This window comes from Nocardia sp. AB354 (assembly GCF_049538315.1).
GTDB classification, from domain to species: Bacteria; Actinomycetota; Actinomycetes; order Mycobacteriales; family Mycobacteriaceae; genus Nocardia; species Nocardia nova.
In genome coordinates this window covers 1-56569 of sequence record NZ_JBMVFU010000013.1, presented here as the reverse complement: position 1 = coordinate 56569, position 56569 = coordinate 1, and the positions used below count along the sequence as shown (strand labels likewise).

The following is a 56569-nucleotide window of genomic DNA, read 5'->3' as shown; positions in this document are numbered from 1 at the left end:
GGGCCTGAGCGGCATAGGCTTCCAGCGCACCGAGCTGTGTCCCGGGCTCGACCCTGCCCTCGGGACGGTTATCGCCTGTGAGATTGCTGACCATTTGCCTTTCTTTCCCGTCCCACACTGTACCGGCGGGTCAGGAAGGGCATGGGCGAAGCATACGGTTTGTCCGACAGGTCACACCAGCATCGGAGCGCGGCGAAATGTGAGGTAGACGGCATATCGGGGCCCACTGTGACCCCGGCCATCAATGCCGCGGAACGGCCGGGCGCAGCGCGGCCACGTTGCGAGCACGCAGCGCACCCGACCAGAGGCCGGTCCCGTAGGCGAGGTCGTCGAGCCGCTTGCACATCAGATACCGCACCGGATCCAGGCCGCCGGCATCGCGGTGGGTGAACCAGTCGGCCAGTCCGTCGGCGATCGCCAGCGCGATCGCCAGCCGGCGGATGCGCCGGGAGGCGATCATCGCCAGCACGGTCACCGGCCAGTAGTGCCGGCACAGCGCCGAGACGATCCGCCACACCCCGGCGGAGAATCCGCGGGCCAGATGGATGGCCGCCACCCGCGTCGGATTGTCGAGTTCGGCGAACACCCGCCGCAGCCGGATCAGCGCGGCGAGCAGCGTGGCGAGCCCGCCCAGGATTCCGGCCCGCGAGGCGGTGGCCAGCAGCGCGGTCGCGGCGACGGTCCAGAACGGCACCGACAGCGGGGCGACCATCCCGGCGTGGCGCCGGGCCAGCGGCGCCGCGGCGGCGCCGTGAGAAACCTTGCGCCCGAACCACTTACCGAACGAGGCCGGTTGATCGCAGGCGACGTGCGCGGCGGGCTCGTAGCGCAACCGCCAGCCGGCGCGCTCGAGTCGCCAGCACAGATCGATATCGGCGGCCGAGCGCATCTGCTCGTCGAATCCGCCCTCGGCCAGCAGGGCGTGCCGCCGCACCAGCAGGGCCGCGCCCGGCGCGTACGACACCGAGCCGCGCGAACTGACCGCGGTTTCCCGGCGGCCGAAATCCAGCGACGACCGCGCGCTCTCGTAGCGGCCCAGCACACTGGCATCCGGCTCGCGCGCGACGATGCGGGGCGCGACCAACGCGACCTCGGGATCGCTGAAATGGCCGAGCATGACCTCCAGCCAGCCCGCGCGGGGGACCACATCGGAATCCAGGAATGCGACGAATTCCGTTGTCGCCGCCCGCAGTCCGGCATTGCGCGCGGCGACCACGCCCTGGCGTGCATCGTGGCGGAGCACCGTGACGCGACAACGGCCGCCGGTGCGCGGAATCCGAACCGGCCGGTCCGAACCGTCGTCCACGACCACCACGCTGTGCCCGCGCAGGGTAGAGAGCAGCCGCTGCAATCCGGCGGCGTCGTTGCAATGCGGCACCACGACCGTGACCTCTTCCGGGGAAGGAAGCAGGCGCGGACGCGGGTTGGCCACCCCGGAGTCGAGCAGCCGTCTGGCAACCACTGCGGACTGGGGATCCGTCACTTCGAGATACCCGTCACCGATCAGGGCGGCCGCTTCCGGAGCAAGTTTCAGCAACCTCGTCGGCGAGCCACCGACCAAGAGCCGTCCACCGGAATAGGTGCGCACCCGAGGATCGATTCGCACCCCGAACCCGTTGGGCAGTCGATCATGGCGCATTCCAAGAATGCTATGCGCTAACCGCCCTCCGGGCATCCCGTGTCGAAAAAAACGGACCGAATTCGATACGAATCCGGCGGCAACCCACCGGCTCCGGCGTTGCGTGGGTGTCAATGACCATCGACGCTATCTGGCTATCGCACGGCAACATTCGCTTCATGATCAACGAGATTCCGCGTGGGACGCGATAGTTCATCTCCGGCTACTACCGCGTGAGATGCGGCGTCGCCGTGTGCGCCGATCTCCTCCACGTACCGGGCCGCGACCACGAACGCGCACTCTAGACTGCGGAAGGCAAGCACGTTGAACAGCAGATGACGGGTGGCCGTCGGGCGGGCTGCGCAGGTCTAGAGGTGGCATGGGAGTCGGACGGATGCAGACGAGCGGGGGCGGCAACACACTCTCGGAAGCCGAGATAGTCGAGGCCGCATTGCGTGTGGTGCGCGCCGACGGCGTGGAGAAGCTGTCGATGCGCCGGCTCTCCCGCGAACTGGGCGTCTCGCCGATGGCGCCCTACTACTACGTCGCCGACAAGCGCGAATTGCTCGATCTGGTGGCCAGCGCGGCCCTGACCGGCGTGCGGACCCCACCGCCGGAATTCGGCACCTGGCAGCAGCGCCTGCGCGAACTCATCGATCAGATCGACGAGAAGCTGCGCAAACATCCGGGCCTCGGCGATGTGCTGATCGAACAGACGCTGGGCAAACAGCTCGATCTGATCGCCGCTGTGATGGAAATCCTGTCCGATGCGGGCTTCGACGATCGCAATGTGCTCGCCGCCTATGCCACCATTCACACGTATCTGTTCGGCCGCGCCCGGGTCAATCCACGGGACCGATCCGCGCTGGTCGACATGCCGCTTCCCGAAGCCGTCGAGCGGGCCGTCAAGCACATGGGCGATCTGCGCGGCAAATACTCCTACGACTTCGGTATGGATGTGCTGATCGCGGGGCTCGAGGCCCAGCTTGTCCGGCAGCGGGACGGCCACGTATCATAAATTAGAACACGTTCTAGTTTACCTGCTCCAGCGCCCGGCCCCGAGAGGACACCATGACCACCGCCGATCCCGTCGTACCGCACAGCTCACGATCGGCCGTGCTGCGGGTCGCCGCTGTCGTCAACGAGACGGCCGACGCCTGTTCGCTGGTCTTCGACGTGCCCGAAGAACTGCGCGAGCGCTTCGCCTACCAGCCCGGCCAGTTCCTGACGCTGCGCATCCCGAGCGAGCGCACCGGTTCGGTCGCGCGCTGCTATTCGCTGGCCAGCTCACCGCACACCGATGTGCAACCGAAGGTCACCGTGAAGCGCACGGTCGACGGATACGCGTCGAACTGGGTGTGCGACAACGTGCAAGCCGGTGACGAGATCGAGGTGCTGCCGCCTTCCGGCGTCTTCACGCCGAAGGATCTGGACGAGGACCTGCTGCTGTTCGCCGCCGGCAGCGGTGTCACCCCGGTGATGTCGATCCTGAAATCGGCGCTCGCCCGTGGTACCGGCCGGATCGTGCTGGTCTACGCCAACCGCGATCCGGAATCGGTCATCTTCGCCGACGAACTGCGCGAACTCGCCGACAAGAATCCGCAGCGGCTCGTGGTGGTGCACTGGCTGGAGACGCTGCAGGGCCTGCCCACCGCCGACGGACTGGCCGCGCTGTGCACCCCGTACACCGGTTTCCGCGCCTTCATGTGCGGGCCGAAGGCGTTCATGGACCGGGTGCACGACGCACTGGCCCAGCTGGAGGTGCCACGCAACCGCACCCACGCCGAGGTCTTCAATTCGCTGTCCGGCGATCCGTTCGCCGCCGGCGCCCCCGTCGAGGTCAGCGAGGAGGACGCCGCCGACGCGGCCACCGTGGAGGTCGAACTCGACGGCCAGACCCATTCCATGCAGTGGCCGCGGCGTCAGACCCTGGTCGACATCATGCTCGCCAAGGGCCTGGACGTGCCGTACTCCTGCCAGGAAGGCGAATGCGGCTCCTGCGCCTGCACCGTGCTGGAAGGCAAAGTGGAGATGGACAATTCGGAGATTCTCGATCCGGAGGACATCGAAGCCGGGTACATCCTCGGGTGCCAGGCGCATCCGGTCACCGATCATCTGAAGATCCAGTTCTGAGGACCGCCGCTGCCGCAGCCGACCGCTGGGCCGTGCGCGGCAGGGGAATCCGCCGCGGTGCATGGGCGCCGTATCGGCACCGCGGCGGACACCGCGTAGTGGGCGGGCCGGCTTACGGCGCCTGCCGTTGCGCCCGATAGGCCGCGCGCGTCTCGGGTTCCAGATGTTCGGTGGCGTAACTCAATGCCGTGCGGCCCATATCGTGGGCACGGCGGTCCAGGAATTCGGTGAGCAGGGCGCGGTCCACCCGTTTGCCGACTTCCCGCAGCATCCATCCGACCGCCTTCTGAATCAGGTCGCGCCGATCGTCGAGCAGCCGTTCGCACAGTGCGAACGTGGTCGAGGCGTCGCCGGCCTTGATGAATGCGAAGGTCGTCAGCAATGCGACCCGTCGTTCCCACAGCGATTCCGACCGCGCCAGTTCGTCGAGCAGATCGCGCGGCCGTTCCAGTAACCACGGGCCGAGGATGTTCTCGGCCGACACGTCGACCAGATCCCAATTGTTCACGCGCCCGCGGCGCACCGCCGCCAGATACATCTCCACGATTTCCTGTTGCGCGGCAACGTCGTACGTGCGCGGTTTCCCCGCCTTCGCCATGGCATTGTTCGCGATCACCAACGCCGCGAGCCGATGTTCGTGCACCGGACTCCGCAAAAGCTCAGCTATCTCCGAAACGGGCAGTGCGGAAAATTGTTTCGCGACCTTGCGGGTCTGCGGCACAGGGACTCCGAGGAAGACGTCGCCCTCGCCGTAGTCCCCGGGCCCGGTTTTGAAGAACCGCCGCAACTCGAGGGCGCGGCCGGGATCTCCCAGCTCGTCCATGGCACGGGCGACATCGGCGGCGGTCGGCGCGGAGTTCATGCCCGCACTCCGCCGACACCGCCCGACGCCGAATGCCGATCCTCCGGATGATGCGCAACGATCATGTACGGCAGTATCACTCACTCTTCACCCGATTCCCGACGACAACGTGTCCGGCCGCGGCCGGACACGTGCCGTTGCGGATCTAGTTGGCGAAGGTGCGCTCCCCCCGCGCCGGAGCGTGCGCGGACACCGCTCCCGCGGGAATGACGATGCGCCAGCTCGGTTGTTTCCGAACCGGAAACGGCGGGAGTTCGGCGGCGCTCGGTGCGGGCTCGTGCCGCTCCGCGGTGATATCCCCGAATTCGACAACGGGCGCCGGGGGTGTCGCCGGTGCGGGCGGTGCCGGATTGGGTGCTGTCGGAGCCGGGTGCGTTGCCGCCGGCACCGGATTGGCAGCCGTCGGCACCGGCTGCGGTCCCGCCGGCGCCAAAGTGGGTGCGGCCTGGACCACCTGCGATGCGGCCGACGTCAAATGGGATGCGGCCGGAACAAGCTGCGTTGCCACCGGAGCCAGCGGGGATGCGGCCGGAGCCGGGTGCGGTGCCATCGGCATCGGATTGGGGGCGGTCGGCACCGGCTGGGATGCGATCGACGCCGGATAGAGCGCGGCCGGCGCCACATGAGGTGCGGTCGGTACCGGCTGCGATGCGGTCGCCGCAAGCGACCCCAGTCGCGGTGCGGCCGGCGCCACATGAGGTGCGGTCGGTGTCGAGGGGTGTGCGACTGCGACCGATCGCGTCGTCGGCCGGGCAGCGGTGCGCACAATCGGATTGTCGCGCAGATGATTCGTCAGCACACAGGCCGCGGCGCCGAAAGCCGTGATTCCGGCGAGCATCGCGGCGAAATCGAGATGGGCCCCCGCCAGTTGATGCGCGGCATGTGCCCCACCGAAGAGACCGCGGAGGATGCCGGAGAAACTGCTGTCGTCCGCGACCGCCGCGCGCATCTCGGATTCCTTGTTGTCGAGGTACAGCACATCCGCGAGGACGAACACCGCCACACCGGTCCCCGCCACCGCGGCCGCGGCGGAGAATATCGACGCGCGGGTGCGCAGATACGCCACCGCGGCGAAGATCGTCGCGAGCACCGCGACACAGGTCAGCACCGCCCACGTGCCGCTGATATCGGTGTCGCGCAGCCCGGCACCCGCCCAGTCCTGTTGGGACACGGTCGTACCGGTCAGCCTGCCGAAGGCATCCGACCGGATCGCGCCGCCCGGTCCGGAGGCCGACAACCAGGGCTGGAACAACAGGACGAGAGTCGCGGCGCTCAACACGGCCCCGCACAGGTATCCCCAGCTCAGACGGCGACCACCCGGTGGCGTCGGTAGTGAGCCGGACGATTCGAGGTCGCCGGTTCCGGGATGAACATCGCTCCAAGGCGTTCGGGTAGCCATAACTCCGGGTCTGTCTGTTACCGATGCGCCGGCCTCGTGGCGGCCGGCCCGGTAGGGGTGGGTGCGGAAATGCGTCGACGACCGCGCTGTACGTCTGCGAAAAATCACGGTAGAACCGCGTCCGAGTACGGGCCACCAGACCTCCCACGGCTGACTGGGGCGCAGGTCACAGCCATTTTCCGGAGCACCGGCGAGATGTGGCGAAAGAAGTTGTCCCGGAACAGGTTTCGATCGTCGGCACCGGCGCCGGTAGTGCCCGGCCGGCGGGAAGCGCGGGCGCGAACGTGACCGGGTCGACACCGGCTACGCCGAGTGCCCCCGCGAAGCTAGGCGGTCGGGCACGCGGTGTCGACCGCTCCGAGCACACGGCCGGATTCGAAGGCCGCGGCACTCGCGGGCAGTTCACCGGCGCGGCCGCTGTTGTAGACCGTCACCGTGCCGGCGCCTGCGGTCGGCCGGCCCAGGGCGTCGATACGCCGAAGTGTCTGGCCCGCAACGGCTTCCGCGCTGTCGAACAGCCGGACGCCCGAGGGCAGCGCGGCCACGATGGAATCGAGGACCAGCGGGTAGTGGGTGCAGCCGAGGACGACCGCCTCGGTGCCGGCGGGAGTCTGCTCGGCGGCGCGGGCGATGGCGTGCTCGACGGCCTGGAGATCTCCGCGGTCGATCGCGTCGGCGAGGCCGTGGCACGCCACACCGGTCACATCGGCGTCACCGCCGAAGCGAGCGATGAGATCGGCCTGGTAGCGGCTCGCGGTCGTGGCCGCGGTCGCCCACACCGCGACCGAGGCACACGCGGCGGCCGCCGGTTTGATCGCGGGGACGGTGCCGATCACCGGCACCTCGGGCCCGACCTCGGCCCGCACCTGTTCGAGTGCGGTGACGCTGGCGGTATTGCACGGCAGCACAATGGCCTCCGCGCCGAGCCGCAACGATCGGCGGGCCGCATCCAGCACCCGATCGATCACCCACTGCTCGGGTTTGGGCCCCCACGGCGCACCATCGGGATCCAGTTGCAGCAGCAGATCGAGGTCGGGACGCAACTTGCGCAGCCACGCCCCCGTCGGCAACAACCCCAGTCCCGAATCGATGAGCGCAACGATCACCCAGCCACTGTATTAGCGTCGCCACGAACCCTTACGCCCGACCGGGGTATCGACCGGACCTGTTCCGCGCGGCGCTGGCGTGCCGTCGCACCGACCGATCCGGGCGGCACGGCCCGTTGCGGGCGTTCAGCTCGCGGGTGCGGCGGACCTGGCGTTGGCTGCGAGTTCGGCGCGCATCTTCATCACCTGCGCGGTGCGACCGCCGCCGACCACGGCGGTCAGGACTCCGCCGTCGAAGTAGTGCGCCAGGAATTTGCGGCCGTCGTCCTCGACGATCCGGATCTCGTCGGCGCCCGCCGGGGTGCCGAGGACCTGGATCTTCAGGTCGTACTGGTCACTCCACACGTACGGCACCCGCGCGGCCGTGGGAACGTCGCCGCCGAGCAGCGCGGTCACCAGCAGCCGTGCCTGCTCGCCGGCGTTGGTCCAGTGCTCCACCCGCTTGTGCCGGCCGTTGTCGTGGCGCCACGCGGCGACATCGCCGACCGCCCACACCCCCTCGACCGAGGTGCGGCCCACCTCGTCGGCGAGGACACCCCCGCCCGCCTGCGGTTCCGCCAGCGGGATGCCGGATCCGGCCAGCCATTCGGTGATCGGCGCGGAGCCGACACCGATGACCACCAGATCGGCGGTGACCGTAGTGCCGTCGGTGAGGGTGGCCCCGGTAACCGCGCCGTCGTCGACCTGCAACGAGCTCAGTCCGACGCCGCAGCGCAGGTCCACCCCTTCGTCGCGGTGCATGCGCCCGACCAGGCGGCCGACCGCCTCGCCCAGCGCGGCGGCCAGCGGGGTGGGCTGTGGTTCCACCAGCACCACGTCGACGCCGCGGGAACGGAAGCTCGCCGCCAGCTCGCAGCCGATGAATCCGGCGCCGACCACCAGCGCCCGGCGCGCGGTGGCCAGTCCGTCGCGCAGCGCGGCCGCATCCTCGTGCCGCCGCAGGACGTGGACACCGGCAGCCTCGGGCAGACCCGGAATCCGCTTGGGGCGCAGGCCTGTTGCGATGATCAGCTGTCCGTACTCGAGCACGGAGCCGTCGTCGAAGGTCACGGTGCGCGCCGCGGTGTCGACTCCGGTCGCGGCCAGGCCCAGTCGCAGCTCGATGTTCTTCTCGGCGAAGAATTCGGCGGGGCGCAGCGTCGTATCCTCGGTCTCGCCGCGCACGAACTGCTTGGACAACGGCGGCCGATCGTAGGGCAGGCGCTGTTCGTCACCGACGAGGATCACTCCGCCCTCGTATCCGGCGCGGCGCAATTCCTCCGCGGTACGCAGGCCGGCCAGACCGGCGCCGACGATCACGATCGGGGCTGTCATCGCTGCGCTCCTGGCTCGGTTCCCACTGCTGGCACGTATTGCTGCACCAATCCACCATAAACTAGAACACGTTCTAGAATGCGGTGACGGGCGCCATATCCGACGCGAGTGCAGGAATTTTCCGGAACAAGTATTGATCGGGCGGTCAATCAGAGTTATACCGAGATCAGAACATAATTCCGCCCCCGAGGAGGCACCCATGCTCACCGAAAACCGCACCCTGAGTTCCGTGGCCGTGGCACTGGGCGTCTATACCGCCCTGTCCCCCATCTGGACCGACCACAGCAACCGCGCCATGTGGACCCTGATCGTGCTCGGCGTGCTGATCGCCCTGGCCGGCCTGGTCCAGTTCACCCGTCCGGGCATCGCCGGAACCGATTACGCGATGGGCCTGTTCGGCGTCCTGCTGTTCATCTCGCCGTGGGTGATGAACTTCAGCTCCTTCAGCGCGGCGTCGTGGACCGCGTGGATCGTCGGCGTACTGACCGTCGTGGTCGCCCTGGCCGCCCTTCCGCAGGTATCGGCACGGATGCATGCTGCTCACTGATGCAGATGCCCAAACCCCGTCGAGCGGGGCGTCGCCGCAGCAGCAAGGTCGACGGCGACGCCCGCGCCCTGATTCTGGATGCCGCCGAAAGCCTGTTCGCGGCACACGGATTCGACGCGACCGCGACGGCTGCGATAGCCGCCGCGGCCGGCGTTCCGAAGGGGCTGGTCTTCTATTACTTCCCCACCAAGGACTCGATCCTCTCGGCGCTGATGGCCGAGCGAATTCCCGCGCATCCGATCGACGACATCGCCACGGTGGTCCGGCCCGGCGATCCGGCGACCAGCCTGGTGAACCTCGACGCGGCGCTGAATCTGCGCGACCACCATTCCTCGGTGCTGCGCGTGATCATGTGGCGCGAGGCCGATACGCATCCGGATGTGCGAAAACAGGTGCGCCGCATGCGCGATCAGCTGCTCGACGTCACCGCCCGGGTATTGCAGGCGAGTGCGCCCGGGCAGGTACAGCCCGGAACCCTCCGGGCCTGCGCAGCCGCCTGGGTGTCGGCCATGCTCACCATCGCGAGCACCGACCGGTTGCACGCACTGGACGGATTGACACTCGCCGGCGCCGAGGAGATCACGAACCTCTCCCGGGTCGTCGCGGCCGGCATGACCAGCCTGGGCTGAGCCGGCGCCGCCGGTTCAGCGAGCCGGCAGCAGACCATCGACCAACGCGCGCAATCCCTCCGCGTAGGTGTCGGCCGCGGTGAGCGCGCCCCACCGGTCGGCCACGGCCGCCAGGCGCGGAAGTTCGCCGGCATCGATATCGGCGAAGACGCGCTCCCGGAACACCGGCCGGTCGTCGTCGCGCCGCCGGCGAGCCGCGGCCCGAATCAGAATTTCCCCGGCGGTGTAGTACCAGATCGTCCGATAGGCGTGCACCGCCCGCTCGGCATCCAGTCCGGCGTCCATCGCCGCGTCCAGAATCGTCTCGGGATACCAGAGCGCGGCCGGTGAGAGCAGGTCGTCGGCGGTGAGCACCTCGGTGATCCACGGAACCGGGGCCAGGATGTCGTGCATCGCGCGGGCCGCGACGATCAGGCGTTCCCTGGGGTCGTCCGGCAGTGGCGGATGGACCGCCCCCGTCGCCACGTCGTCGAGCAGAAGCAGCAGCAGCGCATCCTTGTCCGGTACGTGGTGATAGAGCGCCATCGGCGTCGCGCCGAGTTCGGCGGCCAGGCGCCGCATGGTCAGCGCCTGCACGCCGTGGGTCTCGATCAGCTCGCGCGCGGCGGCCACGATCTGCGCGCGGGACAACCGCGGCGGACGTCCGGTTCGGGTGCTCACCCGGCCATCTTGACACGAGGTCTCGACAGCGAGCATCGCGGTCGGTTACTTTTTATACATGTATAGAAAATGCGCACCGGGCTCCGCTCCGGCAGCGATCACGCCACTCGCGGCCGGATGAAAGGCACCACCATGCACCTCGCACCTGTCGACCTGTTCGCCCGCGGCATCCGAATGCTGCCCGACGGCCGGGTTTTCGACGAACAACGCCGTATGTCCGGAGATATGGAGGGGTGGACGCTGGCGACTTTCCGGGTGGCCACCGACGCCGACGTCCACGGCGACCACTGGGAAATGCATCCGAGCGGAGAGGAGTTGGTGGCGGTGCTCTCGGGCGGAATCCGGATGTATCTGCGTGAGCCCGGCGACGCGGCGGGACCGGTCTCGCTGCGCGCCGGACAGGCGTTCATCGTGCCGCGGGGGTGTTGGCATCGGATCGAGGTGGACGAGCCGAGTGAACTGATGTCGCTCACCCTGCGCCGCGGTACCGAACTCGCAAAACGGACGGATTGAGCTGCGGCGCAAGGGCGGCGGGAACCGTCGCACACCCCCGCGAACTCGCACCCCGAAACGTGAGCGATAAGAATGGAGTGTATGACGGATCCCGCCAATGCCCGTTTCGGAGAACCCCATACTGCACGAGAGGGGCACCGACTGACCCGCTCCGAGGAGGAGCCGGGCCAGCAGACGGGTGGCGGCGGTCCCGCGCACGGCGGTGCCGAGAAGTTCGGACTGCGCTGGGACAGCGCCGAATTCGGTGAGTCCGGATCGGGTGAGAGCGTTTTCGGCCCGCCCCCGGTCGCCTCGCCCACCGATGTCCCTTCCTTTTCACCCGACTACCTCGCCGGCACCGCGGTTCCGGCACCTCCCGCCGCACCGCCGCTGCCGGTCCGCGACACATCGGCCCGCACGAACATCCCGCCGCTGGCCACCCGAGAACCCGCGCAGCGCAGCATGTTCGCCTCACCGTTCGATGCGGATTACGAGCAAGGTGCGGCGCAGTCGCGGAACAATCCTGCGGCAGACGACGAATCCGCTCCGACCTCCAGTTTCGCGGTGAGCGCGGCGGAGACGCCGCCGGTGGATCCGAGATCGGGTGTCCTGGGATCGTCCACGGCTCCCGGCGACAACGAGAACTCGACGCCGGAGAAGGCAAGCTGGGAAACCGAACTCGATGCCGGAGCCCAGGATCCGGAGGACACCGTCCGCCGCATCGCCGAGAGCCTGGGCATCGACCCCGGGCGGCAGAGTCGCTCCCGTACCGCCGAAATCGAGCCGGCCGAGGCGTCCGCCGAGCCGCCGGAACCGCGGCGATCCGATCCGGTCGAATCCGGTGCCCCGTCGACCGCATCCGTCCCGGCTCCGCCGAAACTCCCGATGCGGCTTCCCACTCCCGCTCACGGCATCGTCCGGACCGAACCGGCCGGTGCCGGAACGGGTCTCGCCGCCGACGCGACACCGGCGAGCACCGACCCGCGCCCGGACACTCCCCGCCGGCCCATTCCCCGTGCGGCTCGGCGGGCACGCGGCGACGAGCAGCCCGCCGCGAACACCGCCGCGGCCCGGCTGCCCGGCGACATCGCGGCAACCGAATCGGCAACCGGTGAGCAGCACACCACCGCGGTGACCGAACCGGCATCCGCCGGCAACGAGCCGCCCGCAGCCGCCTCCGGGAGCGAGAGTGAATCCCGCCCCGCGACAGCGGAAGGTGTGAACCGCACGGCGATCGGTCACGCGACATCGGCCGGCGGCGACGCCGATCCCGCACGGCTCGCCGCGACCCCACTGACCGACCGGTCGCCCGACGAAGCCCTCCGACCCACCGCGACCACCGAATCGGCAGCCGGGAGCGAGCACACACCACACCCCATTACGCGGGCCGAATCCGTCGCCGAGAGCGCCCAGGCCGCCGAACACACCGTCGCCGAGGCGAATACGGGCACAGCGGAGGACGACAAGGGTGAGCCGGCGACCCCCGCGGCGCGGCTGCCGCACCGGCATTCGAACGAGCCGGCACACTCCCACCGCGCGGAGTCGACGCCCCCGGCCCACTCCGATCCGGCCGACCGAACGGACGAAGCCGGCTCCGGAGATCCGCAATCGTGGCAGAACACCGACATGCTCCCGGCGATCCGCAGCCGCGCGGACAACGCCCACGCCGCTTCCCACCAGCTTCCCTCCCGCAACGGGGCGTCGGTGGGCCTGCGCTCGGCCCCGACGAGTACCCTCGCCGAACAGTCCGATACCGACGTCCTGCGACGACGCGCCGCGGAAGCCCGGGTGGCGGAGTCCGTTCCGACCAGCCGGCACCGGTCGCTCGCAGCGGAAACCCGAGCCGACGACTCGACGACCGAGGCCCCGGAAGACGGTGCGACACAGTCGGATTCGGCGATCGGCGCCGCCCACATCGAATCGTCCACCAGTGCAGCCGGTACCGGCGGTCGCCGAAATCGTCGCGCCACCGGGGATCAGCACTCCGGTGACACACCGGACGACATCGCTTCGCGCACCGGCCTGCCCCCCACCTCCCGCCGCGCGGCCCGCCGCCGGGCCGAGACCACCGGCGAACCCCCGGCCATCGACGTCGGCCTGGTGATGCAGTTACTGCTGGCCAGCCACACCCTGGAAAATGTGGCTCGCAACGCCGAAGCCGGCAACGTCGACCTCAACGGCCTCATCACCGCCGCCCACCGAACCCGCACCGCCGCAGTCGAACTCGTCACCACCTGGTTCGGCGGCGCCGACCAGATGCGCGAATTCGCCGAAGCTCTCCTGGCGGCGACCGAGAACTGAGCCAGCGACGCGAAAAGGGCCGCTCCCCGAGGGGAACGGCCCTTTTCATGCTGTCACATGTCGTGACGGCCGATCACAAAGTCACTTGATGACCTTGGTGACGCGGCCGGCGCCGACGGTGCGGCCACCCTCGCGGATCGCGAAGCGCAGGCCCTCTTCCATGGCGACCGGCTGGATCAGCTTGACGCTCATCTCGGTGTTGTCGCCCGGCATGACCATCTCGGTGCCCTCGGGGAGGGTCACGACGCCGGTCACGTCGGTGGTGCGGAAGTAGAACTGCGGGCGGTAGTTGTTGAAGAACGGGGTGTGGCGGCCGCCCTCGTCCTTCGACAAGATGTACGCCTGGCCCTCGAACTCGGTGTGCGGGGTGGTGGTGCCCGGCTTGATGACGACCTGACCACGCTCGACATCTTCGCGCTTGATACCACGCACCAGCAGACCGACGTTGTCACCGGCCTGGCCCTGGTCCAGCAGCTTGCGGAACATCTCGATGCCGGTGATGGTGGTCTTGGTGGTCTTCTCGCGGATACCCACGATCTCGACCTCTTCGTTGACGTTGATCACGCCACGCTCGACACGACCGGTGACCACGGTGCCACGACCGGTGATGGTGAAGACGTCCTCGATCGGCATCAGGAACGGCTTGTCGGTCTCACGGACCGGGTCCGGGATGGACTCGTCGACGGCGTTCATCAGCTCGACGATCGACTCGACCCACTTCTCGTCACCCTCGAGGGCCTTCAGGCCGGAGACGCGGACGACCGGAGCCTCCTCGTCGAACTCCTGGGCGGCCAGCAGCTCGCGGACCTCCATCTCGACGAGCTCGAGGATCTCCTCGTCGTCGACCATGTCCGACTTGTTCAGCGCGACCAGGATGTAGGGCACGCCGACCTGACGGGCGAGCAGCACGTGCTCACGGGTCTGCGGCATCGGGCCGTCGGTGGCGGCCACGACCAGGATGGCGCCGTCCATCTGGGCCGCGCCGGTGATCATGTTCTTGATGTAGTCGGCGTGACCGGGGGCGTCGACGTGCGCGTAGTGACGCTTCTCGGTCTGGTACTCGACGTGGGAGATGTTGATCGTGATACCACGAGCCTTCTCCTCCGGAGCCTTGTCGATCTGGTCGAACGCGAAGCTCTGGTTCAGGTCCGGGTACTTGTCGGCCAGCACCTTGGTGATGGCGGCAGTCAACGTGGTCTTGCCGTGGTCGACGTGACCGATGGTGCCGATGTTGACGTGGGGCTTCGTCCGCTCGAACTTCGCCTTCGCCACTGTTGTCCTCCTGGACTAGTTAGTGCGTGCTTTTGTGCAGCAGTGCGGTTTGTATTTACAGGGGGTCGTACGCGACCGAACGGGGCGGATTCTCGCAAATCCGCCCCGACTGCGATTACTCGCCGGTCGCCTTGGCGATGATCTCCTTCGCCACGTTGGCCGGAACCTCCGCGTACGAATCGAACACCATGGAGTAGTTCGCCCGGCCCTGGGTCTTCGACCGCAGGTCACCGATGTAACCGAACATCTCCGAGAGCGGAACCAGCGCCTTGACGACACGGGCACCACTGCGTTCCTCCATGGCCTGGATCTGGCCACGGCGGGAGTTCAGGTCGCCGATCACATCGCCCATGTAATCCTCGGGCGTGATGACCTCGACAGCCATGAGCGGCTCGAGGATCACCGGACCGGCCTTGCGGGCCGCTTCCTTCAGAGCCATCGAACCCGCGATCTTGAACGCCATTTCCGAGGAGTCGACCTCGTGGTAGGCGCCGTCGAGCAGGGTGGCCTTCAGGTTGACCAGCGGGTAACCGGCGAGGACACCGTACTGCATGGAGTCCTGGATGCCGGCGTCCACCGACGGGATGTACTCGCGCGGAACGCGGCCACCGGTGACCTTGTTCTCGAACTCGTAGGTCGCGCCGTCCTCGCCGGTGAAGGGCTCCAGGCCGATGATGACGCGGGCGAACTGACCCGAACCACCGGTCTGCTTCTTGTGGGTGTACTCGAGCTTCTCGACCTTCTTGGTGATGGTCTCGCGGTAGGCCACCTGCGGCTTACCGACATTCGCCTCGACCTTGAATTCGCGCTTCATCCGGTCGACCAGGATGTCGAGGTGCAGCTCGCCCATACCGCCGATGACGGTCTGGCCGGTCTCCTGATCCAGCTTCACCGAGAAGGTCGGGTCCTCTTCGGCGAGCTTCTGGATCGCGGTGCCCAGCTTCTCCTGGTCGGACTTGGTCTTGGGCTCGATCGAGACCTCGATGACCGGGTCCGGGAAGGTCATGGACTCCAGCACGATCTGGTTCTGCGGATCGCACAGGGTGTCACCCGTGGTGGTGTCCTTCAGGCCGATGACCGCGTAGATGTGGCCGGCGGACGCCGAGGGAACCGGGTTCTCCTTGTTGGAGTGCATCTGGAACAGCTTGCCCAGACGCTCCTTCTTGCCCTTGGTCGAGTTGATGACCTGGGCGCCGGAGTCGACCTTGCCCGAGTACACGCGGACGTAGGTCAGCTTGCCGAAGAACGGGTGCACCGCGATCTTGAACGCCAGCGCCGCGAACGGCTCGTCAGCGCTCGGCCGACGGGTGATGACCTCGTCCTCCTTGCCGGGGACGTGGCCTTCCACGTTCTCGACGTCCAGCGGCGAGGGCAGGTAGTCCACGACGGCGTCGAGCATGGGCTGCACGCCCTTGTTCTTGAACGCCGAACCACACAGCACCGGGTAGAGCTCCGAGGCGACGGTCAGCTTACGGATGGCGCCCTTGATCTCGTCGATCGTGAGCTCCTCGCCGCCGAAGAACTTCTCCAGCAGCGCCTCGTCCGACTCGGCGACGGTCTCGAGCAGCTCCTGGCGGTACTGCTCGGCCTTCTCCTTCAGATCGGCCGGGATCTCGGTGACCTCGTACTTCTCACCGAGCTTGGTCTCGCCGGTCCACACCTTGGCGTTCATCTCGACCAGGTCGACGATGCCCTCGAAGGAGTCCTCCGCGCCGATCGGCAGCTGGATGACCAGTGGCTTCGCGCCCAGGCGGTCCTTGATGGTCTGGACGGTGAAGTAGAAGTCCGCGCCCAGCTTGTCCATCTTGTTGACGAAGCAGATACGCGGCACGTCGTACTTGTCGGCCTGACGCCACACCTGCTCCGACTGCGGCTCGACGCCCTCTTTACCGTCGAACACCGCGACGGCGCCGTCGAGCACACGCAGCGAACGCTCCACCTCGACGGTGAAGTCGACGTGGCCGGGGGTGTCGATGATGTTGATCTGGTTCTGGTTCCAGAAACACGTCACCGCCGCCGAGGTGATGGTGATGCCGCGTTCCTGCTCCTGCTCCATCCAGTCGGTGGTCGACGCACCGTCGTGGGTCTCACCGATCTTGTAGTTCACACCGGTGTAGAACAGGATTCGTTCGGTAGTGGTCGTCTTGCCGGCATCGATGTGAGCCATGATGCCGATGTTGCGGACCTTGTTGAGGTCGGTGAGCACGTCCTGTGCCACGGAAATCTTCCCCGCTCTGCTCTGTTAGCGATCAGCTAGTTGGGATTTTCGGGAACGGCCCGGGCGGTTCCGCTTCGATGCGGGCCCCTGGCCATCACTATGTCAACGTCGGGTGCGGCTGATTGGTGCCCTGCTGAGCACGTGCCGCACCCGACTGTGACTCGCCTCCCGGCGCCGTTCCTTCACCGGCGGACCGGGTGACCAATCACCAGCGGTAGTGCGCGAACGCCCGGTTGGACTCGGCCATCTTGTGGGTGTCCTCGCGACGCTTCACCGAAGCGCCCAGACCGTTGCTCGCATCCAGCAGCTCGTTGGCCAGACGCTCGATCATGGTCTTCTCACGACGCGCGCGCGAGTAGTTGACCAGCCAGCGCAGCGCCAGGGTGTTGGCGCGACCCGGACGAACCTCGACCGGGACCTGGTAGGTGGCGCCACCGACACGACGCGGCTTCACCTCGAGGGCGGGCTTCACGTTGTCGAGCGCACGCTTGAGGGTCACGACCGGATCGGTGCCGGTCTTCTCGCGCGCCTGCTCGAGGGCACCGTAGACGATGCGCTCGGCGGTCGACTTCTTGCCGTCCAGCAGGATCTTGTTGACCAGCTGAGTGACCAGCGGCGATCCGTAGACCGGATCGTTGATCAGCGGACGCTTGGGTGCGGGGCCCTTGCGTGGCATATCAGCTCTTCTCCTTCTTGGCGCCGTAGCGGCTGCGGGCCTGCTTGCGGTTCTTCACACCCTGGGTGTCGAGCGAGCCGCGGATGATCTTGTAGCGCACACCGGGGAGGTCCTTCACACGACCACCGCGAACGAGCACCATCGAGTGCTCCTGCAGGTTGTGGCCCTCGCCCGGGATGTAAGCCGTGACCTCGACCGCGCTGGTCAGGCGAACACGCGCGACCTTACGCAGCGCGGAGTTCGGCTTCTTCGGGGTCGTGGTGTACACGCGGGTGCACACGCCACGACGCTGCGGGCTCCCCTTCAGGGCCGCAGTCTTGGTCTTGGCGACCTTGTCGCGACGACCCTTGCGGACCAGCTGGTTGATGGTTGGCATATACCGGCTTTCCTTATTCAGTAACCAGGTGTCTGGAACTCTTCGATGTCTGTTTGTCGGCGGTGCTGCCCGATTCCCCGGAGTTCACACCGACGTCATAGAGCTGTCACCACTTGCCCGGATCGCGTTTCCACGCGTCCCGAGGTCGGGCGTGTCGCGCGCAGTACATGCCTACTTTTCCGGGCACGCTGAAACGGTCGGCCGCTCTCGCTGGCTTACGTTCTACGCACAAACCTGCCCGCACGCTTCCGGGCACAGCGATCCACGATACCCGTCGGCGCGGCGGGGGGCAAAAGTGGGGTCCGGCAAGCACGCTTCACCACTCACGATGCACAACAACTATCTCTCGAGCGCTCCCCGGCCCCACAAGCGGGCACTCGAGGCAATACATCTACCCTGCCGGAGCGAAGCGGAGGCCAAAATTACCGCGCCAGGTTCAAGGTCAACTCCGCCAGCTTCTTCGACCCGGCGCACGGATCCGGATGACCACCCGGCCGGTAGTTCACCCACCAGCCGATGATCCCGGTGTCCGCGGCCGGCGCCATCACACCGCACGAATCCGGATCGCCCGGCCGCTGCACCTGCAGCGAGCGCCGGCCCTGCACGTTCACATCGGTGGTGGTGTAGCCGAGCCGATCGTTGTTGGCCTTCTCGTTCGGCAGCGAACCCATCTCGTACCAGTTCAGCGTGGCCATACCGTCGCCGCCGGGCGTACCCGACAGATCCCACATGCACACCGCGCCGTTGAACGAACCCTGCGCGTCCTGAGCACCGGTCGCCTTGGCGATGTCCTCCTGTTTGACGACCTCGCATTCGCGCAGCAACTTGTCGAAGTTCATGTTCACGCCGCCGCCGCTACCCGCCGGCAACGCGGTTCCCGAGACCGTGCGACCACAGCCGCCGACCGTCAGCCCGACCGCGAGTGCGAGGACCGCGATCCCGCCCGCCCGCACGCCGCGCCGGACGCGGCCCTGATCACGCATGCCGCTGCTCATTTCAGCCGCCCTCACTTCAGCCGCTGCACGGTCAGTTCGGCCAGTTTGCGGTTCTTGTCGCACGGTGTCGTCGACACCTGCCCGAATGCGCCGGCCGAGGTCGACCATTCGAAGAAGTCGTCGCCCAGCTGCACCGCGAAGTCACAGATGGTGCCGTCCGGGCTCGCGTCCTGGAAACCCTGATGCCCGCCGACCTCGATCGACTCCGGATTGCGGCCCTGCGCGGTGACCCACGCCTTCTCCCGCCCGATCGGACTGCCCCGATACGACGCGAACGTCACGCTGGGACCGCCGATTCCGCCGGCCTGCCAATTGCAGCCGACCGAATTCTTGAACACCTGCGAGATCTGACCGAGCCCACCCAGATTCCGGACCTCGTCATCGGTGACATGCCCGCACTCCCCCACGAACGGGCCCAGCGCCGCCACCTTCGCGGGCGGACGAACCGACGGGGAATCACTGTCGGACTTGTCGCCCGAACCGCAGCCCGCCAGCAGTGCCGCGAGAGCCGTCCCGGTGACAATCGCCGCCGTCAATCGCATGATGGGCACTCTACTGGTTTCGGCGTCCTGGGCCCGGGTGTCGCGTAGCACAGGGCCACCACCTCAGTCGGCGGTCGGGTCGGCCAGGCCGTGGCGGTAGCCGTAGCGGACGGCGTCGGCGCGGTTGCGGGCGCCGATCTTGGCGAAGGCGTTGTTGATGTGAGTTTTCACCGTCGCCGGCGAGACGAACAGGTGGGCGGCTATTTCGGCATTGCTCAGTCCGCGCGTGATCAGCGCGACCACCTCCGCCTCGCGAGCGGTGAGGCCGTCGGGATTCGGCGTACCGGCGGCAGGGGCACTCGGCGCCGGCCGGTCCCGTGCTCCGATCAGGGCGTCCACCAGCCGCTGGGACACCGTGGCGTCGAAGGTGGACTGCCCGGCCGCCGCGGCACGGATGGCGGCGACGATCTCCGCCCGGCCGGCGTCCTTGGTGAGGTAGCCGCGCGCGCCCGCGCGCAGCGCGCTCACGATCGAGGCGTCGTCGGCGTAGGTGGTCAGTACCAGTACCGCGGTGCCGGGATGGTCGGCCGCGATCCGGCGGGTCGCCTCGACGCCGTCGAGTACGGGCATCCGCAGATCCATGAGCACCACATCCGGGCCGGTCTCGGCCACCGCCCGCAGCGCCTGTTCACCGTCACCGGCGGCGCCGACCACACGCACCTCGTCGACCAGGCCCAGCAGTGCGACCAGACCCTCACGCATCACCTGCTGGTCGTCGACCACCAGCACTCGGAGCGGTTCCTGTCCCTCACTCACATCGGAACCTCCGCTGTCACAACCCATTCGCCGTCGGCCGCACCGGACGACAGCGTGCCCCCGGCCAATGCGATCCGCTCACGCATCCCGGTCAGACCGTACCCGCCGCCGGGCAGCGGCTCGCGATTCTTCTGCTCCGCGAACGCGTTTCGCACCGACAGTCGCACCTCGTCGGCCGCGAACTCGAGCGCGACATGCACCGGCCGGCCCGGTGCGTGCTTGGCGGCATTCGTCAGCGCCTCGCGCAGGGTGCGCAGCAGCGATACCGCGGCACCCGAATCCATCGGCCGGGCGCGACCGTCGCAGCGCAGTTCCACTGTCATCCGGTGATCGCGCCGATAACTCTCGACCAGTTCACGCACGGCATCCGGCAGCGGTGGCACGTCGCCGCGCAGCGCGGCCACCGCACCGCGCGCCTCGATCAATCCGTCGCGGGCCAGCCGGTGCGAGCGCCGCACATGCGCCAATGCGCCCGGTATATCGCCCCTTTCGTCGAGCAGCAGCTCCGCGACCTCCAACTGCATACTCAGCGCTCCCAGCGAATGTGCCAGTACATCGTGCAATTCCCGCGCGATCCGGGCACGTTCGTCCAGCGCGGCCGCCCGGGCCTGTTCGTCCTGTGCGCGCCGCGTCTGTTCGAGCAGCAGCTGGGTCTGGCGTACGCGCAGTCGATGCTGTCGGCGATACAAACCGAGCAGCAGCAGTATGACGAGCACGCCGACGTAGGTCAGCAGGTCGCCGAGGCTCTTTCCGGCCGCCGCACAACCGGCGATCAGAACCGCGACCTGTGCCGCGAAGCCGAGCAGGATGATTCGCGTAGCGGACCGGAACTGCTGGGCGAGCACACTGGCCGCCGCGCACAGCATGATGAACGCGGAAATGTCCGGGGCCGCTCCGACGACCGCCGCGCTCGACAAGGCGCACCAGGTCAACGCCAGGGTGGCCACCCGGGGATACCGGGATTCGACCACCGCGAACACGAGCCACCCGGCATAGGCGGCCGCCAGCACCGCCCACAGCCACGCCGCCGGCGCTCCCCGGTGGTTGAACACCAGATTGGCCGCGAGCAGCGTCGCGCCGATCGAACGCATCAACGGGCTGGCGTCGGGATCGTTGCCGATCAGCCTTCGCCCGAACTCCCGCAGCCCCTCTCGCATAACCCTCCTGGTGGCATGTCGTGCCGGTACCACGACGGTAGGCGCGGTCGAATCGTTGCCGGAACGACCGCCGGGCCGAGATTCGGCCCGGCGGCTCCACCCGTGGGTGGAGATCCCGTGGTCCATCTCCCGGCCGAGGCGCGCGCAAGACCGAAATCCCTAGCGTGTCAACGACATAGCGCCAGTACTCACAGGGGAGATTCCGATGACCGACACCGCCACATTCACCGCCGCCGACACCGGGAGCGAACCACGCCGGCTGTGGCGGGTGCTCGGATTCGCGGCCGATATCGGCCTGTCGCCCGCGACCTACTATCTGCTGCTCGCGGCCGGGTTCACCAGCTATCGAGCGCTGGTGGGTTCGACGATGGTCGCGGGCGGGTGGGCGCTCGCTGTCGCGGCGGCGCGCCGCAAGGCCGACGGCATCGCCGTGTTCGTCTTCCTGCTCAACGCACTGGGCCTCGTCCTGGCCGTACTCGGCGGTGACGAGCGAATGATGCTGGCCAAGGACCCGATCACCTCCGCCGTGATCAGTGTGCTGCTGGCGGGCAGCTGCCTGCTGGGCCGGCCGGCGATGTTCGCGATCTCGCAGCGCATGCACGCGCTCGGGCCGGATTCCGCCGTGCACTGGGAGACGTTGTGGCACAACGACTCCGTCGTGCGCCGCGCGTTCACGATCGCCACGGCGGTGTGGAGCGCCGGACTCGCGGTCGATGCGGTGGTGCGACTCCTGGTGATCTATTGCCTGCCGGTGCCGGCGGCCGTCGCGCTGATGAACCCGGTGCAGTGGACGATCATCGCCGCGCTGGCCGTCTACACCGTGCGGTCACGACGGCGCCTCGACATCAAGGCGCGCCTGCGCGCACTGCCCGACGCCGGGTGAGGACGCGCGCCCGGTCACAGATTGCCGCGCGCGTGCTGTTCCCGCTCGATCGCCTGGAACAGGGCCTTGAAGTTGCCCTTTCCGAAGCCCAGCGAGCCGTGCCGCTCGATCAATTCGAAGAACACGGTGGGGCGGTCGGTGAGGGGCTTGCAGAAGATCTGGAGCAGGTATCCGTCCTCGTCGCGGTCGACCAGGATGCCGCGCGATCGCAGTTGTCGTACGGGGACGCGGACGTGGCCGATGCGAGCGCGCAGATCGGGATCGTCGTAATAGGCGTCCGGGGTGTCGAGGAATTCGATGCCCTCCCGGCGCAGGGCGTCGACGGTGCTCAGGATGTCGCCGGTGGCCAGCGCGATGTGCTGGACGCCCGGGCCGCCGTAGAACTCCAGATATTCGTCGATCTGTGAGCGTTTGCGCCCGGCGGCCGGTTCGTTCAACGGGAATTTCACCCGGTGGTTGCCGTTGGCCACGACCTTGCTCATCAAGGCCGAGTATTCGGTGGCGATATCGTCGCCGACGAATTCGGCCATATCGGTGAAGCCCATGACGCGCCGATAGAACTCCACCCATTCGTCCATCCGCCCGAGCTCCACATTGCCCACGACGTGATCCACGGCCTGGAACAGCCGATGCGGCGCCCGCGGCTGATAATTCGAACGGCGCGCGATATATCCCGGCAGATACGGACCGTGATAGCGCGACCGGTCGACGAGGGTGTGGCGGGTTTCGCCGTAGGTGGCCAGGGCAGCGATGCGGACCGTGCCGAATTCGTCGGACTCGTCGTGCGGCTCGACCAGGATCCGCGCGCCCTGCCGCCGGGCGTGCGCGATGCAGCGGTCCACATCGGGCACCTCGAGCGCGATATCGACGATGCCGTCACCGTGCCGGTCGTGGTGGGCGACAAGCGGACTGGCCGGATCCACCGCCCCGCACACCACGAATCGCGCACTGCCGCTGCGCAAGACGTAGGACTTGTGATCGCGGTTGCCGGTCTCCGGTCCGGAATAGGCCTCCAGCGCCATCCCGAAGGCCTGCAGGTAGTGCGTGAACTGGGTCGCGTTGCCGACCACCCACACCAGCGCGTCCCAGCCGAGAACGGGAAACGGATCCGCACCGGGATCGTGGTCGACCAGACCGACGAGCCGGCGCAGCTCCGCATCGCTCGCCACCGCGGGCCGGGTGTCGCGGGAGATGTCCTCGATCGTCATGCATCCAGATAATCTCCGAGCCGTGGTGCTGGGCAATATCGAGGATTTCGAGTAGACACCCTGGCGTAATTGGTCACCATATGCCGCCGAGTGCTGGACAATTTGAATAGCTGCACCCGGGCCTCGTCCGGTGGCGCGGCGCCGGACCGAATACAGGAGACGACGATGACGCGCACCCCGGCCAAACTGGACGAACTGGATCTGGCGATCCTCACCGCCATGCACGAGTACCAGAAGGCGGGCGTACTCGAGCTGTCGCGACGAACCCGGGTGGCGCGGGCGACCGTCCAGTCGCGCATCGCGCGCATGGAGGAGGCCGGGGTCATCGCCTCCTACGATCCGCGGGTCGACGTCACCGCCGCCGGATTCGATGTGCAGGCCTTCGTGAGTCTGGAGATCGCGCAGGGCGCGCTGGACGCGGTGACCACCGATCTGGACGCCATCCCCGGCGTGCTCGAGGCCTACGCGACCACCGGTTCCAGCGATGTCCTGTGCCGCATCGGCGCCGATTCGCATTCGGGCCTGCAGGCGGTGCTGCTGAGTATCGACCGCAGCGCCGCGGTGGTGCGCTCGCACAGCGTGATCGTGCTGTCCACGGTGGTCGCACATCGGACGCTGCCGCTGCTGCGCACGCTCACTCCGGCGGGGACGAGCAAGGCTCCGGCATACCGGAATTCGACGGATCGGACTGCTGCACGCCCAGGTGAATAGTGGCGCGCTTGACGTTCCTCCCAGAGTCGACTCCGGGATTCCAGTTCCGGCTGGAGCTGGGCAGTAATTCCTCACGGTTTCCTGCTGGTTCCTGCTTCGCGGACCGACGGATGTCGAGGTCTCCACAGGCTGTGACCGCCAGTCCGGCGGCCAGAATATTTTTCGCGGCGTTAAGGTCCGCGTCTAGCGTGGCCCCGCAGTGAGTGCACCGAAAACACGCTTGGCTCTCACGCGATTTCGGGTCCACAACGCCACACGCACAACACGTCTGGGACGTGAAGGCCGGGTGGACCTTCACGATCCTGCTGCCCGTATACCGAGCTTTGGACTCCAGCGCGAGATAGAGCTGATGCCATCCTTTGCCGAGAATGGCGCGGTTCAATCCCGCTTTCTGCCGGACGTTGACACCAGGTGTTTCGACCGTACCTCTCGCCGAGCGAGTCATGTGCCGAATCCGCAAATCCTCCATGGCAACGACTGCATTCGCCGACGCTAGCCGATGCGCAGTCTGTGCCGTGAAATCTCTTCGACGACATCGTTCTTTGCTCCGCAGGTTACGAATCCGGGCGATAGTCTGGGCGCGGTTGACCGAATCCCTTTGCTGTCGTGCCAGCTTCTGCTGCAGGCGGCGCAAGGTTGCGACCTCACCACCAGTCACGCAGGCCCGGTTTAGCATGACCCCATCCGAGCACGCGACCGCCACCCGCACGCCACGATCGATCCCGACCCCAGTACCCGGCTGGGCGTGCCCGTCCGGCGTGGCGTGCCCGTCGTCGATGAGAAACGACGCGACCCAGTGGTTCCCATCACGCCTCACCGTCGCGGACCTGACACTTCCACCGAGCGGACGCGACCAACGAAACCGCACCCACCCCAGCTTCGGCAGTTTCACTCTGCCCACTCTGCGACCCAGTCGCTGGACCTGGATTTGCTTCGCATCCGGAAAGCGGAACGACGGGGCCGACCGCCGCCGCGAACGCCAACGCACCTTCCATGTTCCGTGTAGTCGACATGCTCTGTCCAGATCCATCAGGGTCTGCTGCAGCACATGAGAGGGCGCCTGCCTCAGCCACCCATTCTCCACCTTCGCCGCAACGAGTTCACTCGCCTGCTCGCGGTAGTTGATCCACGCCCCACGCGACCGATAGATGCGCCGCTGCTCCAAACCCGTGTTCCACACCGCCCTGCAAGCGTTGGCGAACATCTCACACTGTGCATGCTGCTCAGCCGTGAGCTCAAGACGGTAACAGCGCCCGGTCAACACGACGCACTTCTTATCAGCACCCACTGACAACAAACGTGAAATGCCCACTCCCACAAACGACCGGTGCCGTAGGCGCCGACAGATCGCCTCTTCTCAGCGGACGGTGACGACGACTTTGCCCTTCGCCGAACGGTTGTCGAGCGCGGCCACCGCGGCCGCCGTCTCCGTCAGTGGGTACAGCACGGGCTGCGGCGCCGCGATCTTGCCCGATTCCAGCAGCGGCGCCACCTCGTCCCACTGCTCCTGCAGATACCCCGGATGGGTCATCACCCATTCGCCCCAGGCGGCGCCGACCACCTCGACGTTCTTGAGCAGCAGGCGATTCACCTTCACGGTGGGGATCTCGCCCGCGGTGAAGCCGACCACGAGCAACCGGCCGGCCGGGGCCAGCGAGCGAATGCTGTCGGTGAACCGGTCGCCGCCGACCGGGTCCAGCACGATGTCGACGCCGCGTCCGCCGGTCAATTCCTTCACCGCGGCCAGCCAGCCGTCGGTCAGCACCACATCGGATGCGCCGTTGGCCCGCGCGACCTCGGCCTTCTCCTCGGTACTCACCACGGCGATCACCCGGCTCGCGCCCAGCGCCTCGGCCATGCGCAGCGTGGAGGTGCCGATGCCACCGGCCGCACCGTGTACGAGCACGGTCTCGCCCTCGGCCAGCCGGCCCCGGTTGCGCAGGCAGAAGTGCACGGTCAGATCGTTGAACAGAATTCCCGCACCCGCTTCGAGGGAAATGTTGTCCGGCAGCCGGAACACCATTTCCTTCGCGGTCACCGCGGTTTCGGCGACCGCGTTCCCCAGCATGGTCAGCGCCACCACCCGGTCGCCCGCCTTCACGCGCGCGTCCTCGGGGGCCGAGCGCACGATTCCGGCCACCTCGCCGCCGACCACGAACGGCAGTTCGGGTTTCATCTGGTAGAGCCCCCGGGTCATCAGCACATCCGGGAACGCCACCCCCGCGGCATGGACGTCGATCACCACGCCACTGGGGAATTCCGCCGGTTCGGGGATGTCCACGACCTCGATGGATTCGGGCCCCTCGAGCTTGCTCACCTGGGCTGCGCGCATGAAACGACCTCTCTGTCCGCGGCTGCTTTCCAACAAGTTAACCGGTCTTCGCGCACCCCTGTCCACAGGTCCCCGATTTGCTACGCTTGGGCCCGCTGAACTGAGCGAAGAGGGGGATTTCTCATGGCCGGTCCCAACGATCCACCCGCGAACGCGATGAAGATCGATCCCGCGGCCCTGCAAAGTTTCGCGAAGACCCTGCGCGACGAGTCCGATGCCATCGGCAAACTCGACTCCGGACTGGCCGACGCGGCCGGCGCGCTCCCGGGCACCGGCTGGGACGCGGCCTGCACCGGCGCCAAGGATTCGGTCGAGAACGCGTTGAAGCGAATCGGTTCGCGCGTAACGCATATCGCCGACACCGTCGAACAGGCCGGCAAGGTCATCATCGATACCGACCAGCAGTTGCGCGACGATCTGAACAAGATCGGCATCCGCGCATGAGCGGCGCGGCATTGACCATCGGCGATGTCGAAAAGTGGGACCCCGACAAGCTGAACACCGCCGCGACCGCCGTCGGCAAGCTCTCCGGTGACCTCGATCAGGCCGTCATCACCGCCGTGAACAGCACGCAGAAGCTGGGTCAGGACCAGAAATGGGGCGGCGGCGCCGCGCAGGCCGCGGACGGCCGGATGCAGGTGGAGAAGGGCCGCGCCTCGACCGTGAGCCAGGCGATCCTGGGCTTGCAGACGGCGCTGAACCAACAGGTGGAGAACCTGAAGAACGCCAAGATCGCCGTGCTCCAAATGCGCGACCAGGCGACCTTCGTGCCCGCCCCCAGCCTCATGCCCGCATTCGAAGTCAATCCCGACGGCACGGTGAACCCGCAGAAGCGGCTCGACTGGCTCGACCAGCACCGCGACAAACTCAACGACATCGAGTACACGGCGAAGACCACCGAGATCAAGACCGACGCCGCCACGCACGAGTGGGCGATCGTCAACGCGCTGAAAAATGCGCAGACAGTGGCGGATTCGGCGATTACCGCCCTCAACGGCGCCAAGGCTCCGGTGGATGCCGCGTTCGCGGGGCTCGGCGACCCGGTCACCGGCGCGGGCGCCGCACCTCCGGCGCCACCCGCTCCCACCGCACCCGCCGCGGCGGCGCCGCCCGCCGCCCCGGCCGCCACACCGGTCGTGAGCCATTCGGGCACCCCGGCGTCCTCCAGCCTGATGGGCAACTCCCACCACGGCGGCGGCACCAGCTCCTACAGCGGCGGCAGCTACGGCGGCGGCAGCTACAACGGCCCGACCAGCGGTCCGCCGCCGACCGCCCATCCGTCCGGTGGTGTGCAGCAGTGGATCGCCCAGGCCAAGCAGGTCCTGATCGAGATGGGCTATCCCCCGGAATCGATCGACGAGAACGCCATCGCGCTCATCATCGAGCACGAATCCGGCGGCGATCCCAACGCGATCAACAACTGGGACAGCAATGCGGCGGCCGGTCATCCGTCGAAGGGTCTGATGCAGTGCATCGACAGCACCTTCAACGCCCACGCGGCCCCGGGCCACACCGACATCTGGAATCCGGTCGACAACATCGTGGCCGCCACACGCTACTCGATCGATCGCTACGGGTCGCTCGACAATGTGCCGGGAGTTTCCGCGGTCTCCGGTGGTGGCGGCTACGTCGGCTACTGATCGGCGGCCGGAAGCCGGTGGCCGCGACACAACTGGACATTTGCTACGTGTGAGTAGAGCCATCTCGACGTAACAGTGTGACCTGCGCCCCGTAAAGTCATGTCACAAGAAGCACCGCATGAAGTACGCGGCACACCGTGCAGCGCGAGGAGCACCAGTGTCACTCGATCAGCCACTCGCCCCGCTTCCCCAGGAGGGCATGGGCTTCGCCTCGGCGTGGCCCATCCGGGCTGGCGATGTAGATCCCTACAGCCGGCTGCGGCTCGACGCCGTGGCTCGATATTTGCAAGACATCGCGTGGGAAGAGTTGCACAGCACGTTCTTCCACCGCACCGACCCGGCATGGATCGTGCGCCGCACCGTCATCGACGTAGTGCGTCCGATCGTCTGGCCGGATCGGGTGCAGTTGCGACGCTGGTGTTCGGCGATGTCGACCCGCTGGACGAATATGCGGGTGCGGATCACCAGCGACAGCGGCGGCCTAATCGAGACCGAGGGCTTCTGGATCAATATCAACGAGTCGACGAATATGCCGACCCGGATCAGCGACCAGGGATTGGCGCATCTGGCCCGGACCACCGACGAACATCGGCTGCGCTGGCGGCCGTGGCTGACCGATGCGGTGCCGCCGGAGTCGGATACCGATCTGACGTTCCCGGTACGCGCGACCGATATCGACCAGTTCAACCACGTCAACAACGCCATGTACTGGCAGGCGGTCGAGCACTTCCTGGTGGACTATCCGAAGCTGGTGGCCGGGCCGCATCGCGCGGTGATCGAATATGTGGCGCCGGTGCTGGCCCGTCAGCACATCAGCGTGCGCAGCCGCTACGAGCCCGGTGACCGCAACGGCCAGCCGGTGCTGCGGCTGTGGTTCATGGTCGGTGGCACCATCACCACCACCGTGCGGATCGGCGCGTTACCGACCTGAGTGTGGATAGCGGAGAGTTCGCGAAGGAGCCCCGCCGAGGTCCGGACCCTCCCCGCGGGGAGGGTCCGGACGCACCGGTGTTCAGCCGCGCGCGGCTTTGAGCAGATCTTCGATGGTGGTGAACTTGACCCGCGGGCGGCCGCCGGACTTGCCGGCGCTCTTCTCGGCCGCGTCGATGGCCTTCCAGCCCTCTCGGCCGACGGCGTCGGGCTGGCGCTGCGCGAGCAGGGCCTCGAGCGCGGCCCGATCTCCTTGCGGGGCAGCCAGTTTGCCGGAGGTGAAATCCTCGAGCAGCTGTTCCACGGTTTCGGTGGCATCCACGCGGTTGGAACCGATCACGCCGCGCGGACCGCGCTTGATCCAGCCCGAGACGTAGACGCCGGTGACGTGAGCGCCGTCGGCGACCACGCGGCCGTGCTCGTTGGGCACGATCCCGGCGCGCTCGTCGAACGGCAGATCCGCGATGGGAACACCGCGATAGCCGATCGAGCGCAACACCATCGACGCCGGCAGCGTCTCGGTGCGATCCGACGCCCGCGCCACGACGCGGCCGTCCTCGCTGACGAGTTCGTTGTGCACGAACTCGAGCTCGGCGACGTGACCCTCGCCGCGGATCTCGGTCGGTGACGCCAGGTAGCGGAACACGATGCGCTTGTTGTCCGGGTTCGGGGCCTTGGCCGCGTACTCCTGCGCCAGTTCGTACTTCAGGCGCAGCGAGGGCTCGATATCGGGATCGTCGAGCAGCGCCTGGCTGGCGGGATCCAGCTCCAGCTCGGCGGGGTCGATGATCACATCGACGCCCTTCAGATGTCCCAGCGCCAGGAACTCCGCCGAGGTGTAGGCGGCCTGCAGCGGACCGCGCCGGCCCAGCACCACGACCTCACGGATATTGCTCGAGCGCAGCGCGTCCAGGGCGTGGTCGGCGATATCGGTCTTGGCCAGCTCGTCGGGCGACAGCGTCAGCACGCGTGCGACGTCGAGGGCGACGTTGCCGTTACCGACGATCACCACGCGCTCACCGGACAGGTCGAAGCTGCGCTCGGCGTAGTCGGGGTGGCCGTTGTACCAGGCCACGAATTCGGTCGCCGAATGGCTGCCGGGCAGATCCTCACCGGGCACGTCCAGGCGGCGGTCGGTGGAGGCGCCCACGGCGTAGATCACCGCGTGGTGATGGGCGGCCAGTTCCTCGTGCGAGATGTGTTTGCCCACCTCGACATTGAGCCGGTACTGCAGGGTGTCACGCCGGAACGCGCTCTCGAACATGGCAGACACCGACTTGGTCCCCGGATGATCCGGGGCCACACCGGCGCGCACCAGACCCCACGGGGTGGGCAGCCGGTCGAACATCTCGACCTCGACATCGGCGCGGCGCAGCAGCTCGTCGGCGGCATAGCAGGCCGCCGGACCGGCGCCCACGATCGCCACCCGCAGCGTGCCCAGCTCCTTGGGCGGGCGTGCCGGGGTCACCAGCGGGTCGAAATTCGACTCCAGCGGGTGGCGCTGGAAGTAGGCGGCGTTGATATCGCGGAAACGAGCCAGCGACGCCGTCAGATCGTCCTCGGAGAAGATGGCCTCCACCGGGCAGGCATCCACACACGCACCACAGTCGATACAGGTGTCGGGGTCGATGTACAGCTGCTCGGTCGTCGCGAACTCGGGTTGCTCCGGAGTGGGACGAATGCAATCGACCGGGCACTCGGGAACGCAGCTGGCGTCGTTGCAACAACGCTGCGTGATCACGTAGGCCATATCTCGCAGATCCTCGAAACATCATGGGACGTCCCCACCCGGGTTTGGACAGGGCGTGCATCGCACCGGTTGCCTTCGGCCCCGCTGTGACACTACCTTCAGTGTGCCTCGAGAGTGAGTTACATCTCTCATCAGGTAGCGATTTAGATAACACCGTTTACTTTCTGCGGCGCTACGGTATTGCTCATGGCGCGGACGCTGATCCTGATGCGACACGGTAAATCCGCATATCCGCCGGGTGTCGACGACCACGATCGGCCGCTGGCGCCGCGGGGGCGGCGCGAGGCCGCGCTGGCCGGCACCTGGCTGCGCGAGACCCAGCCGGCGATCGACGCGGTGTGCTGTTCGGACGCGGTCCGGACCCGCGAAACGCTCGACGCGACCGGCATCGACGCGCCGGTCGTCTACGAGCATTCGATCTACGAGGCCACGCCGCACACGCTGATCGAATTGATCCAGTTGACCGGCGACGAGGTGGAGACGCTGCTGCTGATCGGCCACTCTCCGGGGATGCCGTGGACGGCGTGGGAGCTGGCGGCCAATCGCGCCTCGCTGCCGGCGGAGGAGCTCAGCCGCAAATTCCCGACCTCCGCACTGGCGGTGCTGGAATTCGACCGGCCGTGGTCACGCGCGGACCCGGGCACCGGCGAATTGGTCCGGTTCCACGTGCCGCGCTGACGCGCTGGTGTCGAAAAGGCTTGTCAGCGTAGGAATTTGCCGCGCACGACGACGACCGCGCCGAGCAGCACGAGCACCAGCAACGCGACGAACCAGTTCGTCAGCGCCCAGACGACGCCCAGTACGACGATCACCGGGACCGCCGCGACGAGGGCGATGAACGGGCTTTCCTTGACCGTTTCCAGCGCCGACCGCGCCCGGACCCGATCGATTTCCTTGGCCATGTACTCAGAGTAGGTGCTCGGCGCTGGTTGCGCCCGAATTGTCCGGCAACCCGGATTGTCGGTGGTCGATGAGATGCTCCTCACATGGATTGGAAAATCGAACTCGTCGCCATCCCGGTCACCGACGTCGACCGGGCGAAGGACTTCTACACGAGCATCGGATTCAACGCCGACCACGACGCCAGCCCGACCGAGGACATCCGGTTCGTGCAGCTGACTCCGCCGGGTTCGGGGTGTTCGATCTGCATCGGCAAGGGCATCACCGACGCCGCGCCGGGCAGCGTGGTCGGTATGCAGATGGTGGTGTCCAGCGCCGAGGAGGCCTATCGACAACTGGTGGCCGCCGGCGTGGAGGCCACGCCGGTCAAGGACGAGGGCTGGGGCCTGTTCACCTATTTCGCCGATCCCGACGGCAACAAGTGGGCCGTGCAGGAATTGCCGCAGCGGGGTTGAGCCGCCGCCGAGTCGAGCCCGGCCGGTACGTTCCGATGCGCTCGGGCTTGCATAGAGTGCACTCCAGGTGGGTACTGTCGAAGCGCAGATCCGGCGCAGCCGGTGCGGGTCGGGAAGCGGCTCAGGAAGGCGAGGGGCGATGACGGCAACCACGGCGAATCCGCTCGAGCACACCGAGGATTACGAGCGCCCGAAGTATTCGATCGGCGATGTCGCGGAGCGGTCCGGCCTCACCCGCGACACGCTGCGCTGGTACGAGCGAATCGGACTGATGGACTACATCGGCCGCGATTCCAGCGGCAAGCGCCGGTTCAGCGATCGAGACCTGAGCTGGCTGCACCTGATCGGCTGTCTGCGAACCACCGGGATGTCGGTCGCCGATATGGTCCACTACGCCGAACTGGTGCGCGCCGGCGACGAGACCACTCCGGAGCGGCTGGAGATGTTCCGCAAGACCCGCGAGGGCGTGCTCGCCCAGATCGAGGACCTGCACAGCACACTCGCCGTGCTGGACCGCAAGATCGGCCTCTACGAGGGCAGAGTGGCTGCCATGCAAGACATCTGAACCCGCGTGACGTCGCATACATCCCGCGCAAGGTGACGCAGCGCACGGTTAGGATGCCTCCGCTATGCAAACCCCCGCCGCCGATGCCCGCATCTGGATCGACAAACAGAGTCCCGAGCCCTTCCGCGCGCTCAACAGCGTCGCACTGGCCGTCCGCAACGCCGCCGCGGCCGCCGGTCTCGACCGCTCCGTGGTCGAGCTGGTCAACGTGCGCGTCTCGCAGATCAACGGATGCGCGTACTGCCTGGATCTGCACTCCCAGGCAGCGCTGAAGGCAGGCGTGACCCGACAGCAACTCGACGTGTTGCCGGCCTGGCGGCGTACCGAGTTGTTCACCCCGTCCGAATGCGCCGCCCTCGCACTCGCCGAGACGACCACCACGTTGCCCGATGAGGACACCCTGCAACGTGTGTACGCCCATGCGCGGCAACAGCTCTCGGACGAACAGGTTTCGGTGATCGTCTGGGTCGCGACGACCATCGGCGCGTTCAATCGCGTGTCGATCATGAGCAGGCATCCGGTGCGGGAACGGAAGGAGTAACCCGATGATCGATCAGGCCGCGACCGCAGCAGTCGTCCGCAACGACGCGCAGCACCGCTACGAGGTGTGGTACGGCGACAAACTCGCCGGATTCGCCGAATATCGCGACAACGGCGAGGACACCACCTTCATCCACACCGAGGTGGATTCGGAGTTCAGCGGGAAGGGCCTGGCCGGCACGCTGGCGCGGCACGCGATCGTGGACACGATCGACCGCGGCCGTGCGATCGTGCCCCGCTGCTCGTTCATCAAGAGCTGGCTCGACAAGCACCCGGACTACGATGCTCGCGTAGTGGGCAAAGGCATTCAGCGGTAACCGCGCCCGGCATCAGCGGTGACCCCGGACCGGAGGTGGCCGATGAGCGATCTCGAGGCGAATCCCGCCGAGGCGCTGTGCGAATCGTCGCCGGCGCCCGGCCCGCGGGCGGATTTCTATCCGGCGCGGGAGGTGCCACTGGGCGGCGTGCGCGGCGTCACGGTGATGCGGGTGCTGCCCCAGCGCGATCTGCCGACGGTCGGGGCCTGGTGTTTCCTCGACCACTTCGGTTCGACCGAGACCTCGCATCGGCTGCCGCCGGATATCGATCCCCATCCGCATATCGGATTGCAGACGGTGACCTGGCCGTTCGACGGCCGGATCCGGCATCGCGACAGCGTCGGATCCGATGTGGAGATCGAACCCGGCCAGCTGAATCTGATGACCTCCGGACGCGGTATCGCGCATTCGGAGTACACCGTGCCCGGTGCGCCCGCCGGGCAGGGGCTGCAGTTCTGGATCGCCCTGCCGCACGCGCACCGCGATATCGCCCCGCACTTCGAGCAGCATCGCGAGTTGCCCGTGCTGGCCCGCCCGGGACTGCGGGCGACCGTGCTGATCGGCTCGCTCGGGGATGTGCGCTCCCCGGCGATCACCTACTCCCCGATCGTCGGCGCGGACATCACCGTCGGCCCGGGCGCGGACGCACATCTGCCGCTGGCACCCGAATTCGAGCATGCGGTACTGGTGATGTCGGGTGAGGTGCGCATCGACGACGTACTCGCCGAACCCGGTCCGCTGCTGTATCTGGGCAGCGACCGCGCCGAACTGCGGCTGCGCAGCGCATCCGGTGCGCGGGTGGTGCTGATCGGCGGCCAGCCCTTCGGCGAGGATCTGGTGATGTGGTGGAACTTCGTCGGTCGCAGCCACGACGAGATCGACGCCGCCCGCACCGCATGGGAGAAGCACGACACCGAACGCTTCGGCGACGTCGCGGGACATACTCCGCAGCAACGCATTCCGGCGCCGCCGCTGCCCAACCTGCGGTTGCGACCGCGCACCCGCCGCACGTTCCCGCCCCGCTGATCAGCCCCGATCGAAAACCGTGCTGCCCGAATCGGTCTCGTCGGTCATGGTCTGGGTTCCGATGACACGCAACAGTTCCAGCCGCTCCTTGGCGTCGGTACCGGGGCGCGGATAGTAGACCAGCAGATGCTGGGCGGCATTCGGCGTCACCAGCGTTTCGCAGACCAGGTCGAGCAGCCCTACCTGCGGATGCCGGATCCGCTTGGCATCGCTGATCCGGACCGCCACCTCGTGCGCCGACCACAGCCGTTCGAATTCGGGACTGACCGCCCGCAGCTTGGTCACCAGTTCCGTCACGTCGGGGTCGCCCGCCCGCCGCGCGGCGGTCGCCCGCAGATCGGCGACGTGCCGGCGGGTCAGCCGGTCCCAGTCGGCGTCGGGGAACGTCTCCCGGCCGGCCGTATCGGTGAACCAGCGCCACAGCAGGTAGCGATCCATGCCGGTGAAGCGGGTGTGGTCACCCATCATGTTGATGTGCATGCGGTTCTGCGCGAGGATCTCGCCGAGATCCGACACCACGCACGCGGGCGTGTCCTCCAGCTTGTCCAGCAGGTAGAGCAGCCCGGGTCCGACGTGCCGGTCGCCGCCGCCACGATGGGGCGCCGCATGGCCGCACAGGTGGTAGAGATGGTCGCGCTCGTCGTCGGTGAGCCGCAGCGCGCGGGCGAGTGCGCCGAGAACCTGCACCGAGGGCCGCGGGCCCCGCGACTGCTCGAGACGGGTGTAGTAGTCGGTGGACATCCCGGCGAGCAGGGCGACCTCGTCGCGACGCAGGCCGGGAGTCCGGCGGCGGGTACCGGGCAGCAGTCCCACATCGGCGGGCTGTAGCTGTTCGCGCCGGCGCCGCAGGAAATCGGCCAGTTCATCGCGATCCATCACTCCACTGTGCCCCGGCGCGGCGGCCGCAGCCAGGGATCGCCGATCCCCCGATAAACGATCTCTGCCGAAGGCGGCGGATCGAGGCGCAGGATTCGAGCATGACTATCGAGCAGACACAACTGGGCGCGACGGGCCCGAAGGTCGGACGCATCGGTCTCGGCGCGATGGGGATGTCGGGCGCCTACGGGAAATCCGACGAGACCGAATCCATCGCCACCATCCACGCCGCCCTCGACTCCGGCGCCACCCTCGTCGACACCGGCGATTTCTACGGCGCCGGACACAACGAAATGCTGATCCACCGGGCCCTCGCCCAGCGCCCGCGCGAGGACTACCAGCTGAGCGTGAAATTCGGCGCCCTGCGCGGTCCGGACGGCAGCTTCGGCGGCGTCGACACGCGCCCCGAGGCGATGCGCAACTTCCTGCACTATTCGCTGCAGCGGCTGGGAGTGGACTACGTCGACATCTACCGTCCCGCACGGCTGGATCCGGCGGTTCCGATCGAGGACACCGTGGGCGCGATCGCGGAGATGGTGCAGGCCGGCTATGTGCGCCACATCGGACTGTCCGAGGTCGGCGCGCAGACCCTGCGGCGTGCGGCGGCAGTGGCACCGATCGTCGATCTGCAGATCGAGTACGCCCTCATCACCCGGGGCATCGAGCGCGAAATCCTGCCCACGGCACGGGAACTCGGCATCGGGATCACCGCCTACGGTGTGCTCTCGCGCGGCTTGCTGAGCGACTCCATGCGCGCGAACCAGACCTTCGCCCCCGATGATTTCCGCGCCCACAGCCCGCGATTCCAGGGCGAGAACCTCACCACCAATCTCCGGCTGGTCTCCGCGCTGGCGGAGATCGGCGACCGGCACGGCGTGAGCGTGGCACAGCTGGCGATCGCCTGGGTCCTGACCCGAGGCGCCGATATCGTCCCGCTGATCGGCGCGCGCCGGCTCGACCGCTGGACCGAAGCGGTTGCCGCACTGGATATTCGGCTCTCCGAGTCGGAGCTCGCCGCGATCGAGGCGGCGGCGCCCGCCGAGGCGGTCGCCGGTGACCGCTACGCCGCCCCGCAGATGGCCATGCTGGACAGCGAGCGCTGAATCTCCTTCACCGCCCGCGTATTCGCGGCGCGGCTACTTGCGGCGCGGCCGGATCACCGCGGTGAACGTGGCCGCGGCGACCGACTTGCCGATGCTGTCGGTGATGTCGACGGGCATCGCCAGTTCCACCGGCTGCTGCGCGGCGATAGCGGCGCGGGCCTGGTCCAGTTCCGCCGCGGTCAACTCCGAGGTGGCGCGGAACGGGCCCGCCTCGCCCTTGGCCCGGGCCAGATATTCGATCCGGCCGTCGCGCGCGACGACGAACGTCTCGCCCATCAGGTCGACGATGCCGGAAATGGAGGCGCCCATCGCGGCCGTCTCCGCGAGGCCGAACAGGATCGCGGCATGCACGTCGCCGTTGTGATTGAGGTGTTCCGGCTTCGGCGCCATGCTCACCACATTGCGGCCGGGCAGATATTCCACCCCTTCCACCCCCGCGAACTGGATGAATCCCAGCTTCTGAAATCCGGCCATCACCAGCTCGCCCATGGCAGCGTGGTCCATTGCGTCTCCCGTCGCACCCAAAATTGAAACGTGTTCCACTTTTTTACTCTGGACGAGGAAACCTGTCCACAGCACGCCGCCGCACCGATCCGACAGGAGTGCCCGAAAAATCCGAAAAGAAGGTTGTTCAGATTCGGCTGATTTTGGTTAAGCTTCATTCCACTGCGCTGAGCACGGCAGGACAACCAACCGGGTCCGCGGACCCATGATGCACGAGGAAGCAGTTCATGAACGCCTTTATCGCCCTGATCGACTCCAACTCCGCCGGCACAGTGAACTCGAACAGCGTCTTCACCAACATCATGAACCTGTTCGTGACGGGGTCGGCGGGGTCCGCCACCCAGGGCGGCGGCATCTTCAACTGAGCCGCGCTCCGCAACCTCGGCCCGCCCCCGACCCCATGCACGGAGGCGGGCCGTCGGCATTCCGGCGGACTACCGGGATGTTCAGGCGCGCAGCTGACCGGGAGTGGTGTGGAAGCGGCGGCGGAACGCCTTGGTGAAACTACTGGCCGAACCGAATCCCAGATCCGCGCCGATATCGGCGACGCTGCGCTGCCGGTAAGCCGGATTCCGCAGGCGGTCGCGGGCGATCTGCAGCCGCTGCTCCCGGATGACCTCGCTCGGCGTGGTGCCGGCCTGACTGAAGGCGAGTTGCAGCTGGCGCAGCGACCAGCCGAGGGCCGCCGCGACGCGCGCGCCGGTGAGCTCCGGATCGCCCGCATGCGTGCGGATGTAGCGCCGGGCACTCACCTCCACCTGCGCCAGCTGGGCGGGCGCACTCGGCGGTTCCCCGAGAATCTGCATACACAGCAGATCCACCAATTGTTCTGCGACCGTGTCGAATTGGTGGTCGGTGAGCGCTGCGCGCTCGGTGTACAGGGTGCCGGCCACCGCCCCGGCGACGCCGCCGATCCCGGTGCTGAGATCGAGCGGCCGCGGCGGTGGCTCCCGGCGGTTCAGACGATGCCGGATGTCCTCGCGCGCGATCGTGACGATGAGCCCGTGCGAGCCCTCACACATCGACATCTCGAAGGGTTCGTCGGTGGAGACCAGGCACGCGCTGCCGGGCGGCAGGGAACCGGTGTCGTCGCCGTGGCGGAAGGCCAGGGTCCCGGTGATCGGTACGAGCAGACGATAATCGTGGTCGGGGTCGGTGCGAATGAGCCGCGCACTCCGGAAATAGGTGACGGCATCGGATTCCCAGCCGACGAGTTGATACGACTCGGTACGGCGCAGCGAGGTCCGGCCGTGAAAGTCCGCGGAAGTCGGGAACCGGTAGCCCAGCGCACACTGGTACGAGCTGATCAGATGAGCCCAGTAATCGACCCGCTCGTGCGGCTCGATCGCACTCGTCGTCTCCGATTCGGCAGTGGTCATCGTGGATATCATCGCCGGTTTTCCGATTCTGCGCACGCGAACAATGGCCGTGCGTTTCAGGACACGTGGGCACGCCCCGGCGCTCGCTACCGTGCCAGAGAGCTGATATCCGGAAACGGGCTGTACAACGGCGGAATACGGTTCCGGATCAGCGCGGAATGGATGAGGATCAGGAGGTTTTCATGCGCAGGATCGTGGTCGGGGACGACGGCGCCGGACAGGGCACAGTACTTTCCGACGAGAAGGTCGAGCCGCTGACGCTGGCATTGTTGCCGGGGGCGCAACTGCATCGGATGTGGGAGGTCGACGAGCTGCCCACGCTTCCCGTCGACCGGATGCCGCCCGATGCCGACACCAGCTACTTTCCCGGCCCGGGCGGAGTGCGCTTCGGATTCATCTCCGTCCCACCGGGTTTGAGTTACGAGCCCGACGCCGAGCTGTCCGAGGCCGAGATGGCGGCGGTGGCGGCCGAGGCGGAGCAGAAGCTGCCGGGCATGATGGCGGCCTTCGACCCGGCTCGTCCCGGCGTGCACGCCACCGAGAGCGTCGACTTCGTGGTGGTGCTCAGCGGAGAGGGCCGCCTGCGGATCGGCGACGGTGAGGATGTGGCACTGCGACCGGGCGATTGTGTTGTGCAGCACGGCGCCCCGCATGCCTGGTTCAACGACGGCACCGAGCCGTTCGTGTTCTGCTACACCCTCTGCGGCGTCAAGCGGACCACGCCGGCCGCACCGTGAGGCGAGCGCGACGATGAGAATTTCCGGAAGTCGTTGGCGCAGCTTCGAATACACGCCCGTCGACGCCGGTCCGTGCGCGGTGGAACTGCCCTCCGCCGCCGTGGGCGTACCGCGGCGATTCTTCGACTGCCTGCTGGTGCGCATCGTCGTCGAGCCCGGGGACTGCCCCATCAGTGGTGACGCCGTGCGCGCGGTCCGGCAACTGTGCGCCGACAGCGACGCATCCTTCGTCGTCCTCGCCGGCAGTCCGTTCTGCGTGGCGGGCGGCAGTCGTTTCACCTTCGCCTCCGGTCAGGCCGACGTACTGACCCATCTCGCCGACACCCTGGACGTGCTGGCCGAGTTCGCCGATCGCCTGGAGGAACACGGCGAACGCGCCCACGCGATTCCGTTCGGCTGGAACGTCGCGTGCCGGATGGAGATGCCGGCGCGGCCGTGGACGTCGACGCTGACGCTGCGCGCACCGGCCCCGCCGCTGCGCTTCGACGGATTCGCACCCGCACCCCGCGGCCGTCCGCATTGCCCGCACGCCCTCGTGTCGGCGCATTCGCGCACCTTCCGGCGGTGAGGTCGAGCCACCGCTCGTGAAATTCACCGCTCTTGACCTTCAGGTCGGCTGAAGCTTCATGATGGGGCGGTGGCGGAATCCGGAATGGTGACGATCGGAGCGTTCGCGCGGGCCAGCGGGCTCACGGCGAGCGCACTGCGGTTCTACGCCGACTCCGGACTGCTACCGCCCGCGATCGTGGATCCGGTGTCGGGATATCGGTACTACGCCGACGACCAGTTGGAACGGGCGGTGGCGATTCGCGGTTTGCGCGAGATCGGCATGCCGCTGGACACCATCGCGGCGGTGCTGGCGGCCGGGGGCGAGAGCGCGGGACAGCTCATCGACGAGCACGTCGCCGGGCTGGAACAGCAGGTGCGCCGCGCTCGTGGAAGGGCAGCCGAGATCAAGGCGACGCTCGGCACCGGGCGCGGGTGGGCGGTCGCGACGGTCAGTGGTCCCGTCTTCGCGACGGCGGTCGAGCAGATACTCGCCGCGACCGTGCACGAGCCGGAGCATCCCGTCTTGAGCGGTGTCCACGTCGAGGTCTCGGCGGAGGCGCTGACGCTCACGGCCACCGATCGCTTCCGGCTCGCCACCCGCACCCTCGTCCCCGAGCGGCCGAGTTCGACCGAGTGGGCCGCGACCGTCGACGGTGACGATCTGCGGCTGGCCGTGCCGCGGATCCGCCGCCACCACCAGGTCCGGCTGGATGCCGGACCGCATTCGGTCCGGTTCCGGGCCGGTGAGTCGCCGGCCGGTACGTGCCGCATCCTGCCGGGACCGTTTCCCGACCACCGCATGCTGCTGGGTTCCATCGACACCGCCCGCACGCGCGTCGTGACGCCGAGGGACGCACTCGTCCGGGCGGTGGAATCGCTACGCGCACGCCATATCCGGCTGTGCGTCCGCACCGGGGCGATAGCGCTCACCGGGGCCGGTTCCGATGCGGCCGAACAGATTTCGGCCGCGGTCACCGGACCGGATGTCGAGCTCACCTTCGACATCACCACCCTCTACCCGGCGATCGGCGCTGCCATCGGCCCGGACGTGATGATCGACATCGCCGGTCCGAAGCAGCCCGTCGTCATCCGATCCGCGGACGACGGCGACCTCACCACTCTGGCGATGCCCGTCGCCCCTGCCCAGTTCGAGGAATCATGACCGACACCGTTGCCCACGACCCCACCATGGCGGCCATCGGCGCGGCCGTGGAACGCGGCCGGCAGGGCGAAACCGACTCCGCCCGAGGGCAACTCGCCGAACTGTGGGAGACGATCGGACCGGTGGGCGATCCGCTGCACCGCTGCACCCTCGCCCACTACCTGGCCGACCTCCACACCGATCCGGCCCGGGCACTCGTGTGGGACATACGGGCCCTCGACGCGGCCGACGCCCTCACCGAGGCGCGGGTGCAGAGCCATCACGCGAGTCTGCACATCGCCGGGTTCTACCCCTCGCTGCATCTGAACCTCGCCGACAACTACCGGCTGCTGGGTTCGTTCGACGCCGCCGCGGAGCACATCGCCGCGGCGCGCGACCATGCCGGCGCGCTGACCGAGGACGGCTACGGCCGGCTCATCCGCACGGCGATCGACGAGGTCGGCGCGGCGATCGATCGACGATCGACCCGGCGCCGCGATTCCGCGCCGTCGCCGTCGTGACCGAAAGCCGCGGGGCCGCAGCCACTATCCGCCGACGACCACCGGTACCAGTTGTTCGTCGTCGGTCCACGCGCCGTGGTGGCCGAGCAGTGTCGATTCGACAGGTTCGCGACCGGGGCAGACGAGCACGCTGCGGTCGCGTGCCACCGCGATGATGTCGCCGATCCGTTCGGCGATCGCCGGACCGGGCGGGGTGGGCCCGAACCAGTGCTCGGCCAGCGCCTGGTCGCGACTCACCACACGTGCGTGCCCGGCCAGTTCCTCGGCCCACGCGGCCAGCACATCGGGCAGCGCGCCGGGACGTTCCAGGTAGACGTGCCGCGCCCGGGCCTCCCCGCCGATCAATCGCACCTCGCGATGCAGGTCGGCGCGTGCGTCCAGATCGACGACCTCGCCCGCGCGAATCATGCCGTGATCTCCGGTGACGATCAGCGTGCACGTCGCGGGCAGTTCGGTCAGCAGATCCGCCACGAGCGCATCGATCCGAGCCAGTTCCGCCAGCCATTGCGCCGATCCCGGACCGTACAGATGTCCGTTCGCGTCCAGCTCCGGATAGTAGGCGTAGGCGAATCGGGCCCCGGAGCCGGAACCGGCTGCGACGGAACGGATTCCGTCCCGGACGCCGTCCAGGTCTTCGGCCGGGTGCAGCGTGCCCGGGGCGCGGAAGACGGCACGCGTCAGACCGGATCCGCCCTGATATCCGGGAACGACGTAGTGCACCTCGACGCCGTGCGCGGCGAGGTCCTGAACCCGGCTGCGAGCCGGCTGTATCTGCTCGGGCGGGTACTGCTCGCGGGCATCCGGACCGGTCGCACTGTCCAGACGCCAGCGCAGCGCGTTGAGCAGTCGCGGCCCCGCATCGGCGGGCACGGCGAAGCTGTAGCCGATGATGCCGTGGGTCGCGCACGGTGCGCCGACCGCAAGGCTCGCCAGGCCGACCGCGGTCGTGGCCGGGAATCCGGTGGCCACGGTGGTTGCCACATGTGCGGCCAGCGTCGGCGCGGTGTCGCGGTGGCGGGCGAGCAGTTCGGCGCCCAACCCGTCGACCAGCAGCACCACGACATCGCGGTTCGGCCTCAGGCCCAGCGGGTTGTGCACATCCATCCCCAGGGCGGCGGCCACCGAGGGCAGGATGTCGGCGAGTGAGTAACGCATCATCGCCCATGGTGCCGCATCGATTCCGCTGCGACGAGCCGATTTCCGAGCCGACCCGCGGCGGCTCCGGTTTCCCGCTCAAGCGAGAGGTTCGCGCAGTTCCCGGACGACGATGGCATTGCCGCCCCGTTGTTTCGCCCGATACATGGCGGTGTCCGCGAAGCCGAGAAGCCGCTCGGGCGAGACACCGTCATCGGTCGCCGCACCGAGGTCGACGACCACCACGCCGATGCTGGCGGTGACCGCGGCCCCATCGCTCGAATTCTCGACCGCCCGCCGCAGCCGCTCGGCCATCGCCCGAGCGGCTCCGGCGTCCAGCGGACCGACGATCGTGAACTCCTCACCACCGGTGCGCGCGATGGTGGCAGTGGGGTCGGCGGTGTCGCGCAACCGTGCCGCGATTCTGGCCAGCACCCGGTCGCCCTCCTGATGCCCGAAGGTGTCGTTGACCTCCTTGAATCGATCCAGGTCGATGACCATCGCGCAGAGCGGCGCGCCGGGGGCGAACACTCTCGGTAGGTGGTAATCGAGGCCGCGCCGGTTCAGCAGGGTTGTCAGCGGATCCGACAACGCGTTCGTGCGCAGCACCCAATAGAAGAACTGCAGCGTGGGGAGCACGAAAACGACGGCGAGGACCATGATCAGCGCGGTGGCCATCGCAAGGGGGACGTCGCGATCGGAGTCGGAAGAGATCATCATTCGTCCCGTGACCAGCAGCACCGAGAACAGCGACCACCCCGCGTGCACGGCGAGAGCCTTGGCGCTGTGGAAGAGCGCGAGGTAGCCGCCGGTCAGGATGAGGGTGGTCGCGTTGATCATCGCCACGCGGCCGGAGACCAGCAGGCTGCAGATCGTGATGGCGATATCCGCGACTGCTATCAACGCCAGGGAAACCGAAGCAGTCGGCCAGGGCAGTAGATACCAGCGCAGGGCCGCCAACAGCGCCACAACGGCGAACAGGCCGATCACCGCCCGGCCGAACGCGCTCTGCGGGCCCTCGGGCGACAGCAGAAGCATGAGGGCGACGAAGCACAGGCCCAGCCCGGATGTGCCGATCGAGAATTTCAGCAGGCCGAGCGCCCCCTGGTTCCGGAGCGTGCTCAGCAACCAGCGATAGTCGATGGGTTCTCGCCACCACATCCGCACGGCGCGCAGTCCGCCGGAGTTCAGCGCGTCGGCGACACGTGTCCGCGCGGACACGCCCCTGCTGCGGCGAGGCTCGACGCCGACCGGCTCGGGTGCAGCCATCCGACAACGTTAGGACCGCGTCGGACGCCCTGTGAAGTGCCGCAGGACCAGCGATCGATGGCCGTAATGCCCTCCTCCGCCCAAACCTCGAACGAGCCGGCTCGGTGCCGGGGTCAGTTCCTGATTTCCCGGATGAACACCCGGCCGTCACGGGTGGTGGTGATGGCGGTGTAGGCGCGATAGAGGAAACCGCGGTCGGGGCGGCGCTCGAACACCTGCACCCGGTAGCGGTCCGGGACATCTCCACCGGTCACGTGCACGCAGTGCTGGGTGCCGACGGGGACCTGGTCGATCTGCCTCTGCAGGGTTTCGGCGGAGGGGACGGCGGTCGATTCCGGAGCGACGTATTCCCGGGCCGCCGAACCGCTTCGGGTGTCGTACCGCGCGTATTCGTAGCCCAGCACGGCGTCCGGGCCGGATGCGGTGCCGCCGGGCGCGTCGTCGTTGACGTCGGTCGCGGTCCGGGTGGCGTAGCACCACGGAACGCTGTCGGGCGCCGCGGCTTTCGCATCGGGGGTGGCTGTCGCATCCGGCGCGGCGACCCCCATCGGCAGCTGCGGCCACCAGCGATCGTAGATCTCCAGCGCCGCATGTTTGGTCCAGCGCAGGCCGAGGACGAATCGGGAACGCTGCGCGTCCCGGGGGAACAATGTGTACAGGTCCTGCGTCCCGGTCGAGTCCGGCGTCGGCAACACCACATCCAGCGGATCCGCGAAACCTGGATGCTTCGCCAGCAGGTCCCCACTGTGTCTACTGGCGTCCGCGGCGAATTCGACTGCGGCATCGCTATTTTCGAGATCGACGATCTCCACGCGCAGATCCCGATCCGGATTCTCGCAGGCGACGGCCGCTCGCTCTCCCGTCGTCGCATCGACCGCGCACCGGGTCCCCGACCACCCCGTCTCCCCGGGCCGATCGGACAACAACTGCGGGAAACTGTCCACGATCAGCCGATGTTTCGCATCCCAGCCGACAGGAGCCGAACCCCGGCCCGACAGCTCCCCGATCGCCAGCCCCGCTCCGGCCACGAGGACCGCGACTACGGCGACGGCCGCGCCCCGCCGGATCCACCTCCTCGGCCGCGCCCCGATGGGAACCGCCGGCGAAGCGATCGACGGCTCGCCCCGCGTCGGTCGATGCCCCCGTCCCGGCACGTCGAATGCCTGCCGCACCGGAAATCCCGCCTGCGTGACTGCCGCCGCCCCTTCCTCCTCGGCACGGTCCGGGGCGTGATACACATCGCGTACCGAACCAGATCCTCTGCCGTGGAAGGCATTTCGTAGATCGGCGGCGAATTCCCCACAGCTGCCGTACCGCTCGCCCGGGTGTTTCGCCATCCCCCGCACGAGCACCGCGTCGAGCGCCGGCGGCAGGTCCGATCGCACCGCGGTCAGCCGGGGAATCGGTTTGGTGACGTGCCCGGCGACCACCTGCCCGGGATTGGTCCCGGCATAGGGCGGCCGGCCGCACAACAGGGTGAACAGGGTGCAGGCCAGGGAATACTGGTCGCACCGATGGTCGAGCGGTTCATCGGAGAGCTGTTCCGGGGAGGCGTACGCGAGAGTGGCGGTGAGGGTGCCGGTCACCGTGAGTTCGGTATCGGCGTCCTGTAATCGGGCGATGCCGAAATCGGTGAGGACCGCCCGTTCGGCGCGACCGGCGTCGGGTGACTCGAGCAGGATGTTCGCCGGTTTGATGTCGCGGTGCAATACCGCCTTGCTGTGCGCGTAGTCCAGTGCCGCAGCGGTTTCGGTGACGATGCGCAACACCCGCTCGGTGGTGAGAGCCCGCCGGTCCAGCCGCGCCGCATCGGTACCGTGCACATACTGCATGGATATCCACAGGTGTCCGGCATCGGCGCCGCGGTCGTAGATCCGCACGATGCCCGGATGTTCCAGGCGGGCAACGATATCGGCTTCCTGATCGAACCGGCGGCGGCGCTCTCGATCGGCGGAGACCTCGCGGTCGAGCAGCTTCAGTGCCACCCTGCGCGGCAGCCGCGGATGGCGGGCGAGATAGACCGTTCCCATTCCGCCACGGCCGAGGACGCCCTCGATGAGGTAACCGGCGAACGTCTCGCCGATCGCGAGTGCGGCCACGGTCCCCCTTCTGGTCGAACCCACCGAGGCGTCAGCAGCTTACCGGGCGGATCCGCCGGCCCTCGCCGGGCGGTGGCTCCTCCGATACCGTGGATATCCAGCGTCGCGTATGTCGATGAAGGTGGTGAGATCGCAGTGTTCGACCCGTTGGCCGATATCGACCGGGCCCTCGCCGACCGGGCCGGATGGACGTGGTTCGACGACCACCTGCTGTACACCTGCGGGGTGCTCGATCTGCTGCGTCGCGAGGAGTTGGCGCGGATGCCCGTCAAGTCCACCCGGATCCGGATCGACCCGGGCGAGGTCTGTATCGCGGAAGGCCCGGCGACCTGGTCGTTCTGGCGGGCGCCCGGGGACGGCAGCTGGACCCGCAACAACATCTACGTCGCGGGCAGCGCCTCCTTCGTCGCGGCCGCGCAACTGGGGAACGCGCTGGTGAATCAGGCCCGGCGCCAGCGTGCGGAGGCCGCGTCGCAACCGCGCTGGATCGCCGAACGCCCCGGTTCGGTGATGATCTCCGACCGCCGCATTCACCTCACCAACCCCGACTACTCCTTCCGGATCCGGTGGGCATCGCTGGAGACGATCGACCTGACCGCCGCCGATCAGGTGGTCGCGCGCTACGTCGACCGCGATCGGACCTTCCACCAGTGGCAGGTCCGAACACCTTGGGCCGTACTGATATTCGTCGTCGCCGCCCATCTGCACTTTCCGAATCATCCGCTGCTGCTGTCCGGAAATTGGCTACCCGCGGGTTTCGAGGACAAATGCCATCTCGCGGGGAAGAAATGCCCACCGGTCCGAGAGCGCTGACCTCGTCCGCCGCCACCCCTCGTCCCGCTCGTGGTGAGGGTTGCTGGGCAATGTCGGCGCCGCGTGGCACCATCGCGGTGTGAGCAGCACACCTGCCCCCGACCCGCGCCTGCGCGATCTCGCCCGGCTGCGCAAGGTCCGCGACCGCATCGACCGGGAGTATGCGAAGCCCCTGGATGTGGAGGCCCTCGCGCGCGATGTGCACATGTCCGCGGGGCATCTGAGCCGGCAGTTCCGCCTCGCCTACGGGGAATCGCCGTACGGATATCTCATGACGCGGCGAATCGAACGCGCGATGGCGCTGCTGCGCCGGGGTGATCTCAGCGTGACGGAGGTGTGCTTCGAGGTCGGCTGCCAATCGCTGGGCACCTTCAGTACCCGCTTCACCGAACTGGTCGGAGTGCCGCCGAGCGTCTACCGGCGCGAGGCCGCCGACGCCACTCTGGGCATGCCGTCGTGTGTCGCGAAACAGGTGACCAGACCGATCAGGAATCGAGAAGCGCAGGTTACCGAGTAGGAATTAGCGTGAGCGACATGGACATCACCATTCACGACACCTTCCTCCCGCAAGACGATCCGGAGGCCGCGCTGACGTTCTACCGCGACACGCTCGGCTTCGAGGTGCGCAACGACGTCGGCTTCAAGGGCATGCACTGGATCACGGTCGGCCCCGCCGGACAGCCGGACATCTCGATCGTGCTCTACCCGCCGAACGCCACCCCCGGCGTCACGGAAGAAGAGCAGCGCACCATCTCCGAGATGATGGCCAAGGGCACCTTCGCCAGCCTCAACCTGGCGACCAAGAACGTCGACGAGGTGTTCGAGCGGCTGCAGGCGAACGGAGCCGAGGTCGTGCAGGAGCCGACCGACCAGCCCTACGGACTGCGCGACTGCGCGTTCCGCGACCCCTCGGGCAATCTGCTGCGGATCCAACAGGCCTCCTGAGCCGACCCCGACAACCGAGCCGGCCCGGCGGACCAGGCCGCCCACCCTGAATTGGAGAAACCATGAGCAAGGCCTCGACGCCGGACCGGCACGTTGCCGACACCCACGACCTGATCCGCGTACACGGTGCGCGGGTCAACAACCTCAAGGACATCAGCGTCGAAATTCCCAAGCGTCGCCTGACCGTCTTCACCGGCGTCTCGGGATCGGGGAAGAGTTCGCTGGTCTTCGGCACCATCGCCGCGGAATCGCAGCGGATGATCAACGAGACCTACAGCGCCTTCGTCCAGGGCTTCATGCCGACGTTGTCGCGGCCGGAGGTCGATTTCCTGGACGGCCTCACCACCGCGATCTCGGTCGACCAGGAGCGGATGGGCGCCAACCCCCGCTCCACGGTCGGCACCGCCACCGACGCCAACGCGATGTTGCGCATCCTGTTCAGCCGCCTCGCCCAGCCGCAGATCGGCTCGCCGAACGCCTATTCGTTCAATGTGCCCTCGGTGACCGCCAGCGGTGCGATCACCGTCGAGCGCGGCGGTAAGACCAAGGCCGAAAAGGCGACCTTCCACCGGCTCGGCGGTATGTGCCCGCGCTGCGAGGGCATGGGCTCGGTCACCGATTTCGACCTGACCGCCCTCTACGACGAGAGCCTGTCGCTCAACGAGGGTGCGCTCACCATCCCCGGCTACAGCATGGACGGCTGGTTCGGCCGCATCTACCGCGGTTGCGGGCTGTTCGACCCCGACAAGCCGATCCGCAAGTACAACAAGCGGGAACTGCACGACCTGCTCTACAAGGAGCCGACCAAGATCAAGGTCGAGGGCATCAACCTCACCTACGAGGGGCTGGTCCCGAAGATCCAGAAGTCGATGCTGTCCAAGGATGTCGATTCGCTGCAGCCGCATATCCGTGCGTTCGTCGAGCGTGCGGTGACCTTCACGACCTGCCCGGAATGTGAGGGCACCCGGCTCAGCGCCGAGGCCCGGTCCTCGAAGATCGGCGACCAGAGCATCGCCGACGTCTGCCGGATGCAGATCAGCGATCTCGCCGAATGGGTGCGCGCTCTCGACGAGCCGTCGGTCGCACCGCTGCTGAAAGGTCTGCAGCACCTGCTCGACTCGTTCACCGAGATCGGCCTCGGCTATCTGTCACTGGATCGGCCGGCGGGCACGCTCTCCGGCGGTGAAGCCCAGCGCACCAAGATGATTCGCCACCTCGGCTCGTCCCTGACCGATGTCACCTACGTCTTCGACGAACCCACCATCGGCCTGCATCCGCACGATATCGAGCGAATGAACAACCTGCTGTTGCAGTTGCGCGACAAGGGCAACACGGTGCTGGTGGTGGAGCACAAGCCGGAAGCGATCGCGATCGCCGACCATATCGTCGATCTGGGTCCGGGGGCCGGAAGCCAAGGCGGCACAGTCTGTTTCGAGGGCGATATCGAGGGGCTGCGCGCCAGCGACACGATCACCGGCCGCCATCTCGACGATCGGGCGAAACTGAAGGACGCGCCCCGGAAGTCGGCCGGCGCGTTGGAGATTCGCGGCGCCTCCACCCACAACCTGAAGGATGTCGACGTCGACATCCCGCTCGGGGTGCTGTGTGTGATCACCGGCGTGGCCGGATCCGGTAAGAGTTCGCTCATCCACGGGTCGGTCGCCGACCGCGACGATGTCGTGGTGGTCGACCAGGGCGCGATTCGCGGATCCCGGCGTAGTAATCCGGCCACCTACACCGGACTGCTCGAGCCGATCCGCAAGGCATTCGCCAAGGCCAACGGCGTCAAGCCGGCGCTGTTCAGCGCGAATTCCGAGGGCGCGTGCCCCACCTGCAACGGCGCCGGCGTGATCTACACCGATCTGGCGATGATGGCCGGCGTCGCGACCACCTGCGAGGAATGCGACGGTAAACGCTTCCAGGCGGCGGTTCTGGACTATCACCTCGGCGGGCGCAACATCAGCGAGGTGCTGGAGATGTCGGTGGCGGAAGCCGAGGAGTTCTTCGGCGCGGGTGAGGCGAAACTCCCGGCGGCACACAAGATTCTGCAACGCCTCGGCGATGTGGGCCTCGGCTATCTGAAACTGGGTCAGCCCCTCACCACGCTGTCGGGTGGTGAACGCCAGCGCATCAAACTCGCCACCCACATGGGCGAGAAGGGCGGGATCTACGTTCTCGACGAGCCGACCACGGGCCTGCATCTCGCCGATGTGGAGAACCTGCTCGGCCTGCTCGACCGCCTCGTGGACTCGGGCAAATCGGTGATCGTCATCGAACACCACCAGGCGGTCATGGCGCATGCCGACTGGATCGTCGACCTCGGTCCCGGGGCCGGCCACGACGGCGGGCGCATCGTCTTCGAGGGAACGCCGGCCGATCTGGTCGCCGATCGCTCGACGCTCACCGGCGAACACCTCGCCGCCTACGTCGGCGGGTAATTCGCGACCCCCCGCGACAGCGATCGCTTTTCCGAGCGCCTGCCGGTTCCGGTCGACCGGAACCGGCAGGCCGGGTGCGTCGGCGCGGGCGGCTCAATGCTGCGCCGACGCGGTCTGTGGTCGCCCGAATCAGCGAGCGGGCGGGTAGGGCGTCATGCGGTGTCCCCACCGGTGGGATCGGCCAGGCCGCGTTCGTAGGCCGCGCGGGTGGTGGAACCGCGGGTCGCGGCGACCTGATCGGGAACCATGCGCCGGAAGGTCAGATCGCGCAGGCGCTGCGGGAGCAGTTCGGCGAGCCGGACGAGCGGACCGATGTATCGCGGCACGGTGACCTCGAAACGAGGGTGTTCGAGGGTCCGCAGCACCGCGCGGGCGACATCGGCGGGCTGGAGCAGTTTCGCGGCGCCGGTGGCGGTTCCCGCGGCCAGTTCGGTCGCGACCACCCCCGGCATGATCACCGAGATCCGCACGCCGCTGCCGCGCAGTTCCTCGCGCACGCCGGTCAGATAGCCGAGCACCCCATGTTTGGTCGCGGCGTAGGTCGATTCGCCGGGCGGAGACAATCGCGCGGCGGCCGAGGCGATCGTGACGATGTGGCCCTGCCCGCGCGCCCGCATGCCCGGTGCGACCAGCCGCACGCCGCGGATCACGCCGTGCAGATTGACCTCCAGCATGCGCACGGTCGCGACCTCGGGTTCCGCGTCGAACGGGCCCACCCACATCACCCCGGCATTGTTGACCAGCACGTCGATCGGACCCCACAGCGATTCCACGGCGGCGACGAAGCCGCGGAAGGAGTCCGTGTCGGTGACGTCGAGCGCGAAACCGCGCACGGTACCGGACAATTCGGCCGCGGTGGCGACGGCCGCCGGTTCGTCCCGGTCGCCGATGGCAACCCGGGCACCGGCCTCGGCGAGCACGCGCGCGATCTCCCGGCCTATGCCCCGCGCCCCGCCGGTCACCGCGACGACACGACCGGCAATCGGTGAGGTCATGGATGTTCTCCATTCTGACATGCCTGCGTGTCAGCAACGATGCTCTAGTGTGCCATAGGCCGGGACGTAAGGACAGGGGCATGTCGGGACGGAAGTATCAGGGACTGATGCCGGACGAGCGCCGCGTGCAGCGGCGCGCGGCGATCCTGGACGCCGCGTTGGAGGTTTTCGGCACCACCGGGTATGCGGGCAGTTCGGTCAAACAGATCTGCCGGGTCGCGCGGCTCACCGAACGGTATTTCTACGAATCCTTCGCCGACCGCGAAAGTTGCCTGGCCGCCCTGTATTCCGAGGTCGTGGACCAGGTGCGCGCCGCCACCACGGCCGCGATGATATCGGCGGGCGACGACATCGACGACCGAACCCGTGCCGGAATACAGACGTTCATCGAATATCTGACCGAGGATCGGCGACTTGCCAGAGTGGCCCTGATCGAGGCCGTCGGCGTGTCCTCCACCATGGAGGAACGCCGCCATGAGGTACTGCGCGAATTCGCGGAGATCGTCACCACCACCTGGGCAGCCGCCCGCTCCGAACCCCTGTCGGCCAAACAACATGCGGCCGCGGTCGCCCTCGTCGGCGGCGTCAACCACCTACTGGTCGACTGGCTGATGAGCGGCACACCCCACACCCCCGCCGCACTCACCGACGTCTGCACCACCCTGTTCATCGCCGCCCGCCACACCCTCGAAGCGGAAGCCTGATCGGCGAACCGACCCGCCGGCGGGTTTCCGTGGCCGCCTACCAGGTTATTTCGGGCAGTTCCACGTCGATCGGGAAAGGCTTCTCGATGCGCAACTGTTTGCGGAAGACGCCACTGGGCGCGTAGCAACCGCCCTCGGGCAGCAGCTCGAACGTGTAAACGACCATCGCGTCATCCTCGTTCTCGACGCGCCAGAAGCACTTGATGCCTGCCTCGGCATACTGCGCGGGACGAAGTTTGCGATCCTTGGTCTTCGTGCTGGGCGAGACGATCTCTACGGCGAGATGCACGTCCCCCGACTGGTAGACCGACGTATGCGGCCCGAACGCGGCCCGCGACACGATCAGAACGTCCGGCTCCGGCACGGAATGGCCCAGGTCGATGCCCTTCTCGGAGATCACGACCATCTCCGTCGGCAGGATCGGTCGTAACGCGGCCTTCAGCGTGTCCCGGACCTCGTCGTGCCAGGGATCAGCAGGGGCCATCATCACGACTTCACCGTCCAGCAGCTCGAAGTTGCCATCGACTACTTCCATCAAGCGAGGTAGATCTTCGGCGGTGAACCCGCCGGGTGGCGGCGTCGGCAACAGCACCATCCGACCGCGGATCGGTTCGTCGTGGTGATGGTGGGCGACGGTCATACCTGAAGGCTACCCGCTGGATCGATCGTGATCGGGTCCGTTTCCTCGCTCATTCGACTCGGTTCCACCCGAAGGCGCTCGCACCGAGCGAACCGTGAATACGATTCGGCCCCCGTTCCGTTCGGAACGGGGGCCGAATGTGGTTGTCCTCTACCGGATTACCGGTAGTCGCTGAAACCGTAGTCGTCCAGCGGGACCGCGGCACCGGTGGTGGTGCCGAAGCCCTCCGGGCTGTAGTAGGTGTCGTCGTAGGACGGCACCGCGTACGCCGCGGCACGGGCCTCTTCGGTCGGCTGCACCTGGATGTTGCGGTAGCGGTTGATACCGGTACCGGCCGGGATCAACTTACCGATGATCACGTTCTCCTTCAGGCCGATCAGCTTGTCGGAGCGGCAGTTGATCGCCGCGTCCGTCAAGACACGAGTCGTTTCCTGGAAGGAGGCCGCCGACAGCCACGAATCGGTGGCCAGCGACGCCTTGGTGATACCCATCAGCACCGGACGACCCGACGCGGGCTCGCCACCCTCGGCGACGACGCGGCGGTTGGACGCCTCGAACTCCGAACGCTCCACCAGCGAACCGGGCAGGAACTCCGTCGCACCCGAGTCGATGATGGTCACGCGGCGCAGCATCTGGCGAACGATGACCTCGATGTGCTTGTCGTGGATGGACACACCCTGCGACCGGTAGACCTCCTGGACCTCGTGGACCAGGTGGATCTGCACCTGACGCGGGCCCATCACACGCAGCACCTCGTGCGGATCGGCCGAGCCCTCCAGCAGCTGCTGGCCGACCTCGACGTGGTCGCCGTCGGCGAGCAGACGCTCGGAGCCGTCCTCGTGCTTGAACACCCGCAGACGCTGACGCTTCGACAGCTTGTCGTAGACCACCTCGTCCGAACCGTCGTCCGGAATGATCGTGATCTTGTAGAAGCGGTCGTCGTCCTCGAGCCGCACCCGGCCCGAGACCTCCGCGATCGGCGCCTTGCCCTTGGGCACACGAGCCTCGAAGAGCTCCTGCACGCGGGGCAGACCGCCGGTGATGTCGTCACCCGCGACACCACCCTGGTGGAAGGTACGCATGGTCAGCTGGGTACCGGGCTCACCGATGGACTGGGCGGCGACGATACCGACGGCCTCACCGATGTCGACCAGCTTGCCGGTCGCCATCGAGCGGCCGTAGCAGGTCGCACACACGCCGGTGCCGGTGGTGCAGGTGAGCACCGAGCGGACCTTGACGTCGGTGATGCCGGCCTCGAGCAGCGCCTCGATGGCGGGGTCGCCGAGGTCGTGACCCTTCTCCACGATGACGTTGCCTCCTGCGTCGACCGCGTCGGCGGCCAGCGTCCGGGCGTAGGTGCTGGTCTCCACGTGCGGATCGCGGATGAGCAGGCCGTCGGGCTGCTTCTCGGCGATCGCGACGAGGATGCCGCGCTCGGTGCCACAGTCCGTCTCGCGCACGATGACGTCCTGCGACACGTCCACCAGACGACGGGTCAGGTAACCCGAGTCGGCGGTACGAAGCGCGGTGTCGGCCAGACCCTTTCGCGCACCGTGGGTGTTGATGAAGTACTCCAGAACGGTCAGGCCCTCACGGAACGAGGACTTGATCGGCCGCGGAATGAACTCACCCTTCGGGTTGGTCACCAGACCCTTCATGCCCGCGAGGGTACGAGTCTGGGTGAAGTTACCCGTGGCGCCCGAATCGACGATCGTGATGATCGGGTTGTCGGCCGGGTAGTGCGCACGCAGCGCCTTACCGACCTCTTCGGTCGCTTCCTGCCAGATCTTGACCAGGGCGTTGTTGCGCTCCTGGTGGTCGAGAGCACCACGCTGGTACTTCTTCTCGATCTGGTCGGACTGCGCCTCGTAGCGCTCCATGATCTCGGCCTTCTCCGGCGGAACGAGAACGTCCGACATGGAGACGGTGACACCCGAACGCGTGGCCCAATAGAAGCCGGCGTCCTTGAGCTTGTCGACGGTCTGCGCGACCACGATCATCGGGTAGCGCTCGGCGAGATCGTTGATGATCGTCGCCTGCCGCTTCTTCGGCATCTGCTCGTTGATGAACGCATAGTCCGCGGGCAGCAGCTCGTTGAAGATGACCCGGCCCAGGGTGGTCTCGCACAGCCACGCGTCGCCGCGCTGCCAGCCCTCGGGGAACAGCTCAGCCTCGATGTCCTTCGGCGGGCGCTGATCGGTCAGGCGCACCTTGATCAGCGAACGAACCGTCAGCTCGCCGCGGTCGACGGCCATCTGGGCCTCGGCCGGCGACGCGTAGACGCCCTGCTCGGGAGCATCCGCGGTGGCAGGCCGGTACTCGCCCTTGGCGCCCTCTTCCAGGCGGGTCAGGTAGTACAGACCGGTCACCATGTCCAGACGCGGCATGGCCAGCGGGCGGCCGGACGCCGGGGACAGGATGTTGTTCGACGACAGCATCAGGATGCGGGCCTCGGCCTGCGCCTCCGCCGACAGCGGCAGGTGCACGGCCATCTGGTCACCGTCGAAGTCGGCGTTGAAGGCCTCACAGACCAACGGGTGCAGCTGGATGGCCTTACCTTCGACCAGCAGCGGCTCGAAGGCCTGGATACCCAGGCGGTGCAGCGTGGGCGCACGGTTCAGCATGACCGGGTGCTCGGCGATGACCTCTTCGAGGACGTCCCACACCTGGGCACGCTGCCGCTCGACCATCCGCTTGGCGGACTTGATGTTCTGCGCGTGGTTCAGGTCGACCAGACGCTTCATCACGAACGGCTTGAACAGCTCCAGCGCCATCAGCTTGGGCAGACCACACTGGTGCAGCTTCAGCTGCGGACCGACGACGATGACCGAACGGCCGGAGTAGTCGACGCGCTTACCGAGCAGGTTCTGACGGAAACGACCCTGCTTACCCTTGAGCAGATCGCTCAGGGACTTCAGCGGGCGGTTACCGGGGCCGGTCACCGGGCGACCGCGACGGCCGTTGTCGAACAGCGCGTCCACGGACTCCTGCAGCATCCGCTTCTCGTTGTTGACGATGATCTCGGGGGCGCCGAGGTCGATCAGTCGCTTGAGGCGGTTGTTGCGGTTGATCACGCGGCGGTACAGGTCGTTCAGGTCGGAGGTGGCGAAGCGGCCACCGTCGAGCTGAACCATCGGGCGCAGCTCCGGCGGGATCACCGGAACGGCGTCGAGGACCATGCCCATCGGCGAGTTGCCGTTGGACTGGAAGGCCGCGACAACCTTCAGGCGCTTGAGCGCGCGCAGCTTCTTCTGGCCCTTACCGGTGCGAATGGTTTCGCGCAGGTTCTCGGCCTCGGCGTCGATGTCGAAGTTCTCCATCAGCTTCTGGATGGCTTCGGCACCCATCGCGCCGGTGAAGTACTCGCCGTAGCGGTCCTGCAGCTCGCGGTAGAGAACCTCGTCCACGATCAGCTGCTTGGGAGCCAGCTTGGTGAAGGTGGTCCAGATCTCGTCGAGCCGGTCCAGCTCGCGCTGGGCACGGTCGCGCAGCTGGCGCATCTCGCGCTCGCCGCCGTCCTTGACTTTGCGGCGGACGTCGGACTTGGCACCCTCGGCCTCGAGCTCGGCCAGGTCGGCCTCGAGCTTCTGGGCGCGGGCCTCCAGGTCGGCATCGCGCTGGTCGGCGATCGCCTTCTTCTCGACCTCCATCTCCGCCTCGAGCGTGGACAGCTCGTTGTGGCGCAGATCCTCGTCGACGGTGGTGATGACGTAGGCGGCGAAGTAGATGATCTTCTCGAGATCCTTCGGCGCCAGGTCCAGCAGGTAGCCGAGGCGGCTCGGCACACCCTTGAAGTACCAGATGTGGGTGACCGGCGCGGCCAGCTCGATGTGTCCCATCCGCTCGCGACGCACCTTGGCGCGAGTCACCTCGACGCCACAGCGCTCACAGATGATGCCCTTGAAGCGCACGCGCTTGTACTTGCCGCAATAGCACTCCCAGTCCCGGGTGGGACCGAAGATCTTCTCGCAGAACAAGCCGTCCTTCTCCGGCTTGAGCGTGCGGTAGTTGATGGTCTCCGGCTTCTTGACCTCACCGAAAGACCAGTTGCGAATGTCTTCGGCGGTAGCCAGGCCGATCCGGAGTTCATCGAAGAAGTTGACGTCTAGCACGTAACTTCCTTTCCCCTGTTCGGGTTCAGTATCGAGCAAAGTTCGCTAGTTCTTCCGCCGGAGCGGACCGCTGCCACTTCCGCGGAGCGGGAAACTATGCCCCGGCGCCCAATGCGGGCGCCGGGACCGATCGGCTACTGCGCGAGGTCGTCGACCGTCGCAGCCTCGTTGCGGGACAGGTTGATGCCGAGGTTCGCCGCGGCACGCTCGAGGTCCTCGTCGTCACCGTCGCGCATCTCGATCGCGGCGCCGTCGGAGGACAGTACTTCGACGTTGAGGCACAGCGACTGCAGTTCCTTG

57 protein-coding genes (1 of these 57 cut by a window edge) are annotated in these 56569 nt (G+C 67.5%); 28 read left to right on the top strand and 29 right to left on the bottom strand.

The window, feature by feature from the left end:
* Together ACPCUW_RS19940 and mftF are read right to left on the bottom strand one after the other, a co-directional pair.
* Positions 1-94, bottom strand: partial view of a GAF domain-containing protein gene (locus ACPCUW_RS19940; protein ID WP_423426390.1) — the start only. The gene continues 1280 nt to the left of window position 1, outside the view; only the first 94 of its 1374 coding nucleotides appear in the window; its start codon is at positions 92-94; its stop codon lies off the left edge, out of view.
* Between the two features lie 147 nt (positions 95-241).
* Positions 242-1639, bottom strand: a complete 1398-nt coding sequence (gene mftF, locus ACPCUW_RS19935; protein ID WP_423426389.1) for a mycofactocin biosynthesis glycosyltransferase MftF — start codon at positions 1637-1639, stop codon at positions 242-244.
* A 373-nt stretch (positions 1640-2012) separates the two neighbouring features.
* Here mftF and mftR2 point away from each other — a divergent pair, with 373 nt between their 5' ends.
* Both mftR2 and ACPCUW_RS19925 read left to right on the top strand, forming a co-directional pair.
* Positions 2013-2636, top strand: a complete 624-nt coding sequence (gene mftR2 / locus ACPCUW_RS19930) for a mycofactocin system transcriptional regulator MftR2 (protein ID WP_030517131.1) — start codon at positions 2013-2015, stop codon at positions 2634-2636.
* A gap of 53 nt (positions 2637-2689) precedes the next feature.
* Positions 2690-3751 carry a ferredoxin--NADP reductase gene (locus ACPCUW_RS19925; RefSeq protein ID WP_063013612.1) on the top strand — a complete coding sequence of 354 codons (1062 nt, stop codon included), beginning with the start codon at positions 2690-2692 and terminating at the stop codon, positions 3749-3751.
* A gap of 112 nt (positions 3752-3863) precedes the next feature.
* Here the strand turns inward: ACPCUW_RS19925 and ACPCUW_RS19920 are convergent, their stop codons facing one another.
* The 4 genes from ACPCUW_RS19920 to ACPCUW_RS19905 form a co-directional block, all read right to left on the bottom strand.
* Entirely contained in the window at positions 3864-4613 is a 750-nt protein-coding gene (locus tag ACPCUW_RS19920) for a DNA alkylation repair protein (RefSeq protein ID WP_423426387.1), read from the bottom strand.
* 145 nt (positions 4614-4758) lie between these two features.
* On the bottom strand, positions 4759-5889 hold the full coding sequence (locus ACPCUW_RS19915; RefSeq protein WP_423426385.1) for a hypothetical protein: 1131 nt from the start codon (positions 5887-5889) through the stop codon (positions 4759-4761).
* A 449-nt stretch (positions 5890-6338) separates the two neighbouring features.
* Entirely contained in the window at positions 6339-7118 is a 780-nt protein-coding gene (locus ACPCUW_RS19910) for a glutamate racemase (RefSeq protein WP_064906676.1), read from the bottom strand.
* A 126-nt stretch (positions 7119-7244) separates the two neighbouring features.
* A complete protein-coding gene (locus tag ACPCUW_RS19905) occupies positions 7245-8432 on the bottom strand; it encodes an NAD(P)/FAD-dependent oxidoreductase (RefSeq protein WP_423426384.1) in 1188 nt (395 codons plus the stop codon).
* Between the two features lie 199 nt (positions 8433-8631).
* On the opposite strand from ACPCUW_RS19905, the gene ACPCUW_RS19900 reads away from it, so the two are divergent.
* Positions 8632-8979: an SPW repeat protein gene (locus ACPCUW_RS19900; protein ID WP_423426383.1), complete on the top strand. Its 348-nt coding sequence runs from the start codon at positions 8632-8634 to the stop codon at positions 8977-8979.
* Positions 8979-9608 (top strand): TetR/AcrR family transcriptional regulator, encoded by a 630-nt coding sequence (locus tag ACPCUW_RS19895; RefSeq protein WP_423426381.1) that lies wholly within the window; start codon positions 8979-8981, stop codon positions 9606-9608. The genes ACPCUW_RS19900 and ACPCUW_RS19895 overlap by 1 nt, the downstream gene beginning before the upstream one ends.
* A 15-nt stretch (positions 9609-9623) precedes the next feature.
* Here the strand turns inward: ACPCUW_RS19895 and ACPCUW_RS19890 are convergent, their stop codons facing one another.
* The gene (locus ACPCUW_RS19890) at positions 9624-10268 is read right to left on the bottom strand and encodes a TetR/AcrR family transcriptional regulator (protein WP_423426379.1); all 645 of its coding nucleotides are present in this window, start codon (positions 10266-10268) and stop codon (positions 9624-9626) included.
* 69 nt (positions 10269-10337) lie between these two features.
* On the opposite strand from ACPCUW_RS19890, the gene ACPCUW_RS19885 reads away from it, so the two are divergent.
* Both ACPCUW_RS19885 and ACPCUW_RS19880 read left to right on the top strand, forming a co-directional pair.
* Entirely contained in the window at positions 10338-10781 is a 444-nt protein-coding gene (locus tag ACPCUW_RS19885; RefSeq protein WP_245007883.1) for a cupin domain-containing protein, read from the top strand.
* 81 nt (positions 10782-10862) lie between these two features.
* Positions 10863-13061, top strand: a complete 2199-nt coding sequence (locus tag ACPCUW_RS19880) for a hypothetical protein (RefSeq protein WP_423426378.1) — start codon at positions 10863-10865, stop codon at positions 13059-13061.
* A gap of 81 nt (positions 13062-13142) precedes the next feature.
* Here the strand turns inward: ACPCUW_RS19880 and tuf are convergent, their stop codons facing one another.
* From tuf to ACPCUW_RS19840, 8 genes are all read right to left on the bottom strand, one after another.
* A complete protein-coding gene (gene tuf / locus ACPCUW_RS19875; protein ID WP_063013626.1) occupies positions 13143-14333 on the bottom strand; it encodes an elongation factor Tu in 1191 nt (396 codons plus the stop codon).
* Between the two features lie 115 nt (positions 14334-14448).
* Positions 14449-16551 (bottom strand): elongation factor G, encoded by a 2103-nt coding sequence (fusA, locus tag ACPCUW_RS19870; protein WP_063013628.1) that lies wholly within the window; start codon positions 16549-16551, stop codon positions 14449-14451.
* Positions 16552-16756: 205 nt separating this feature from the next.
* Complete coding sequence (rpsG, locus tag ACPCUW_RS19865; RefSeq protein ID WP_030517120.1) at positions 16757-17227, bottom strand: 30S ribosomal protein S7; 471 nt, start codon at positions 17225-17227, stop codon at positions 16757-16759.
* Between the two features lies 1 nt (position 17228).
* Positions 17229-17603, bottom strand: a complete 375-nt coding sequence (gene rpsL / locus ACPCUW_RS19860; protein ID WP_014353064.1) for a 30S ribosomal protein S12 — start codon at positions 17601-17603, stop codon at positions 17229-17231.
* A 422-nt stretch (positions 17604-18025) separates the two neighbouring features.
* The gene (locus ACPCUW_RS19855; RefSeq protein WP_423426375.1) at positions 18026-18586 is read right to left on the bottom strand and encodes a DUF3558 domain-containing protein; all 561 of its coding nucleotides are present in this window, start codon (positions 18584-18586) and stop codon (positions 18026-18028) included.
* Positions 18587-18609: 23 nt separating this feature from the next.
* Positions 18610-19140 carry a DUF3558 domain-containing protein gene (locus tag ACPCUW_RS19850; protein WP_063013630.1) on the bottom strand — a complete coding sequence of 177 codons (531 nt, stop codon included), beginning with the start codon at positions 19138-19140 and terminating at the stop codon, positions 18610-18612.
* A gap of 63 nt (positions 19141-19203) precedes the next feature.
* Positions 19204-19896 carry a response regulator transcription factor gene (locus tag ACPCUW_RS19845; RefSeq protein ID WP_280639212.1) on the bottom strand — a complete coding sequence of 231 codons (693 nt, stop codon included), beginning with the start codon at positions 19894-19896 and terminating at the stop codon, positions 19204-19206.
* A complete protein-coding gene (locus tag ACPCUW_RS19840; RefSeq protein WP_423426373.1) occupies positions 19893-21053 on the bottom strand; it encodes a sensor histidine kinase in 1161 nt (386 codons plus the stop codon). Before ACPCUW_RS19840 ends, ACPCUW_RS19845 begins: the two co-directional genes overlap by 4 nt.
* Before the next feature lie 205 nt (positions 21054-21258).
* Here ACPCUW_RS19840 and ACPCUW_RS19835 point away from each other — a divergent pair, with 205 nt between their 5' ends.
* Positions 21259-21936, top strand: coding sequence for a VC0807 family protein (locus ACPCUW_RS19835; protein WP_423426371.1), 678 nt, complete (start codon positions 21259-21261; stop codon positions 21934-21936).
* Between the two features lie 14 nt (positions 21937-21950).
* Here the strand turns inward: ACPCUW_RS19835 and hppD are convergent, their stop codons facing one another.
* Positions 21951-23144 carry a 4-hydroxyphenylpyruvate dioxygenase gene (gene hppD, locus ACPCUW_RS19830; protein ID WP_305780645.1) on the bottom strand — a complete coding sequence of 398 codons (1194 nt, stop codon included), beginning with the start codon at positions 23142-23144 and terminating at the stop codon, positions 21951-21953.
* Positions 23145-23309: 165 nt separating this feature from the next.
* Between hppD and ACPCUW_RS19825 the strand changes: the two genes are divergently transcribed.
* The gene (locus ACPCUW_RS19825) at positions 23310-23855 is read left to right on the top strand and encodes an Lrp/AsnC family transcriptional regulator (RefSeq protein ID WP_423426369.1); all 546 of its coding nucleotides are present in this window, start codon (positions 23310-23312) and stop codon (positions 23853-23855) included.
* Here the strand turns inward: ACPCUW_RS19825 and ACPCUW_RS19820 are convergent.
* Both ACPCUW_RS19820 and ACPCUW_RS19815 read right to left on the bottom strand, forming a co-directional pair.
* Positions 23779-25119, bottom strand: a complete 1341-nt coding sequence (locus tag ACPCUW_RS19820; RefSeq protein WP_423426367.1) for an RNA-guided endonuclease InsQ/TnpB family protein — start codon at positions 25117-25119, stop codon at positions 23779-23781. The two genes, ACPCUW_RS19825 and ACPCUW_RS19820, sit on opposite strands and share 77 nt — an antisense overlap.
* 93 nt (positions 25120-25212) lie before the next feature.
* Positions 25213-26187, bottom strand: a complete 975-nt coding sequence (locus ACPCUW_RS19815; protein WP_423426365.1) for an NADPH:quinone oxidoreductase family protein — start codon at positions 26185-26187, stop codon at positions 25213-25215.
* A gap of 123 nt (positions 26188-26310) precedes the next feature.
* Here ACPCUW_RS19815 and ACPCUW_RS19810 point away from each other — a divergent pair, with 123 nt between their 5' ends.
* From ACPCUW_RS19810 to ACPCUW_RS19800, 3 genes are all read left to right on the top strand, one after another.
* Complete coding sequence (locus ACPCUW_RS19810) at positions 26311-26631, top strand: hypothetical protein (protein ID WP_051756726.1); 321 nt, start codon at positions 26311-26313, stop codon at positions 26629-26631.
* Positions 26628-27827: a transglycosylase SLT domain-containing protein gene (locus tag ACPCUW_RS19805; protein ID WP_423426363.1), complete on the top strand. Its 1200-nt coding sequence runs from the start codon at positions 26628-26630 to the stop codon at positions 27825-27827. The genes ACPCUW_RS19810 and ACPCUW_RS19805 overlap by 4 nt, the downstream gene beginning before the upstream one ends.
* 157 nt (positions 27828-27984) lie before the next feature.
* Positions 27985-28758, top strand: a complete 774-nt coding sequence (locus tag ACPCUW_RS19800) for an acyl-[acyl-carrier-protein] thioesterase (RefSeq protein ID WP_181064150.1) — start codon at positions 27985-27987, stop codon at positions 28756-28758.
* Between the two features lie 81 nt (positions 28759-28839).
* On the opposite strand, the gene ACPCUW_RS19795 is transcribed toward ACPCUW_RS19800, so the two are convergent.
* A complete protein-coding gene (locus tag ACPCUW_RS19795; protein WP_064910951.1) occupies positions 28840-30507 on the bottom strand; it encodes an FAD-dependent oxidoreductase in 1668 nt (555 codons plus the stop codon).
* Between the two features lie 186 nt (positions 30508-30693).
* On the opposite strand from ACPCUW_RS19795, the gene ACPCUW_RS19790 reads away from it, so the two are divergent.
* Positions 30694-31185, top strand: coding sequence for a SixA phosphatase family protein (locus ACPCUW_RS19790; RefSeq protein ID WP_064906694.1), 492 nt, complete (start codon positions 30694-30696; stop codon positions 31183-31185).
* Positions 31186-31208: 23 nt separating this feature from the next.
* Here ACPCUW_RS19790 and ACPCUW_RS19785 read toward each other — a convergent pair whose 3' ends face one another.
* On the bottom strand, positions 31209-31409 hold the full coding sequence (locus tag ACPCUW_RS19785; protein ID WP_030517105.1) for a hypothetical protein: 201 nt from the start codon (positions 31407-31409) through the stop codon (positions 31209-31211).
* A gap of 84 nt (positions 31410-31493) precedes the next feature.
* On the opposite strand from ACPCUW_RS19785, the gene ACPCUW_RS19780 reads away from it, so the two are divergent.
* The 5 genes from ACPCUW_RS19780 (at position 31494) to ACPCUW_RS19760 (ending at position 34310) form a co-directional block, all read left to right on the top strand.
* Positions 31494-31862, top strand: a complete 369-nt coding sequence (locus ACPCUW_RS19780; RefSeq protein ID WP_030517104.1) for a VOC family protein — start codon at positions 31494-31496, stop codon at positions 31860-31862.
* Between the two features lie 139 nt (positions 31863-32001).
* Entirely contained in the window at positions 32002-32427 is a 426-nt protein-coding gene (locus ACPCUW_RS19775; protein WP_030517103.1) for a MerR family transcriptional regulator, read from the top strand.
* Positions 32428-32491: 64 nt separating this feature from the next.
* The gene (locus ACPCUW_RS19770) at positions 32492-32968 is read left to right on the top strand and encodes a carboxymuconolactone decarboxylase family protein (protein ID WP_423426361.1); all 477 of its coding nucleotides are present in this window, start codon (positions 32492-32494) and stop codon (positions 32966-32968) included.
* Between the two features lie 4 nt (positions 32969-32972).
* Positions 32973-33284 carry a GNAT family N-acetyltransferase gene (locus ACPCUW_RS19765; RefSeq protein WP_423426359.1) on the top strand — a complete coding sequence of 104 codons (312 nt, stop codon included), beginning with the start codon at positions 32973-32975 and terminating at the stop codon, positions 33282-33284.
* Between the two features lie 42 nt (positions 33285-33326).
* Positions 33327-34310, top strand: coding sequence for a pirin family protein (locus ACPCUW_RS19760; RefSeq protein ID WP_423426357.1), 984 nt, complete (start codon positions 33327-33329; stop codon positions 34308-34310).
* Here ACPCUW_RS19760 and ACPCUW_RS19755 read toward each other — a convergent pair whose 3' ends face one another.
* Complete coding sequence (locus ACPCUW_RS19755) at positions 34311-35186, bottom strand: helix-turn-helix transcriptional regulator (RefSeq protein WP_063013660.1); 876 nt, start codon at positions 35184-35186, stop codon at positions 34311-34313.
* A gap of 101 nt (positions 35187-35287) precedes the next feature.
* Here ACPCUW_RS19755 and ACPCUW_RS19750 point away from each other — a divergent pair, with 101 nt between their 5' ends.
* A complete protein-coding gene (locus ACPCUW_RS19750) occupies positions 35288-36289 on the top strand; it encodes an aldo/keto reductase (RefSeq protein ID WP_423426354.1) in 1002 nt (333 codons plus the stop codon).
* Between the two features lie 33 nt (positions 36290-36322).
* On the opposite strand, the gene ACPCUW_RS19745 is transcribed toward ACPCUW_RS19750, so the two are convergent.
* Entirely contained in the window at positions 36323-36868 is a 546-nt protein-coding gene (locus tag ACPCUW_RS19745; protein WP_423426353.1) for a PaaI family thioesterase, read from the bottom strand.
* A 152-nt stretch (positions 36869-37020) separates the two neighbouring features.
* On the opposite strand from ACPCUW_RS19745, the gene ACPCUW_RS19740 reads away from it, so the two are divergent.
* On the top strand, positions 37021-37158 hold the full coding sequence (locus ACPCUW_RS19740) for a hypothetical protein (protein ID WP_156055745.1): 138 nt from the start codon (positions 37021-37023) through the stop codon (positions 37156-37158).
* An 81-nt stretch (positions 37159-37239) separates the two neighbouring features.
* Here ACPCUW_RS19740 and ACPCUW_RS19735 read toward each other — a convergent pair whose 3' ends face one another.
* Complete coding sequence (locus ACPCUW_RS19735) at positions 37240-38172, bottom strand: AraC family transcriptional regulator (protein WP_063013664.1); 933 nt, start codon at positions 38170-38172, stop codon at positions 37240-37242.
* Between the two features lie 182 nt (positions 38173-38354).
* On the opposite strand from ACPCUW_RS19735, the gene ACPCUW_RS19730 reads away from it, so the two are divergent.
* From ACPCUW_RS19730 to ACPCUW_RS19715, 4 genes are all read left to right on the top strand, one after another.
* Positions 38355-38909 carry a cupin domain-containing protein gene (locus ACPCUW_RS19730; RefSeq protein ID WP_423426351.1) on the top strand — a complete coding sequence of 185 codons (555 nt, stop codon included), beginning with the start codon at positions 38355-38357 and terminating at the stop codon, positions 38907-38909.
* A gap of 13 nt (positions 38910-38922) precedes the next feature.
* The gene (locus ACPCUW_RS19725) at positions 38923-39477 is read left to right on the top strand and encodes a hypothetical protein (protein ID WP_146098790.1); all 555 of its coding nucleotides are present in this window, start codon (positions 38923-38925) and stop codon (positions 39475-39477) included.
* A gap of 69 nt (positions 39478-39546) precedes the next feature.
* Complete coding sequence (locus ACPCUW_RS19720; protein ID WP_423426350.1) at positions 39547-40620, top strand: MerR family transcriptional regulator; 1074 nt, start codon at positions 39547-39549, stop codon at positions 40618-40620.
* On the top strand, positions 40617-41120 hold the full coding sequence (locus tag ACPCUW_RS19715) for a hypothetical protein (RefSeq protein ID WP_423426348.1): 504 nt from the start codon (positions 40617-40619) through the stop codon (positions 41118-41120). The genes ACPCUW_RS19720 and ACPCUW_RS19715 overlap by 4 nt, the downstream gene beginning before the upstream one ends.
* A gap of 24 nt (positions 41121-41144) precedes the next feature.
* Here ACPCUW_RS19715 and ACPCUW_RS19710 read toward each other — a convergent pair whose 3' ends face one another.
* The 3 genes from ACPCUW_RS19710 to ACPCUW_RS19700 form a co-directional block, all read right to left on the bottom strand.
* Complete coding sequence (locus ACPCUW_RS19710; protein ID WP_423426347.1) at positions 41145-42275, bottom strand: alkaline phosphatase family protein; 1131 nt, start codon at positions 42273-42275, stop codon at positions 41145-41147.
* Positions 42276-42353: 78 nt separating this feature from the next.
* Positions 42354-43523 (bottom strand): GGDEF domain-containing protein, encoded by a 1170-nt coding sequence (locus ACPCUW_RS19705; RefSeq protein WP_104364587.1) that lies wholly within the window; start codon positions 43521-43523, stop codon positions 42354-42356.
* A 113-nt stretch (positions 43524-43636) separates the two neighbouring features.
* Entirely contained in the window at positions 43637-45622 is a 1986-nt protein-coding gene (locus ACPCUW_RS19700; protein WP_423426345.1) for a serine/threonine-protein kinase, read from the bottom strand.
* A 135-nt stretch (positions 45623-45757) separates the two neighbouring features.
* Between ACPCUW_RS19700 and ACPCUW_RS19695 the strand changes: the two genes are divergently transcribed.
* The 4 genes from ACPCUW_RS19695 (at position 45758) to ACPCUW_RS19680 (ending at position 49818) form a co-directional block, all read left to right on the top strand.
* Complete coding sequence (locus ACPCUW_RS19695) at positions 45758-46435, top strand: hypothetical protein (RefSeq protein WP_423426343.1); 678 nt, start codon at positions 45758-45760, stop codon at positions 46433-46435.
* A gap of 79 nt (positions 46436-46514) precedes the next feature.
* Complete coding sequence (locus ACPCUW_RS19690; protein WP_030517087.1) at positions 46515-46952, top strand: helix-turn-helix transcriptional regulator; 438 nt, start codon at positions 46515-46517, stop codon at positions 46950-46952.
* A gap of 17 nt (positions 46953-46969) precedes the next feature.
* Positions 46970-47380, top strand: a complete 411-nt coding sequence (locus ACPCUW_RS19685; RefSeq protein WP_030517086.1) for a VOC family protein — start codon at positions 46970-46972, stop codon at positions 47378-47380.
* Positions 47381-47442: 62 nt separating this feature from the next.
* Entirely contained in the window at positions 47443-49818 is a 2376-nt protein-coding gene (locus ACPCUW_RS19680) for an ATP-binding cassette domain-containing protein (protein WP_423426342.1), read from the top strand.
* A 152-nt stretch (positions 49819-49970) separates the two neighbouring features.
* Here the strand turns inward: ACPCUW_RS19680 and ACPCUW_RS19675 are convergent, their stop codons facing one another.
* The gene (locus ACPCUW_RS19675; RefSeq protein WP_423426340.1) at positions 49971-50813 is read right to left on the bottom strand and encodes an SDR family oxidoreductase; all 843 of its coding nucleotides are present in this window, start codon (positions 50811-50813) and stop codon (positions 49971-49973) included.
* 80 nt (positions 50814-50893) lie between these two features.
* On the opposite strand from ACPCUW_RS19675, the gene ACPCUW_RS19670 reads away from it, so the two are divergent.
* Positions 50894-51517 (top strand): TetR/AcrR family transcriptional regulator, encoded by a 624-nt coding sequence (locus ACPCUW_RS19670; protein ID WP_063013681.1) that lies wholly within the window; start codon positions 50894-50896, stop codon positions 51515-51517.
* A 37-nt stretch (positions 51518-51554) separates the two neighbouring features.
* On the opposite strand, the gene ACPCUW_RS19665 is transcribed toward ACPCUW_RS19670, so the two are convergent.
* Positions 51555-52157, bottom strand: a complete 603-nt coding sequence (locus ACPCUW_RS19665) for a Uma2 family endonuclease (RefSeq protein ID WP_063013683.1) — start codon at positions 52155-52157, stop codon at positions 51555-51557.
* A 158-nt stretch (positions 52158-52315) separates the two neighbouring features.
* Positions 52316-56269 (bottom strand): DNA-directed RNA polymerase subunit beta', encoded by a 3954-nt coding sequence (locus ACPCUW_RS19660; protein ID WP_423426338.1) that lies wholly within the window; start codon positions 56267-56269, stop codon positions 52316-52318.
* Between the last annotated feature and the right edge of the window lie 300 nt (positions 56270-56569).

Coding starts and splice junctions, on each gene's coding strand:
- mftF (WP_423426389.1), bottom strand. CDS start 1,639: ATGCGCCATGATCGACTGCCCAACGGGTTCGGGGTGCGAATCGATCCT.
- mftR2 (WP_030517131.1), top strand. CDS start 2,013: ATGCAGACGAGCGGGGGCGGCAACACACTCTCGGAAGCCGAGATAGTC.
- ACPCUW_RS19925 (WP_063013612.1), top strand. CDS start 2,690: ATGACCACCGCCGATCCCGTCGTACCGCACAGCTCACGATCGGCCGTG.
- ACPCUW_RS19920 (WP_423426387.1), bottom strand. CDS start 4,613: ATGAACTCCGCGCCGACCGCCGCCGATGTCGCCCGTGCCATGGACGAG.
- ACPCUW_RS19905 (WP_423426384.1), bottom strand. CDS start 8,432: ATGACAGCCCCGATCGTGATCGTCGGCGCCGGTCTGGCCGGCCTGCGT.
- ACPCUW_RS19900 (WP_423426383.1), top strand. CDS start 8,632: ATGCTCACCGAAAACCGCACCCTGAGTTCCGTGGCCGTGGCACTGGGC.
- ACPCUW_RS19895 (WP_423426381.1), top strand. CDS start 8,979: ATGCAGATGCCCAAACCCCGTCGAGCGGGGCGTCGCCGCAGCAGCAAG.
- ACPCUW_RS19885 (WP_245007883.1), top strand. CDS start 10,338: ATGCGCACCGGGCTCCGCTCCGGCAGCGATCACGCCACTCGCGGCCGG.
- ACPCUW_RS19880 (WP_423426378.1), top strand. CDS start 10,863: ATGACGGATCCCGCCAATGCCCGTTTCGGAGAACCCCATACTGCACGA.
- rpsG (WP_030517120.1), bottom strand. CDS start 17,227: ATGCCACGCAAGGGCCCCGCACCCAAGCGTCCGCTGATCAACGATCCG.
- rpsL (WP_014353064.1), bottom strand. CDS start 17,603: ATGCCAACCATCAACCAGCTGGTCCGCAAGGGTCGTCGCGACAAGGTC.
- ACPCUW_RS19855 (WP_423426375.1), bottom strand. CDS start 18,586: ATGCGTGATCAGGGCCGCGTCCGGCGCGGCGTGCGGGCGGGCGGGATC.
- ACPCUW_RS19850 (WP_063013630.1), bottom strand. CDS start 19,140: ATGCGATTGACGGCGGCGATTGTCACCGGGACGGCTCTCGCGGCACTG.
- ACPCUW_RS19840 (WP_423426373.1), bottom strand. CDS start 21,053: ATGCGAGAGGGGCTGCGGGAGTTCGGGCGAAGGCTGATCGGCAACGAT.
- ACPCUW_RS19835 (WP_423426371.1), top strand. CDS start 21,259: ATGACCGACACCGCCACATTCACCGCCGCCGACACCGGGAGCGAACCA.
- hppD (WP_305780645.1), bottom strand. CDS start 23,144: ATGACGATCGAGGACATCTCCCGCGACACCCGGCCCGCGGTGGCGAGC.
- ACPCUW_RS19825 (WP_423426369.1), top strand. CDS start 23,310: ATGACGCGCACCCCGGCCAAACTGGACGAACTGGATCTGGCGATCCTC.
- ACPCUW_RS19815 (WP_423426365.1), bottom strand. CDS start 26,187: ATGCGCGCAGCCCAGGTGAGCAAGCTCGAGGGGCCCGAATCCATCGAG.
- ACPCUW_RS19810 (WP_051756726.1), top strand. CDS start 26,311: ATGGCCGGTCCCAACGATCCACCCGCGAACGCGATGAAGATCGATCCC.
- ACPCUW_RS19805 (WP_423426363.1), top strand. CDS start 26,628: ATGAGCGGCGCGGCATTGACCATCGGCGATGTCGAAAAGTGGGACCCC.
- ACPCUW_RS19795 (WP_064910951.1), bottom strand. CDS start 30,507: ATGGCCTACGTGATCACGCAGCGTTGTTGCAACGACGCCAGCTGCGTT.
- ACPCUW_RS19790 (WP_064906694.1), top strand. CDS start 30,694: ATGGCGCGGACGCTGATCCTGATGCGACACGGTAAATCCGCATATCCG.
- ACPCUW_RS19785 (WP_030517105.1), bottom strand. CDS start 31,409: ATGGCCAAGGAAATCGATCGGGTCCGGGCGCGGTCGGCGCTGGAAACG.
- ACPCUW_RS19780 (WP_030517104.1), top strand. CDS start 31,494: ATGGATTGGAAAATCGAACTCGTCGCCATCCCGGTCACCGACGTCGAC.
- ACPCUW_RS19775 (WP_030517103.1), top strand. CDS start 32,002: ATGACGGCAACCACGGCGAATCCGCTCGAGCACACCGAGGATTACGAG.
- ACPCUW_RS19770 (WP_423426361.1), top strand. CDS start 32,492: ATGCAAACCCCCGCCGCCGATGCCCGCATCTGGATCGACAAACAGAGT.
- ACPCUW_RS19765 (WP_423426359.1), top strand. CDS start 32,973: ATGATCGATCAGGCCGCGACCGCAGCAGTCGTCCGCAACGACGCGCAG.
- ACPCUW_RS19760 (WP_423426357.1), top strand. CDS start 33,327: ATGAGCGATCTCGAGGCGAATCCCGCCGAGGCGCTGTGCGAATCGTCG.
- ACPCUW_RS19755 (WP_063013660.1), bottom strand. CDS start 35,186: ATGGATCGCGATGAACTGGCCGATTTCCTGCGGCGCCGGCGCGAACAG.
- ACPCUW_RS19750 (WP_423426354.1), top strand. CDS start 35,288: ATGACTATCGAGCAGACACAACTGGGCGCGACGGGCCCGAAGGTCGGA.
- ACPCUW_RS19740 (WP_156055745.1), top strand. CDS start 37,021: ATGAACGCCTTTATCGCCCTGATCGACTCCAACTCCGCCGGCACAGTG.
- ACPCUW_RS19735 (WP_063013664.1), bottom strand. CDS start 38,172: ATGACCACTGCCGAATCGGAGACGACGAGTGCGATCGAGCCGCACGAG.
- ACPCUW_RS19730 (WP_423426351.1), top strand. CDS start 38,355: ATGCGCAGGATCGTGGTCGGGGACGACGGCGCCGGACAGGGCACAGTA.
- ACPCUW_RS19725 (WP_146098790.1), top strand. CDS start 38,923: ATGAGAATTTCCGGAAGTCGTTGGCGCAGCTTCGAATACACGCCCGTC.
- ACPCUW_RS19715 (WP_423426348.1), top strand. CDS start 40,617: ATGACCGACACCGTTGCCCACGACCCCACCATGGCGGCCATCGGCGCG.
- ACPCUW_RS19710 (WP_423426347.1), bottom strand. CDS start 42,275: ATGCGTTACTCACTCGCCGACATCCTGCCCTCGGTGGCCGCCGCCCTG.
- ACPCUW_RS19705 (WP_104364587.1), bottom strand. CDS start 43,523: ATGGCTGCACCCGAGCCGGTCGGCGTCGAGCCTCGCCGCAGCAGGGGC.
- ACPCUW_RS19685 (WP_030517086.1), top strand. CDS start 46,970: ATGGACATCACCATTCACGACACCTTCCTCCCGCAAGACGATCCGGAG.
- ACPCUW_RS19680 (WP_423426342.1), top strand. CDS start 47,443: ATGAGCAAGGCCTCGACGCCGGACCGGCACGTTGCCGACACCCACGAC.
- ACPCUW_RS19675 (WP_423426340.1), bottom strand. CDS start 50,813: ATGACCTCACCGATTGCCGGTCGTGTCGTCGCGGTGACCGGCGGGGCG.
- ACPCUW_RS19670 (WP_063013681.1), top strand. CDS start 50,894: ATGTCGGGACGGAAGTATCAGGGACTGATGCCGGACGAGCGCCGCGTG.
- ACPCUW_RS19665 (WP_063013683.1), bottom strand. CDS start 52,157: ATGACCGTCGCCCACCATCACCACGACGAACCGATCCGCGGTCGGATG.